Source organism: Carboxydocella sp. ULO1 (assembly GCF_002049255.1).
Taxonomy (GTDB): domain Bacteria; phylum Bacillota.
The window spans coordinates 1-57,024 of record NZ_BDLQ01000132.1 but is presented as its reverse complement, the minus strand read 5'-3'; the positions used below and the strand labels follow the sequence as shown (position 1 = coordinate 57,024).

At 49.3% G+C, this 57,024-nt stretch carries 61 protein-coding genes, 1 rRNA gene, 1 pseudogene and 1 riboswitch (1 of these 64 only partly in view); of the genes and pseudogenes, 55 read left to right on the top strand and 8 right to left on the bottom strand.

Annotation, left to right across the window (positions count from 1 at the left end):
• From rsgA to ULO1_RS13585, 31 genes are all read left to right on the top strand, one after another.
• Positions 1–571: the 3' portion of a ribosome small subunit-dependent GTPase A gene (rsgA, locus tag ULO1_RS13735; RefSeq protein WP_079933764.1), read on the top strand. 296 nt of this gene lie to the left of the window's left edge; the window shows 571 of its 867 coding nt (coding positions 297–867); its start codon lies beyond the left edge, outside the window; its stop codon occupies positions 569–571.
• Positions 572–573: 2 nt separating this feature from the next.
• A complete protein-coding gene (rpe, locus tag ULO1_RS13730; protein ID WP_078664819.1) occupies positions 574–1,227 on the top strand; it encodes a ribulose-phosphate 3-epimerase in 654 nt (217 codons plus the stop codon).
• Position 1,228: 1 nt separating this feature from the next.
• Positions 1,229–2,254: a histone deacetylase gene (locus ULO1_RS13725; RefSeq protein WP_079906627.1), complete on the top strand. Its 1,026-nt coding sequence runs from the start codon at positions 1,229–1,231 to the stop codon at positions 2,252–2,254.
• Positions 2,255–2,315: 61 nt separating this feature from the next.
• A riboswitch (FMN riboswitch) is annotated at positions 2,316–2,460 on the top strand.
• 105 nt (positions 2,461–2,565) lie between these two features.
• Positions 2,566–3,675, top strand: a complete 1,110-nt coding sequence (ribD, locus tag ULO1_RS13720) for a bifunctional diaminohydroxyphosphoribosylaminopyrimidine deaminase/5-amino-6-(5-phosphoribosylamino)uracil reductase RibD (RefSeq protein WP_079933763.1) — start codon at positions 2,566–2,568, stop codon at positions 3,673–3,675.
• Between the two features lie 2 nt (positions 3,676–3,677).
• Positions 3,678–4,334, top strand: coding sequence for a riboflavin synthase (locus ULO1_RS13715; RefSeq protein WP_078664816.1), 657 nt, complete (start codon positions 3,678–3,680; stop codon positions 4,332–4,334).
• Positions 4,335–4,355: 21 nt separating this feature from the next.
• Positions 4,356–5,558: a bifunctional 3,4-dihydroxy-2-butanone-4-phosphate synthase/GTP cyclohydrolase II gene (locus ULO1_RS13710; RefSeq protein ID WP_078664873.1), complete on the top strand. Its 1,203-nt coding sequence runs from the start codon at positions 4,356–4,358 to the stop codon at positions 5,556–5,558.
• 24 nt (positions 5,559–5,582) lie between these two features.
• Positions 5,583–6,056 (top strand): 6,7-dimethyl-8-ribityllumazine synthase, encoded by a 474-nt coding sequence (gene ribE / locus ULO1_RS13705; RefSeq protein WP_079933762.1) that lies wholly within the window; start codon positions 5,583–5,585, stop codon positions 6,054–6,056.
• Positions 6,057–6,202: 146 nt separating this feature from the next.
• The gene (locus ULO1_RS13700) at positions 6,203–7,687 is read left to right on the top strand and encodes a hypothetical protein (RefSeq protein WP_079933761.1); all 1,485 of its coding nucleotides are present in this window, start codon (positions 6,203–6,205) and stop codon (positions 7,685–7,687) included.
• 73 nt (positions 7,688–7,760) lie between these two features.
• Positions 7,761–8,933: a D-alanyl-D-alanine carboxypeptidase family protein gene (locus tag ULO1_RS13695; RefSeq protein ID WP_278307751.1), complete on the top strand. Its 1,173-nt coding sequence runs from the start codon at positions 7,761–7,763 to the stop codon at positions 8,931–8,933.
• A gap of 90 nt (positions 8,934–9,023) precedes the next feature.
• Positions 9,024–11,744 carry a sigma-54-dependent transcriptional regulator gene (locus ULO1_RS13690; protein WP_143325473.1) on the top strand — a complete coding sequence of 907 codons (2,721 nt, stop codon included), beginning with the start codon at positions 9,024–9,026 and terminating at the stop codon, positions 11,742–11,744.
• Positions 11,745–12,062 (top strand): PTS sugar transporter subunit IIB, encoded by a 318-nt coding sequence (locus ULO1_RS13685; protein WP_078664811.1) that lies wholly within the window; start codon positions 11,745–11,747, stop codon positions 12,060–12,062.
• 3 nt (positions 12,063–12,065) lie between these two features.
• Positions 12,066–13,352 carry a PTS sugar transporter subunit IIC gene (locus tag ULO1_RS13680; RefSeq protein WP_079906631.1) on the top strand — a complete coding sequence of 429 codons (1,287 nt, stop codon included), beginning with the start codon at positions 12,066–12,068 and terminating at the stop codon, positions 13,350–13,352.
• Between the two features lie 128 nt (positions 13,353–13,480).
• Positions 13,481–14,503: a substrate-binding domain-containing protein gene (locus tag ULO1_RS13675; protein ID WP_159446561.1), complete on the top strand. Its 1,023-nt coding sequence runs from the start codon at positions 13,481–13,483 to the stop codon at positions 14,501–14,503.
• An 82-nt stretch (positions 14,504–14,585) separates the two neighbouring features.
• Positions 14,586–16,106, top strand: coding sequence for a sugar ABC transporter ATP-binding protein (locus tag ULO1_RS13670; protein WP_079933759.1), 1,521 nt, complete (start codon positions 14,586–14,588; stop codon positions 16,104–16,106).
• The gene (locus ULO1_RS13665; RefSeq protein ID WP_078664807.1) at positions 16,087–17,157 is read left to right on the top strand and encodes a sugar ABC transporter permease; all 1,071 of its coding nucleotides are present in this window, start codon (positions 16,087–16,089) and stop codon (positions 17,155–17,157) included. The genes ULO1_RS13670 and ULO1_RS13665 overlap by 20 nt, the downstream gene beginning before the upstream one ends.
• A 135-nt stretch (positions 17,158–17,292) precedes the next feature.
• Positions 17,293–18,222 carry a CoA transferase gene (locus ULO1_RS13660; RefSeq protein ID WP_159071852.1) on the top strand — a complete coding sequence of 310 codons (930 nt, stop codon included), beginning with the start codon at positions 17,293–17,295 and terminating at the stop codon, positions 18,220–18,222.
• Between the two features lie 103 nt (positions 18,223–18,325).
• Positions 18,326–18,658 (top strand): anti-sigma factor antagonist, encoded by a 333-nt coding sequence (locus ULO1_RS13655; RefSeq protein WP_242946609.1) that lies wholly within the window; start codon positions 18,326–18,328, stop codon positions 18,656–18,658.
• A 13-nt stretch (positions 18,659–18,671) separates the two neighbouring features.
• Entirely contained in the window at positions 18,672–19,118 is a 447-nt protein-coding gene (gene spoIIAB, locus ULO1_RS13650) for an anti-sigma F factor (RefSeq protein ID WP_078664804.1), read from the top strand.
• 13 nt (positions 19,119–19,131) lie between these two features.
• On the top strand, positions 19,132–19,899 hold the full coding sequence (locus ULO1_RS13645; RefSeq protein ID WP_078664803.1) for a SigF/SigG family RNA polymerase sporulation sigma factor: 768 nt from the start codon (positions 19,132–19,134) through the stop codon (positions 19,897–19,899).
• 93 nt (positions 19,900–19,992) lie between these two features.
• Positions 19,993–20,199, top strand: coding sequence for a dodecin family protein (locus ULO1_RS13640; protein ID WP_079906635.1), 207 nt, complete (start codon positions 19,993–19,995; stop codon positions 20,197–20,199).
• A 48-nt stretch (positions 20,200–20,247) separates the two neighbouring features.
• On the top strand, positions 20,248–20,721 hold the full coding sequence (gene spoVAC, locus ULO1_RS13635; protein WP_078664801.1) for a stage V sporulation protein AC: 474 nt from the start codon (positions 20,248–20,250) through the stop codon (positions 20,719–20,721).
• Positions 20,722–21,732, top strand: a complete 1,011-nt coding sequence (spoVAD, locus tag ULO1_RS13630) for a stage V sporulation protein AD (protein WP_079906636.1) — start codon at positions 20,722–20,724, stop codon at positions 21,730–21,732.
• Between the two features lie 12 nt (positions 21,733–21,744).
• Positions 21,745–22,104, top strand: coding sequence for a stage V sporulation protein AE (spoVAE, locus tag ULO1_RS13625; protein ID WP_078664799.1), 360 nt, complete (start codon positions 21,745–21,747; stop codon positions 22,102–22,104).
• Between the two features lies 1 nt (position 22,105).
• Positions 22,106–22,681, top strand: a complete 576-nt coding sequence (locus ULO1_RS13620) for a stage V sporulation protein AE (RefSeq protein WP_078664798.1) — start codon at positions 22,106–22,108, stop codon at positions 22,679–22,681.
• Positions 22,674–24,227, top strand: a complete 1,554-nt coding sequence (locus ULO1_RS13615) for a spore germination protein (RefSeq protein WP_078664797.1) — start codon at positions 22,674–22,676, stop codon at positions 24,225–24,227. Before ULO1_RS13620 ends, ULO1_RS13615 begins: the two co-directional genes overlap by 8 nt.
• Positions 24,214–25,200, top strand: a complete 987-nt coding sequence (locus tag ULO1_RS13610) for an acyl-CoA dehydratase activase-related protein (RefSeq protein ID WP_078664796.1) — start codon at positions 24,214–24,216, stop codon at positions 25,198–25,200. The genes ULO1_RS13615 and ULO1_RS13610 overlap by 14 nt, the downstream gene beginning before the upstream one ends.
• A complete protein-coding gene (locus ULO1_RS13605; RefSeq protein WP_307168109.1) occupies positions 25,193–26,308 on the top strand; it encodes a CoA protein activase in 1,116 nt (371 codons plus the stop codon). Before ULO1_RS13610 ends, ULO1_RS13605 begins: the two co-directional genes overlap by 8 nt.
• On the top strand, positions 26,286–27,269 hold the full coding sequence (locus ULO1_RS13600) for an acyl-CoA dehydratase activase (RefSeq protein WP_079933757.1): 984 nt from the start codon (positions 26,286–26,288) through the stop codon (positions 27,267–27,269). The genes ULO1_RS13605 and ULO1_RS13600 overlap by 23 nt, the downstream gene beginning before the upstream one ends.
• A 102-nt stretch (positions 27,270–27,371) precedes the next feature.
• On the top strand, positions 27,372–28,736 hold the full coding sequence (locus ULO1_RS13595; RefSeq protein WP_078664794.1) for a TrpB-like pyridoxal phosphate-dependent enzyme: 1,365 nt from the start codon (positions 27,372–27,374) through the stop codon (positions 28,734–28,736).
• 215 nt (positions 28,737–28,951) lie between these two features.
• On the top strand, positions 28,952–30,271 hold the full coding sequence (gene lysA, locus ULO1_RS13590) for a diaminopimelate decarboxylase (protein ID WP_078664793.1): 1,320 nt from the start codon (positions 28,952–28,954) through the stop codon (positions 30,269–30,271).
• Between the two features lie 113 nt (positions 30,272–30,384).
• On the top strand, positions 30,385–31,053 hold the full coding sequence (locus ULO1_RS13585) for a NapC/NirT family cytochrome c (protein ID WP_079933756.1): 669 nt from the start codon (positions 30,385–30,387) through the stop codon (positions 31,051–31,053).
• Here ULO1_RS13585 and ULO1_RS13580 read toward each other — a convergent pair.
• The 4 genes from ULO1_RS13580 to ULO1_RS13565 are packed head-to-tail and all read right to left on the bottom strand — an operon-like array spanning position 31,016 to position 34,968.
• A complete protein-coding gene (locus ULO1_RS13580; RefSeq protein WP_159446911.1) occupies positions 31,016–31,504 on the bottom strand; it encodes a hydrogenase maturation protease in 489 nt (162 codons plus the stop codon). The two genes, ULO1_RS13585 and ULO1_RS13580, sit on opposite strands and share 38 nt — an antisense overlap.
• Entirely contained in the window at positions 31,497–32,171 is a 675-nt protein-coding gene (cybH, locus tag ULO1_RS13575; RefSeq protein ID WP_078664790.1) for a Ni/Fe-hydrogenase, b-type cytochrome subunit, read from the bottom strand. The genes ULO1_RS13580 and cybH overlap by 8 nt, the downstream gene beginning before the upstream one ends.
• A gap of 12 nt (positions 32,172–32,183) precedes the next feature.
• Positions 32,184–33,896, bottom strand: a complete 1,713-nt coding sequence (locus ULO1_RS13570; RefSeq protein ID WP_079933754.1) for a nickel-dependent hydrogenase large subunit — start codon at positions 33,894–33,896, stop codon at positions 32,184–32,186.
• The gene (locus ULO1_RS13565) at positions 33,874–34,968 is read right to left on the bottom strand and encodes a hydrogenase small subunit (protein WP_078664788.1); all 1,095 of its coding nucleotides are present in this window, start codon (positions 34,966–34,968) and stop codon (positions 33,874–33,876) included. Before ULO1_RS13565 ends, ULO1_RS13570 begins: the two co-directional genes overlap by 23 nt.
• A 148-nt stretch (positions 34,969–35,116) precedes the next feature.
• Here ULO1_RS13565 and ULO1_RS13560 point away from each other — a divergent pair, with 148 nt between their 5' ends.
• The 4 genes from ULO1_RS13560 (at position 35,117) to ULO1_RS13545 (ending at position 37,231) form a co-directional block, all read left to right on the top strand.
• Positions 35,117–35,308 carry a ferredoxin gene (locus ULO1_RS13560; protein WP_078664787.1) on the top strand — a complete coding sequence of 64 codons (192 nt, stop codon included), beginning with the start codon at positions 35,117–35,119 and terminating at the stop codon, positions 35,306–35,308.
• Between the two features lie 107 nt (positions 35,309–35,415).
• Positions 35,416–36,090, top strand: a complete 675-nt coding sequence (gene queC / locus ULO1_RS13555) for a 7-cyano-7-deazaguanine synthase QueC (protein ID WP_078664786.1) — start codon at positions 35,416–35,418, stop codon at positions 36,088–36,090.
• Between the two features lie 18 nt (positions 36,091–36,108).
• Positions 36,109–36,723 carry a Sir2 family NAD-dependent protein deacetylase gene (locus ULO1_RS13550; protein WP_078664785.1) on the top strand — a complete coding sequence of 205 codons (615 nt, stop codon included), beginning with the start codon at positions 36,109–36,111 and terminating at the stop codon, positions 36,721–36,723.
• A 55-nt stretch (positions 36,724–36,778) separates the two neighbouring features.
• A complete protein-coding gene (locus ULO1_RS13545; protein ID WP_079906647.1) occupies positions 36,779–37,231 on the top strand; it encodes an OsmC family protein in 453 nt (150 codons plus the stop codon).
• Here ULO1_RS13545 and ULO1_RS13540 read toward each other — a convergent pair.
• Positions 37,228–38,385 carry a hypothetical protein gene (locus tag ULO1_RS13540; RefSeq protein WP_078664783.1) on the bottom strand — a complete coding sequence of 386 codons (1,158 nt, stop codon included), beginning with the start codon at positions 38,383–38,385 and terminating at the stop codon, positions 37,228–37,230. The genes ULO1_RS13545 and ULO1_RS13540 overlap by 4 nt on opposite strands.
• Positions 38,327–39,532 carry an amidohydrolase family protein gene (locus tag ULO1_RS13535; RefSeq protein ID WP_079906648.1) on the bottom strand — a complete coding sequence of 402 codons (1,206 nt, stop codon included), beginning with the start codon at positions 39,530–39,532 and terminating at the stop codon, positions 38,327–38,329. The genes ULO1_RS13540 and ULO1_RS13535 overlap by 59 nt, the downstream gene beginning before the upstream one ends.
• Before the next feature lie 119 nt (positions 39,533–39,651).
• Here ULO1_RS13535 and ULO1_RS13530 point away from each other — a divergent pair, with 119 nt between their 5' ends.
• From ULO1_RS13530 to ULO1_RS13465, 14 genes are all read left to right on the top strand, one after another.
• On the top strand, positions 39,652–42,066 hold the full coding sequence (locus ULO1_RS13530) for a glycogen/starch/alpha-glucan phosphorylase (protein ID WP_078664781.1): 2,415 nt from the start codon (positions 39,652–39,654) through the stop codon (positions 42,064–42,066).
• Positions 42,067–42,142: 76 nt separating this feature from the next.
• Positions 42,143–44,788 (top strand): CBS domain-containing protein, encoded by a 2,646-nt coding sequence (locus ULO1_RS13525; RefSeq protein ID WP_079906649.1) that lies wholly within the window; start codon positions 42,143–42,145, stop codon positions 44,786–44,788.
• Positions 44,781–45,413 (top strand): site-2 protease family protein, encoded by a 633-nt coding sequence (locus ULO1_RS13520; RefSeq protein WP_078664779.1) that lies wholly within the window; start codon positions 44,781–44,783, stop codon positions 45,411–45,413. The genes ULO1_RS13525 and ULO1_RS13520 overlap by 8 nt, the downstream gene beginning before the upstream one ends.
• Positions 45,414–45,439: 26 nt before the next feature.
• Positions 45,440–46,426: a tryptophan--tRNA ligase gene (gene trpS, locus ULO1_RS13515; RefSeq protein WP_078664778.1), complete on the top strand. Its 987-nt coding sequence runs from the start codon at positions 45,440–45,442 to the stop codon at positions 46,424–46,426.
• A 14-nt stretch (positions 46,427–46,440) separates the two neighbouring features.
• Positions 46,441–47,211, top strand: coding sequence for a ScpA family protein (locus tag ULO1_RS13510; protein WP_079906662.1), 771 nt, complete (start codon positions 46,441–46,443; stop codon positions 47,209–47,211).
• Positions 47,208–47,747, top strand: a complete 540-nt coding sequence (gene scpB / locus ULO1_RS13505; protein WP_079906652.1) for an SMC-Scp complex subunit ScpB — start codon at positions 47,208–47,210, stop codon at positions 47,745–47,747. Before ULO1_RS13510 ends, scpB begins: the two co-directional genes overlap by 4 nt.
• 55 nt (positions 47,748–47,802) lie before the next feature.
• Positions 47,803–48,429, top strand: coding sequence for a hypothetical protein (locus ULO1_RS13500; RefSeq protein ID WP_079906653.1), 627 nt, complete (start codon positions 47,803–47,805; stop codon positions 48,427–48,429).
• Entirely contained in the window at positions 48,407–48,844 is a 438-nt protein-coding gene (gene ytfJ / locus ULO1_RS13495) for a GerW family sporulation protein (RefSeq protein WP_078664775.1), read from the top strand. Before ULO1_RS13500 ends, ytfJ begins: the two co-directional genes overlap by 23 nt.
• A 78-nt stretch (positions 48,845–48,922) precedes the next feature.
• Positions 48,923–49,336, top strand: a complete 414-nt coding sequence (locus ULO1_RS13490; RefSeq protein ID WP_078664774.1) for a MazG nucleotide pyrophosphohydrolase domain-containing protein — start codon at positions 48,923–48,925, stop codon at positions 49,334–49,336.
• Between the two features lie 62 nt (positions 49,337–49,398).
• Positions 49,399–49,980, top strand: a complete 582-nt coding sequence (locus ULO1_RS13485; protein WP_078664773.1) for a nucleoside recognition domain-containing protein — start codon at positions 49,399–49,401, stop codon at positions 49,978–49,980.
• Positions 49,971–50,510, top strand: coding sequence for a spore maturation protein (locus tag ULO1_RS13480; protein WP_079906654.1), 540 nt, complete (start codon positions 49,971–49,973; stop codon positions 50,508–50,510). Before ULO1_RS13485 ends, ULO1_RS13480 begins: the two co-directional genes overlap by 10 nt.
• Positions 50,511–50,529: 19 nt before the next feature.
• Positions 50,530–51,264: a pseudouridine synthase gene (locus tag ULO1_RS13475; protein ID WP_078664771.1), complete on the top strand. Its 735-nt coding sequence runs from the start codon at positions 50,530–50,532 to the stop codon at positions 51,262–51,264.
• Between the two features lie 15 nt (positions 51,265–51,279).
• Complete coding sequence (locus ULO1_RS13470; protein WP_159071854.1) at positions 51,280–51,750, top strand: GNAT family N-acetyltransferase; 471 nt, start codon at positions 51,280–51,282, stop codon at positions 51,748–51,750.
• Positions 51,751–51,795: 45 nt separating this feature from the next.
• Complete coding sequence (locus ULO1_RS13465; RefSeq protein WP_079906656.1) at positions 51,796–53,142, top strand: glucose-6-phosphate isomerase; 1,347 nt, start codon at positions 51,796–51,798, stop codon at positions 53,140–53,142.
• Between the two features lie 41 nt (positions 53,143–53,183).
• On the opposite strand, the gene ULO1_RS13460 is transcribed toward ULO1_RS13465, so the two are convergent.
• Both ULO1_RS13460 and ULO1_RS13455 read right to left on the bottom strand, forming a co-directional pair.
• Positions 53,184–53,402 carry a hypothetical protein gene (locus ULO1_RS13460; protein WP_078664768.1) on the bottom strand — a complete coding sequence of 73 codons (219 nt, stop codon included), beginning with the start codon at positions 53,400–53,402 and terminating at the stop codon, positions 53,184–53,186.
• A 59-nt stretch (positions 53,403–53,461) separates the two neighbouring features.
• A complete protein-coding gene (locus ULO1_RS13455) occupies positions 53,462–53,971 on the bottom strand; it encodes a hypothetical protein (protein WP_079933753.1) in 510 nt (169 codons plus the stop codon).
• 97 nt (positions 53,972–54,068) lie between these two features.
• Here ULO1_RS13455 and ULO1_RS13450 point away from each other — a divergent pair, with 97 nt between their 5' ends.
• From ULO1_RS13450 to ULO1_RS13425, 6 genes and pseudogenes are all read left to right on the top strand, one after another.
• Entirely contained in the window at positions 54,069–54,308 is a 240-nt protein-coding gene (locus tag ULO1_RS13450) for a hypothetical protein (protein WP_078664766.1), read from the top strand.
• Between the two features lie 78 nt (positions 54,309–54,386).
• Positions 54,387–54,983: pseudogene (gene cobO / locus ULO1_RS13445) on the top strand (cob(I)yrinic acid a,c-diamide adenosyltransferase); the annotation flags it as partial.
• Positions 54,984–55,004: 21 nt separating this feature from the next.
• Entirely contained in the window at positions 55,005–55,463 is a 459-nt protein-coding gene (locus ULO1_RS13440) for a hypothetical protein (RefSeq protein ID WP_078664764.1), read from the top strand.
• A gap of 62 nt (positions 55,464–55,525) precedes the next feature.
• Positions 55,526–55,996 carry a hypothetical protein gene (locus tag ULO1_RS13435; protein ID WP_079906658.1) on the top strand — a complete coding sequence of 157 codons (471 nt, stop codon included), beginning with the start codon at positions 55,526–55,528 and terminating at the stop codon, positions 55,994–55,996.
• A gap of 68 nt (positions 55,997–56,064) precedes the next feature.
• A complete protein-coding gene (locus ULO1_RS13430; RefSeq protein WP_278307752.1) occupies positions 56,065–56,490 on the top strand; it encodes a HutP family protein in 426 nt (141 codons plus the stop codon).
• Positions 56,491–56,838: 348 nt separating this feature from the next.
• Positions 56,839–57,024, top strand: a 16S ribosomal RNA gene (locus ULO1_RS13425); the annotation flags it as partial.

The window sequence follows — 57,024 nt, the reverse complement described above, 5'->3', positions numbered from 1 at the left end:
GGTCAGTGCGGAAGGAATTCATCCCCTACTGGTAATTAATAAAGGGGACTTGGATCCGGAGGGCGCACAACGGCTGACTGCTCTCTACCGGGCGGCCGGGTTTACGACATTGATTACCAGTGCTGTAACCGGGCAGGGGTTACCGGAATTAAAACAGCATCTGGCTACCCGGGTGTCAGTAATCTGCGGGCCATCTGGAGCGGGCAAATCCAGCCTGATCAATGCTCTGGCCCCCGGCCTTTCCCTGAAAACCGGGGAAGTTAGTGATAAAATCGGACGGGGGCGGCATACTACCAGGCATGTGGAGTTGCTGACCGTAGGGGAGGGCTGGCTGGCTGATACGCCTGGTTTTAGCTCTTTGAGTCTTCATAATGTTAATAGTAAAGAACTGGCCCATTTTTATCCCGATTTTTTGCCCTATATGCAATGCCGTTTCCCCGGCCGCATGCACCGGGCTGAACCTGATTGTGGAGTGCGACTGGCAGTAGAGCAGGGGCTGATCGACCAGACGCGCTACCATAATTACCTGGAATTGCTGGAAGAAGTGCTGGAACAGGAGAGGAGGTACTAGTCTTGGTTCAGATCGCCCCATCCATATTGTCAGCGAATTTTGCCAACCTCTGGGCCCACGTGGCACAGGTAGAAGCTGCTGGTGCGGAAATGCTGCATATCGATGTCATGGATGGACATTTTGTCCCTAACATTACCATTGGTCCGCTGGTGGTACAGGCCTTGCGGGATAAAAGCCGGATGACTTTCGATGTTCACCTGATGATCACCAACCCGGACCAGTTTATTGGAGAATTTGTGAAGGCCGGTGCCGATATTATTTCCGTACATGCGGAAGCCTGTACCCATTTACATCGGACCCTGCAAACCATTCGTAATCATGGTATCAAGGCAGCTGTCGCTTTGAATCCGGCTACACCTCTGACAGTGATTGAATATGTTTTACCTTATCTGGACATGGTCTTGCTGATGACTGTGAATCCGGGATTTGGCGGACAGCGTTTTATTCCGGAAATGGTGGAAAAGATTGAACGGCTTAATACCTGGCGGCGCGAAAGAAAGCTGAATTTTACCATTCAGGTTGACGGGGGCATTAACCAGGAAACTGCGCCCTTGGTGGTCAAAGCCGGAGCTGATATCCTGGTGGCCGGGTCCTATATTTTCGGTGCTGCCGACATCTCGACAGCAATCCGCAGTTTGCGGGAAAGGTGCGGGTAAAATGACAGAACCCCTACTCTTGCTTTATGATGAGATTTTTCTGAAACACGAGACCGATTCCCTGGAACATGGTAGCCGCTTGCAGGCTATTGTCGGGGAGCTGAAGGAGTACGGATTGTGGGAAAAAGTACCCCGCAGGCGGCCCCGTCAGGCCAGTCGGAGTGAGGTGTTGCTGGCTCATCCCCATGAATACCTGGAAGCATTGCAGGCATTCTGTGCCGCTGGCGGAGGCGTCTGGGCAGAAGATACTGTTGTTGACCGGGATACTTATGATGTTGCTCTGCGGGCAGTGGGTGCGGTGCTGGACGGGATCGATGCAGTCATGAAGGGTGTCTATCACCGTGCGCTGGCTCTGGTGCGGCCGCCGGGACACCATGCTGCCGCTTTGCGGGGAGGGGGCTTTTGTGTCCTTAACAACCTGGCCATAGGGGCCAACTATGCCCGGCAGGAGTATGGGCTAAACCGTATTGCCATTTTAGACTGGGATGCTCATCATGGCAATGGTTTACAGTCGTTTTTTTACTCTGATTCGGAAGTGCTATACATTTCTTTGCACCAGGATGGCTTATATCCCTATACTGGCTGGGCAACAGAAACAGGCGACGAACGGGGGAAAGGCTTTAACATCAATATTCCTCTGCCGAAAGATACAGGGGATACGGGCTACTACTATGCCATGCATAAAATTATTTTGCCGGTGTTAGAGCAATTCCAGCCTCAGCTTCTGCTGGTGGCGGCAGGATATGATGCCCATTTTGCTGACCCCCTTTCCAGTCTGGCCTTGACCAGTGAAGGATTTGGACAGCTGGCGAAAATGATCAAGCCCTGGCCTCTGGTGGCTGCGCTGGAGGGAGGTTATGATCCGGCTACAGTTGGCCACGCTGTGGCTGCTACAGTGGCCGTCTGGGGGGAGCTACCGGTGGCTGTCACCGACCCGGCGGCTCCTCCTTATGCTCCCGTGCGGCCTACCCAGCGTTTGCGCATCGATGATGCCTGGCAGATCCAGAAAAAATACTGGCGACTTTAAAAAGCCAGGGCTTTCCTCCATTCCCTTGACAATCTTTTGTTGTAGAGGGTATAATCATTGTAAACTCCTTCGGGGATAGGTGAAATTCCTTACCGGCGGTAGGCAGCATGAGCTGCGAGCCCGCGAGCCGGCTCAGCCGGCAGATCCGGTGCGCCAGAAGGCAAGTCCGGAGCCGACAGTGACAGTCTGGATGGGAGAAGGAGGGCGAGCAAAACAGCCAGTAGTTACTGCACTGGCTGACTATTTAGTTTGCCCTTTTGCCCCGGGAGCGCTCCGGGGTTTTTTATTTGTGGGCCGAAGTGGTGATGAGGATGCGCGATGAAGAATATATGCGATTGGCTTTAGAACTGGCAGGGAGAGCCAGAGGTCGTACCAGTCCTAACCCGCTGGTGGGCTGTGTGATTGTCAAGGATGGGGAAATCATCGGAGAGGGTTATCATCAGAAGGCCGGCACACCCCATGCAGAAGTGCATGCCCTGCGGGAAGCAGGGAAACGGGCGGCTGGGGCCGATGTCTATGTAACCCTGGAACCCTGCTCCCATTATGGCCGTACTCCTCCCTGTGCTGATGCCCTGATTGCTGCAGGAGTGAGGAGAGTAGTTGCGGCCATGACTGACCCCAATCCCCTGGTAGCCGGGCGGGGATTGGCCCGGTTAAGGAAAGCGGGTATTCAGGTGGAAGTAGGTCTGCTGGAGAAAGAGGCCCGGAAGCTTAATGAGGGCTGGTTATACTATATTAGCCGGAAAATGCCTTTTGTGATCTGGAAGTATGCGATGACTCTGGATGGTAAAACCGCTACCCGCACCGGGGACAGTCGCTGGATTAGCAGTGAACAGTCCCGTTTGCTGGTACATCAGCTCAGGAATGAGGTAGATGGTATTCTGGTAGGCAGCGGGACGGTGCTGGCCGATGATCCTGCCCTTACTACCCGCTTACCGGAGGGCGGCAGGGATGCAGTTAGAATTGTGGTGGACAGCCACGGACGCACACCTCCGGGGGCCCAGGTCGTCCGGCTGGCGCAAATCTCAGCTGCTCCTACCCTGATTGCAACCACAGAACAGAGTTCTGTTACCTGGAGGCAGCAAATGCAGGCTGACGGGGTAGAGGTCCTGGTGCTGCCCGAACAGGCCGGGCGGGTTGATTTAACCGCTTTGCTGCAGGAGCTGGCCCGGCGGGGGCTGGTAAATTTGCTCCTGGAAAGTGGCGGTGAATTGGCCTGGTCCATGCTGGCGGCAGGGCTGATTCAAAAGGTCTATGCCTTTATTGCTCCTAAACTGGCAGGTGGGTTAATGGCTCCAACTCCCTTGCAAGGTGCGGGGATTGAGCGCATGGCAGCAGCCATTACCATGCAGCATGGAGAATGGCGACAAATCGGGCCGGATTTCCTTTACATTGGCTATCCCGCCCGGGAGGTGAAATAAGATTGTTTACAGGGATTGTAGAGGAGCTGGGAGAGGTAAGGGCTCTTAACAGAGGAGCCCGCTCGGCCAGGATAAAAATTGCAGCCCGTACGGTTCTGGAAGGGACCCGCCTGGGAGATTCCATTGCAGTCAATGGGACTTGCCTGACTGTAACGGAACTGGGACCTGACTGGTTTATGGCTGATGTGATGGCTGAAACTCTGGACCGCACTAATCTGGGGGAACTGGGACCAGGCAGCCGGGTTAACCTGGAGCGGGCCCTGACTTTAAATACCCGCCTGGGTGGCCATCTGGTCAGTGGCCATGTGGACGGTGTAGGCACCATTATCGCTCAGGAGCGGGTGGATATCGCTCTCTTAACCACTATCAGCGCACCTGCAGGGGTTTTGCGCTATACTATTGAAAAAGGCTCCATTGCAGTAGATGGCATTAGTCTGACTGTTGTCAGTTTGATAGATAATGGTTTTCAAGTATCCCTGATTCCGGAAACAGTTAAACGCACCACTCTAGGCTTCAAAAAGGTAGGCGACCGGGTCAATTTGGAAGGGGACATCATTGGTAAATATATTGAACGCCTGTTAAAATTTCCACCGACATCTGAAAAACGGCAGTCTCAGTTAAGTATGGAATTTTTGGCGCAGCACGGTTTCCTGGAATAGAAGGGGAAAGGGATGAGGAAAATGGAAAAACAGTTTCACAGTATTGAAGAAGCTATTGCTGACATTCGGGCAGGAAAAATGATAATAGTAGTGGATGATGAAGACCGGGAAAATGAAGGAGATCTGCTGATGGCGGCAGAAAAGGCCACCCCGGAAGCCATTAACTTCATGGCTACTTATGGCAAGGGATTGATTTGTGTTCCGATGGAAGGCAAGCGGCTGGATGAACTGGATTTGCCCCCTATGGTTACCCATAACACTGACCCCCATGGCACGGCCTTTACCGTTTCGGTGGATTTTAAGGATACTACTACCGGGATTTCCGCCCATGAACGGGCTCGCACTATTCAGGCCCTGCTGGATCCAGCCACTAAACCGGCGGATTTGCGGCGACCCGGTCATATTTTCCCCTTGCGCTATCGGGAAGGTGGCGTGTTGCGGCGGGCGGGCCATACCGAGGCTGCTGTGGACCTGGCCCGACTGGCCGGTCTTTATCCCGCAGGGGTAATATGTGAGATTATGAAAGAAGACGGGACTATGGCCCGGGTGCCGGAGCTGCTGGAATTTGCCCGGGAACATGGTTTGAAAATAATCACCATCGCTGACCTGATTCAGTATCGTCGTAAAACGGAAAAACTGATTCAGCGAGTGGAGACCATCAGATTGCCCAACCGCTTTGGGGAATTCCAGGCCACTGCCTATGAAAGTTTGATTGATGGCCAGACCCATCTGGCTATTCATAAAGGAGACCTGACCGCACCTGGCCCGGTGCTGGTAAGGGTTCATTCCGAATGCCTGACAGGAGATGTATTTGGCTCTGCCCGTTGCGATTGCGGCGACCAGCTGGCAGCAGCTATGCGCATGATTGAGCGGGAAGGCCGCGGCGTGCTGCTCTATATGCGCCAGGAAGGGCGGGGCATTGGCTTGAAAAACAAAATCCTGGCCTATAAATTACAGGAACAGGGGGCAGATACCGTTGAGGCCAATGAGGCCCTGGGTTTCCCGGCTGATTTGCGGGATTATGGTATAGGGGCTCAGATTCTGGCTGATCTGGGTTTAAAGCAAATCCGCCTGATGACCAATAACCCCCGGAAAATCAAAGGACTGGAGGGTTATGGTCTGGAGATTGTAGAAAGGGTGCCCATTGAGATCGAGCCCTGTGACTATAATGAGCGCTACCTTAGCACTAAAAAGTCCAAATTAGGGCACATGTTGTCCTTCTAAATAATTTTTGAAAGGAGCAAGAACATGGCATATCATTTATTGGAAGGTAAATTGCTGGCCCAGGACCTTAAATTTGCCATTGTAGTAGGCCGCTTTAATGAGTTCATCACCAACAAACTGCTGGGCGGGGCTTTAGATGCCATTAAACGCCATGGCGGTAAAGAAGAAGAAGTAACAGTAGCCTGGGTGCCGGGAGCATTTGAGATTCCCCTGGTAGCCCAAAAACTGGCGGCCTGTGGCCAATATGATGCAGTCATCTGTCTGGGGGCGGTTATTCGCGGTTCTACTCCCCATTTTGATTATGTAGCGGCTGAAGTGGCCAAAGGGGTGGCCAAAGTGGGACTGGATACCGGCAAACCTGTGATTTTCGGTGTCCTGACCACTGATACCATTGAACAGGCCATTGAACGGGCAGGCACCAAAGCTGGAAACAAGGGGTATGAGGCTGCGGTTACTGCTATTGAAATGGCCAATTTGTTGAAGCAAATGCAGGAATGAACCAGGCCGGTTTTACCGGTCTGTTTTTTTTTAAGCAGGAATTGTGAAAAAAATGTCGTATAAAGTAAATTAGAGGAGGTGAAGTAAAGAGGTGTAATTTTGTCGAAAGGTTGACAAAAATTCAAAACAGTAGAGGAGGGAGCGAAATGTTCAAAAACAGAAAGGCAGGCATAATGGGATTTGCTCTGTTAGTTGCGTTTGCAGTAGGCAGCGGTACAGGTTGGGCCAGTACTGCCTATCTGAGCAAAGTACCCAGCAGTTTGCCAAAAAGCTGTACTACCTGTCATACAACAAATATACCACAATTGAACGAGACAGGTAAGAAATTCCTGAGCGCTGGAAGAAGTTTCTCTTTCTTGCAAAGTACAAAGACTACAACAACCAGGACAACAGTAACTAAAACAACCTCTACAACTAAAAAATCAACCAAAAAATCAAGCAAAAAACAACCGGTAAAACAAACTGCAGCTAAACCACAACCAATCAAACCGACACCGCCGCCCAAACCAGCTTTTGATCCGGTAGCTTTCAACTATCAGGCCTGGGCAAGCAGCAAGCACAGCCAGCTGGTAGAGGAAGGGCCCGATAAATCAATTTGGCCCAATAACCGGGGTGGGACTTATAACTGTGCCAAGTGCCACACTACTGAAGGATTTAAAGCCTATATTACTGATGTAAAAAGCAATCCAGCTACTTTTGAAGCGGTATATGGTAATGCCAGCATCACCTTGAAACCTTATGGTCCTTATCCCAATGCCAAAGCGGTAGCAGCTTGTGATGCCTGCCATGACAACAAGGGGCTGCGGATTACTGGTATGGTGGGATTGCAAACTGTGGCAGCTCCAGGACAACCCGGTGCTGATAAACCATTTATGATGGTTAATGCCGGTAAAGCGGCCGCCTGTTTTGTCTGCCATGATTATCGCAAGGCTCCATCTTTCCCCAGGGACTTGAATGCACCTGGGGTAGCCATCCGTGGACCTCACGCCGCTGCCCAGAGTGAATTGCTGCTAGGTTTTGGTGGAGCAGAAGTAACAGGTGAAAAATATCAATCTTCCCCGCATGCTGCTATACCTAATGCCTGTGTCACCTGCCATATGGCAAAAAGCAATGTACCTGGTCTGGGTGGTCACACATTTAAGGTTGCAGCCAGAGATGCCAGCGGTAAATTGATTAAATCAAATCTTAATGCCTGTACTGCCTGTCATCCGGGCCTGAATACTATTAACCGTCAGGCTCTGGGCGATTATGACGGGGACAGGAAAATCGAAGGGATTCAGGATGAAATCAAAGGTTTGATCGCTGTGCTGGAAAAAGCTATTAATGAGAAACTGGGTTATCCTGAAGCCCATGCTGTCAGTACCGGTGGTCAAATCATTATCTACACTGATATGAAGCATACTGACTCTTTAACACATAAGTTTGAAAATAACAAATGGGTAGTGGATACAACCAAACCTTACTGGACTAACCCTGCAGCAAAAGAAATCTATAATGCTCTTTTCAATATCTTCTTTATTGAGGATGAAGGATCTTATGGGATTCACAACCCTGTTTATGCAGTACAGCTTCTGCAAAAATCCTATAAAGAACTAACTGGTCATGATGTACCTAATGCCAGAATTCGTTAAAATCTAAGGTATATTTCCCCCTTTCTGCCACATAATAATGTTGTACAAGCATGTGGCAAAGGGGGTTCTTTTTATGTGGAAGAAAATGATTATCTGGATAACAGCATTTACACTGCTTTTTCCGGCTGCAGCCGGTGCTGCAAAGATAAAAACTGGTCAGCAGCCTGCACAGCCGGTGGTTCAACTGGAGACTACAGCACAATCAGCCGTTTTGATGGAAGCTAATAGTGGACAGATTCTCTATGAAAAAAATATGCATCAGGCCTTGCCGCCGGCCAGTGTAACTAAAATCATGACTTTGCTGGTGGCTGTAGAGGCTGTGGAACAGGGCAAAGTAAAACTGGAAGACCGGATTAAGGCAAGCGAAAATGCTGCCGGCATGGGTGGATCCCAGATCTATCTTGAACCCGGGGAAGAAATGACACTAAAAGACCTGCTGATTTCGATAGCTGTTGGTTCTGCCAATGATGCCTGTGTAGCAGTGGCGGAGCATGTTGCCGGTTCCCATGAGGCTTTTGTGGAAATGATGAACCAGAAGCTTAAGGATCTGGGTCTGAAGGACAGTAAGTTTGTCAATGCTTATGGTTTGCCTGCTGAAGGTCATGTCGCTTCTGCTTATGACCTGGCTATGATCCTCCGGGAAGGGATGAAACATCCCCTCTTCCGGGAATTGACCTCTATTAAGGAATATGACCTCCGGGGTGGTGAATTTAAGTTATATAATACCAATAAGCTGCTCTGGTGGTATAATGGTGCTGATACAGGCAAAACGGGCTGGACCACTGAAGCCAAATACTGCCTGGCTTCTTCGGCCCAGCGGGATGGCTTGCGCCTGATTGCAGTGGTGATGGCAACCCCCGAGCCTCGCAGCCATTTCCGGGAATCTATCAAGCTGTATAATTATGGGTTTGCCCGATATAAGGCCGTTAATATCAGTCAGGCTGGGCAGGTTCAGGGTGTTATCCCGGTAAGTAAAGGCCAGGTCAAACAGGTAAAAGCTGTAAGCCAGGAACCGGTAGTAATGGTGGTGGAAAAAGGCCAGGAGAAAAAAGTAACCTATAAGGTAGAAATTCCTGCTCGAGTTCAGGCTCCGATTAAGAAGGGGCAGAAAATTGGTAAACTAATCATAATGTTTGAAGGTCAACCAGTAAAAATTGTGGATTTGGTGGCTGCGAGGGAAGTAGAGGCAGCTACCTTAAATCAGCATTTTGGTGCCATCTGGCAAAAAGCCACAGGAATTAAATAAGATAAATACTGGGTTTAAAAGGGTTTTGTTGTGGTCAATCAGCAAAACCCTTATAATATTTTTAAGAGTAAAAAGGAAAAGGTGTGGAGTATGAAACGCCAGGAATTAATCTTGAATTACCTGAAAGAGATGATTGGCCAATTTCCTCAGGGCCTAAGTGCAGGTGAAATTGCTGGAGCACTGGGTTTAGAGCGGGCCAATGTCAGCCGGGAATTAAATGAGGCGGTAAGAAAAGGCATACTGGGTAAAAGCAGTGGCAGACCAGTCAGGTATTTTTATCTGGCAGCTTCAGAACAGCAAAAGAATAGGATGGGTGCAACCGATGCTTTCCAGAGATTGATCGGAGCGGAACAAAGCCTGGAACAGGCTGTCTTGCAGGCTAAAGCTGCCATTTTGTATCCCCCGCAGGGGCTACACTGTCTTCTGATTGGGCCTACCGGGGTGGGTAAAACCCAGTTTGCTGAGACAATGTACCGGTTCGCCCTGGAAAAAGGAGTATTACCACCCACCGCGCCTTTTGTTTCCTTTAATTGCGCTGATTATGCCCATAATCCTCAGCTACTGCTGGGGGTACTTTTTGGGGTGAAGAAAGGAGCCTACACCGGGGCGGAGAGGGATCAGGAAGGACTGGTAGCCAAAGCTCACGGCGGGATTCTGTTCCTTGATGAAATCCATCGCTTGCCGGCAGAAGGGCAGGAAATGCTGTTCTATCTGCTGGACAAGGGACGCTATCGGCCGCTGGGGGAAACGGGGGAGTACAGGGAAGCCAGGGTTTTATTATTAGGGGCTACCACTGAAAATCCCCAGTCCCAGCTACTGTCCACTTTTTGCCGCCGGATTCCTATGTTGATTGAGTTGCCACCACTGGGGGAAAGAACCAGGGAAGAAAGATTATCACTGATTCGCAGCTTTCTTGAGGACGAGGCCCGAAGGATGCGACAGACCCTGGAAATTACCGAGGAAGCCGTTATGGCCCTTGCTTTATATGAACCCCGGGGAAATATCGGACAATTGAAAAGCGACATTCAGCTGGCCTGTGCCAAGGCTTTTTTGCACTTCGTCACAGATGAAGAAGAGCGGGTTAAAGTGGAGATTGGTGATTTGCCGGTGACTGTACGACAAAGTTTAGCGGAAAAAAGTGAGCAGGGAAGACAACTGCGCAGTTTGTTACTGGCCCAGCCTGCCTGGATTTTTGAGCCTGAGTCCAGGCAAAAGGGCCGAGTATTGCCGGCTGAACCAATTCAGGAACCGGATTTTTACCAGTTGATCAGTAAAAGGGTAAAAAGCCTGGCTGCCCGTAAACTGTCAGAACAGGAAATTCAACAGATCCTGTATAATGATATCGAAAGATATTTTCAGCGCTTACTGGCCGGTTTGCCGGAAAAGATTGATCAGATTATCCCATCCAAGTATCTTGAAAAAATATCCTTTCTGGTTGCCGAAGCGGAACTGGCTTTAGGACGCACCTTGCCAGCCCGGGTTTATTATGGAATAGCCATGCATTTGACTACAACCATAGAACATATAAAGAATGGCAAATCCATGCCCAGGACACCTATTGGTACCTGGGTGGAAGAGTATCCAGATGAGTTGAAGGCAGCGGAACAGATTATTGCTGCCCTGGAACAGGAAATGGGATTAAAATTTCCAGACGAAGAAGCCGCTCTGGTGGCGCTATTTTTAGCTTCGGAACGTAAACAGGAGGAAAAAAATCAGAGCGGGCAACCTGGAATTGTGGTACTCTGTCATGGCCGGGCTACAGCCAGCAGCATGGCAGAGGTTGCAGCGGAATTGCTGGGATTTCAGGAAATTCTGACCCTGGATATGCCTTTAACCATGAGTCCGGAAGAGGCCCTGGAACAGGCGACAGAACTGGTGCGTAAAGCAGACCAGGGCCTGGGAGTGGTACTCCTGGTAGATATGGGATCCTTTCTGGCTTTTGGAGAGATTATCAGTGAGCGGACCGGTATAGTTACTGAAGTAGTAGAGGGAGTAAATACGATGCTGGTCATGCAGGCTTTGCGTCTGGTACAAAAGGAAAAGCTTACTGCCCGCGCTCTGGCAGCCAGATTGCGCAAAAGAGAACAGCCTGGGAGACAGACAAATAAAATTGTTGTTTCCGGTAGTGGACATAAGAGATTGGAAGGGGTGATTCTGGTAACCTGTTCTACTGGTGAAGGCAGTGCTCTTAAAATCAAGGCTTTACTGGAAGAAAAGTTGCCTGAACTGGCGGAAAGAAATATCAACTTGCTACCGGTAGGACCTCATAACCTGCAGGTTCCTGCGGGTAAACAGATTCTGGCTGTGGTAGGCAGTTTTCCCCTGCCAGAACTGCAGGTGCCCTTTATTTCCATTGATCGCATTCTTACAGCAGCAGGTTTAAGTCAGTTGCGCTGGTTAATCAACGGCGGAGAGCAGTTAAACTGGCTGGAGGCAGACTCTCAGGATCGTCAGCAATTGCTGGCTAAAATGGAAGAGACTCTGGCCAAGCACTTACGCTTTATTAACCCCTTACGGGCCTTACCTCTGGTCATTGACTGCCTGTCTCGCTATGAGCGGGAGATGGGGCGGCAGTTACCTGATGGTAACTGGGTAGGTTTGATAATGCACATTGTTTGCATGCTGGAAAGGAAAATCCAGAACAGATTGAACCTGCAAGAAGACGAGGTTTCGGGAAGTCAGATAGAACATCCGTTTCTGCAGTTGTTTCAGCCGGTACTGGCTGAATTTGATGTTAAGCTGACGGCCAGGGAAAAAGCCAATTTGCTGCATTTGCTGGAACAGGCCCTGCAGCAGAAGGAGGAAAAATAAATGAAACCAGTCCGTATCTTACTGGTATGCAGTTTTGGTATGTCAACCAGCTTACTGGTGGAAGCCATGCAGACTGAGGCTGAACTGCGCAAACTTACTGCTAAAATCGACTATATCGGCAGTAATGAAATCCATGACTACTGGGAGAGGACGGATGTTATCCTGCTGGGTCCACAGGTAGGTTATCTGCAAAAAACCTGGGCAGATAAGGGAAAGCCCCTGGCCGTCATACCCCCGCTAGCTTATGCTATGGCTGATGGTAAAGCGGCCCTGGATTTGGCTTTATCCTTAATCCAGCAGCAGAAGAGCGAGGAATAGGCTATGGTTAACTGGCTGGAACTAAAATTTCTGCCCTTTGCCGTGAAACTGGCGGAAAATCGCTATTTACAGGCTGTGCGTGATGCTTTTATTGGTTACGGTTTACCCATGATTTTACTGGGCTCTTTCTTTCTCCTGCTGGCCAATCCTCCCCTGCCGGCGGCCTGGCTGCCGCGGCAGTGGTTTCAGCTCAATACTACTCTACTGGTTATTTTCAATGCCACGTTCGGTCTGCTCAGTCTCTGGATTGCCTGGGGGACGGCCAACGCTTTAGCAGCCTATTATCGTCTGGACCGAGATAGGATTGCCCTGACAGCGACAGCGGTTTTTGTGGCAGGCAGTTTTCCAGCTCGGCCAGTGGTTGCTACCGTAGAGAACTGGCTCACTGAACTTGGTCCGCAGGGTTTACTGTTTGCAGTGCTCTGTGCCATTTTGACTGTGGAAATATTTCGCTGGTTTCAGCAAAAAGGCTGGTTACTGCGTTTGCCCAAAGGGGTTCCGGCCGGGATAGCCCGCACCCTGGCCATTTTGTTGCCGGCTGGATTTGTTTTAACCCTGATCTGGTTAAGCAGGTTGCTGCTGGCTGTTGGATTAGGACAGGCTGATTTAACCTGGTCAGCGGCTGTGCGTCAGTTGATTACCCCTCTGGTTAGGGCCTCAGATACTTACTGGTCTGCTTTACTGCAGATTCTGGTGATGATGTTGCTCTGGAGTGTTGGCCTGCACGGTATGAACCTGGTTTCGGCCATTGCCTATCCCCTCTGGGCAGCCAATCTCAGTGAGAATTTTAGCTGGTCTCTGGCACAGCCAGGCACTGTATTGCCACATATTGTAACTGAGCCTTTTTATCATATTTTTGCCCACCTGGGTGGTTCAGGGGCGACGATGCCTCTGGTAATATATTTGCTGAAAAGCAAAAGCAAGACCTTACGTCAGGTAGGACGGGTTGCCTTATTACCGGCCCTGTTCAATATCAATGAGCCGATAACTTTTGGGGTGCCGTTGGCATTAAACCCGGTAATGATTATTCCTTTTATCCTGGCCCCAGCGATGATTGTAACTGTGAATTACTGGGCCATGGCCTGGGGCTGGGTAGCCAGGCCTTTGTATCAATTGCCTTTCACTGTACCGGTCTTATTCAGCGGGTATTTGAGCAATGGGCATATTAGCGGTACTGTGTTACAAGCAGTGGATTTGTTACTGGCAGCATTGATTTATTGGCCGTTTTTTCGCTTGTGGGAAACAAAAGTATTACACACTGAGGCTGAACAGTCTGACACACTAAAATGAAGTGTGTTAAAAAGCCTGTCCCTGAACAAAAAAGCCGCTGGGACAGGCTTTTTTCTGTTTTGGCACGCTCCTTGCTTAATATTAGGCTGGCAGGCAACAACAAGCAGAAGAAAAAAGGAGGGTCCTGGATGTCCAAATTCATGAAGCGAATCGCTCTACTGCTGGCACTATTAATTGGTTTCAGCGCCCTGGCCGGTTGTGGTAATACCAATAATGCTGGAAACAGCGGGGACAACCAGCCGGAAAAGAAGAAAATTAAAATCGGTGTTTCTGTCGCTACCATGCAGGAAGCTGTTTATACCTTTATGAAAAAGGCCATGGAAGACAATGCTGCTGCTAACAATGCGGAAATCATCTGGACTTCTGCAGATAACAAGGAAGAAAAGCAATTATCTGATGTCGAAAGTTTGCTGTCGCAGGGAATCGATGTTTTGATTTTGCATGCTGTTAACACTGGCGCTGCTGCTTCTCTGGTAGCCAAGGCTGAGGCTGCCGGGGTACCTGTAGTGGCTATGGACCGTCTCCCGGAAAATGCCAAAGTGGCCCTGTATGTAACTGCTGACTCCAAGCAGGTTGGTCGGATTCAGGCTCAGTATCTGGCCGAACAGCTGGGTGGTAAAGGGAATGTTATCATCCTGGAAGGGGAAGCTGGCAATGGCGTGGCCCGGGACATTACTGCCGGTAACAAGGAAGTACTGGCCAAGTATCCCGACATCAAAGTCGTAGTGGATCAGGCTCACAAAGGCTGGGCCCGGGACCTGGCCATGAATACTGTAGAAACTGCTCTGACCCAGTACAACAACAATATTCAAGGCATTCTGGCCAATAACTCCGGTATGGCTATGGGTGCAGTTCAGGCCTTGAAGAATAAAGGACTGGCTGGCAAGGTGGTAACTATCGGTTCTGATGCTGATGAAGACGCATGTAAAGCGATTAAAGCCGGGGAGCTGTCCGCTGATGTGGACAAAAAGCCCTATGAATTAGGGAAGGCCTCCTTCCTGGCTGCTGTAGAACTGGCTCAGAAGAAAACTCCTGCCAGTGATACCACAATTAAGAACGGTGACTTTGAAGTGCCTGTGAAACTGACTCCTGTTGAGCTTATTAAAAAGGATAATGTCGATACTATGAAATATCGCTGGCCCAATCTGTAAGGCCAAGAACCGCGGATAGAAAATCCGGCTGCCTGCCTTTCTTTCCGCGGTGTCTTTTTTGAGAAAAATAGGTGGTGAGAAAATGAAGAAAATCCTGGAAATGCGCCAGATCGAAAAAAGTTTTGGTAAAGTGAAAGTTCTGAAAGGAGTTAATTTAACTGCCTATCGGGGCGAAGTACTGGCTTTGATGGGGGAAAATGGGGCAGGTAAATCCACCTTAATGAAAATTCTCAGCGGTGTTTATCCTTATGGTAGCTATAGTGGTGAGCTGGTCATCAATGGCCAGATTTGCCAGTTTAACAGCACCAGAGATGCAGTTAAAGCCGGGGTTTCCATTATCCATCAGGAACTGAATCTTATCCCCGGTTTAAGTGTTATGGAAAATATTTTTCTGGGACGGGAGCCCAAAACAGCACCAGGCTTAATTGACTGGCAACAGATGCGTCAACTGACTGTGGAACTGCTGGAACGGGTAGGGATAACCCTGGAGCCAGAGGAACTGGTGGGTAACCTTAGTATTGGCCAGCAACAGCTGATTGAAATTGCCAAAGCCTTAAGTTTTTCTGCCGAAATCATTATTATGGATGAACCTACTTCTGCCTTGACTGATAGTGAAGTTGAGCAATTGTTCAACCTGATCCGTCTGCTGAAAAGCCAGGATAAAGCGATTATCTATATTTCCCATAAGATGGATGAAATTGATGTGATAGCAGACCGGGTGGAGGTTTTACGGGACGGGGAATCAGTAGGGGGAGGCATGAAAGCAGATCTGAGTCGGGATAAAATTATCAGCTTGATGGTTGGTCGCGACCTTACTGATTTGTACCCACGCCGGGAGAATAAACCCGGTGAAGTGATTCTGGAAATCGAAAGCCTGACGGTGCCGGGGCTATTAGAAACTTTGTCCCTGCAAGTGAGAAAAGGGGAAGTACTTGGTATAGCTGGTTTGATGGGCTCTGGTCGGACAGAATTGGCCCTGGCCCTGTTTGGAATTTACGGGAAGAGATTGACCGGAGAAATCCGTCTCAATGGTAAAAAACTTACCATTCAAAATCCACGGCAAGCGCTGGATAACGGGATAGCCCTGGTGACAGAGGACAGAAAAGTCAGCGGCCTGGTCCTGGGTATGTCAGTAGGTGAAAATTTGACTCTATCCTGTTTAGAACAGTTGAGCAACGCCCTGGGCATAATCAACCAGGAAAGAGAAAGGACTGTAATCAAAAATTACATTCAGGAATTGCGCATTAAAACGGCTGATGAAGATCTGGCTGTGGCCAACCTTAGCGGTGGCAATCAACAAAAAGTGGTACTGGCCAAAATGCTGGCCACCCAGCCCCGCATATTGATTTTGGACGAACCCACCCGGGGTGTGGATGTAGGGGCAAAGGCTGAGATCTATCAGATCATCAACCGTCTGGCTGCCAATGGAGTAGGCATAATCATGATCTCTTCCGAATTGCCAGAAATCATTGGTATGAGTGACCGGGTAGCGGTTATGGCTGATGGCAGTCTGGCGGGCATTCTGGAAAAAGAAGAAGTGACTCAGGAAAAAATCATGGCCTTGGCAACAGGAGGAAGACGCAATGAAAAAGAATCTGCATAAATACACGATCTTGCTGGTTCTACTGGCAATGGGAATTATTTCAACAGTAATTACTGATGGTGCTTTTGCCCGGCCAGAAAATATTATGAATCTGGCGGTACAGGTAGTTGTCAATGGCATACTGGCTGTGGGTATGACCCTGATCATTCTTACTGGCGGTATCGATCTGGGAGTAGGGTCGGTTATGGCCCTTATCGGGGTAGTTGTAGCCAAATTGCAGTTAACCTACCACTTTTCTACCTGGTCCTCTGTATTAATTTCCCTGGCTCTGGGTCTGGGGATTGGTCTCTGGAATGGCTTTTTCATCACCAAATTCAAACTCCCTCCGTTTATCGTAACGCTGGGCAGTATGACCATTGCCAGGGGTCTGGCTCTGGTTATCTCCAAAGGTAGTGCCATCGCTCCTGTCAACAATACCTTTGCTATGCTGGCGACCTGGCAGCTGCCTTCTCTGGTAGCCGTTGTCTTGACTGCCATTATTGGTGGTTTAATCCTGTTTAGAAATATCAGGAACAAACATTGGCTGGATGGCATAGCTACTGCATTGGTCACTTTATTTGTCATCTGGGTGCTTTTAAATAGCCGCGGCCTGCCTTTACCGGTTATTATTTTCGCCATTGTGGCCGCTCTGGGGATCTTTGTCCTGAAAAGAACTACCTTTGGCCGTTATCTTTATGCTTATGGAGGTAATGTTCAGGCTACCCGCCTTTCCGGGATAAACGTGGATAAACTACTGATCTGGGATTATGTCATTATGGGGGGGTTGGCAGCTCTGGCTGGCCTGGTCCTGGCCAGTCGCATGGCAGCCGGGGTTCCGACCGCCGGAAATATGGCGGAACTGGATGCCATCGCTTCTGTAGTTATCGGTGGTACTAGTTTGGCCGGAGGGGCTGGGGCAGTTGGTGGCTCCGTAATTGGAGCGTTCATCATTGGCTTGCTCAATAACGTTCTGGTCATTCTCAATGTGGAAGCAAACTATCAGTATATTATTAAAGGTTTTATTATCATGGGCGCTGTAATGCTGGATACTCTGAAACAGAAGCGGGGCTAGGGATGCTCCGCTTTTTTCATAAAACCCCTTGGAATTATTGGTTAACAGTTCTATAATTGATATTGGAGCAAAATGAAAAAGGAATCAGTTTTTGGAATGTGCATTTTTTCACAATCAAGGGTGGGAGGGGAAAATATGCTTGACGGGGTTACGGTGCTTGAACTGGCGGCAGTCCTGCCGGGGCGCTATGCGGGCAGGATTCTGGCTGACTTAGGAGCCCGGGTGGTCAGGGTGGTGGAGCCAGCCGGGCAGGAATATTTCCAGGGGACAGATCTGGGCAGAAACCTGAACGAAGGCAAGGAAACTGTTTTTCTGGACCTTAATGATCCTGAGCAACGACAATCTTTTTTTAACTATGTCTCAGAAGCTCAGGTCTTGCTCTGTAATTTTCGTCCGGAGCGCCTCAAAAAGCTGAACATTGAATATAAAGGATTGAAAAAATATCGGCCTGATTTGGTTTGTTGCCTGATTTCCGGTTTTGGTCAGAATAGCATCTATGGCAATCAGGGGGCTCATGATCTCAATTTCCAGGCGATGAGCGGCCTGCTGTTCGGACCTCATTTTCCAGTAAGTGCTTTAAGTGGTGCTCTCTGGGCCGTGATTGCAGTTCTGGCTGGACTATATCAGCAGCAAAAAACAGGGGAAGGAATTTTCCTTGATATTGCTATTTTAGCCGGAATGCTGGAGTGGTCGGGGCTTATAGCAGAGCAGAAAAATGTTCGTCCTACGGTGAACAACTGGATCTATGCGACCAAAGATGATGGTCAGGTTGCCATTTCAGCACTGGAACGACATTTCTGGCGGCGCTTTTGTGAGCGCCTGGCCAGGCCTGACTTGCTGGATTTTTATAATGTCCCTATAGCAGCGGACCACCCGGCATATATCACCCTGGTGGAGCTGTTTGCCAGCAAAACTCGTCAGGAATGGGAAGAGCTGCTGGCTGATGCTGATTGTTGTTTTAGCTCGGTTTTACCAGTTTCGGAAGCATTGACATCCTGTTATTTGCAGGAAAGAAGAAAAGGCTGGCCGCGAACTCTGGCAGTAAAACTCTTTTCGGAACTTTAATAAGCGACAGCAAGTGACAAAATTAGTGGAATTATTTGGCAGGATTTTTGAAAATGACAACGAATATTATTAAATAAAAATGTACGGGAGAGGAGGACAAGCCTTGCGCCTGCTGCATAAAAAAATAGGGAATACTCTGGTGATTAGGCCGGAGGGAGAACTGGATATGTCTGTGGCTGAGCCATTTCGTCAAGGAGTAGACCAATTATTGGAACAGCATCCAGGCTGTGATTTGTGTCTGGATCTTGAAGCGGTCAGCTTTATTGATAGTTCGGGTTTAGGGGTGATTCTGGGACGCTATAAAAAACTGTCAGCTACCAGGTTAAAGATGTCCATTTGTTCACCCCGGCCTCCGGTCAAAAGAATTTTAGAGCTCTCAGGGGTAATGAGGATCATGCCTGTCTACGATTCACTGGAACAACTGGCACAAATGTAAGGGGGAGCGCACTGTGGAGAAAAAGAACTGGCTAAAAATTGAATTTCCTGCCCTGGCAGAAAATGTAGCCCTTGCCCGGGTGACTGTGGCAGCACTAGCAGCTCAACTGGATTTTACTCTGGCAGATATTGATGAAATCAAGGTGGCAGTTTCAGAAGCAGTTTCCAATGCTATAATCCACGGTTATGATAATGATGGCAGGCAATTAGTAGTGCTAGAAACTACCCTGTATGATCAGGGGATAGAAATCCGGGTCATAGACAGGGGTAAAGGTATAGCAGATTTAGCCCGCGCCATGGAGCCAGCTTATTCCAGCATGCCGGAGCGGATGGGATTGGGCTTTACTTTTATGAACTCCTTTATGGACAATTTACTGGTTGAGACCGCTGTCGGTCAGGGCACGACTGTGATTATGTTTAAAAAACTTACCGGCGGCGCTGAAGATCAGCCGGCCAGCTGATGGGGGCGATGGCATGGCTAACCTGTTTAAAGATATGAATTTGCCCTATTATCCCCTATTAACAGAGGAAGAGACCAGAGACTTGCTGCAAAAAAGTGTCAGGGGCGATCAGGAGGCCAGGGAAAAACTGATCAACCATAATCTGCGACTGGTATTTAATCTGGTCCAGCGCTTTGCCGGTAAGGGTTATGACCTGGAAGACCTGTTTCAAATCGGTGTCATAGGTTTAATGAAGGCTGTGGATCGTTTTAATCCCGATTTTGATGTGCGTTTTTCCACCTATGCTGTACCTATGGTTTTAGGGGAAATTCGCCGCTATCTCCGGGATGATCAGCCGGTAAAACTGACCCGTTCAATTAAGGAGGGGGCAGTGAAGGTACATAAAATGCGAGAGACTTTAATGAAAGAACTGGGCCGCGAACCAACGGTCCAGGAGCTGGCAGGGGCTCTGGATATGGCAGCAGATGAAGTGCTGGCTACGCTGGAGGCCATGCAGGCTCCCGTTTCCATGCAAGAAGCCTTGTATCAGGATGATGGTGACCCGGTTCTGCTGGAGGACCGATTGACTGAAGAGGGTACAGGAGAAAAAATGCTGGAGAAACTGGCTCTTAAGGAAGTAATAGATAAATTGCCACCCCGGGACCGGCAGCTTCTTATTTTGCGCTTTTTTGAAGATAAAACCCAGATGCAGGTGGCAGAGATTCTGGGCATTTCCCAGGTTCAGGTCTCTCGCCTGGAGCGGCAAGCTTTGCAAAATTTACGAGCTTTACTGTCAGGTTAGAGGATAATCCGCCTGGAAACGAAGGCGGATTTTTTTTGTATATTTCTCTTTCTTCAGGGAGAGGCTAAAGAGTGAATGAAAGGAGGGAAAGGCATGTTTGTCAAGGTAGTAGAACTGGTAGGCGAGTCTCCCATTGGCTGGAAGGATGCAGTGCAGAGGGCGGTGGAGGAAGCATCCAAGAGTGTTCAGAACATCACCGGCGTGGAAGTATATAATATGACCGCCAACGTTGAAGATGGTAAACTGACAGAATTTAAAGCCAATGTTAAGATCGCTTACACTGATGAAGTACTGAAATAACCGGGAAGGACACCGGCAGGTGTCCTTTCTCAATGTGGGGGGGATATCATGGGTATTCTGGCACAATATCCTGGTAAAAAAAATAAACAGAAGGCATATCAGCAAATGATTCAGGAGTTAGCGCCCAGGCCGCCAGTATTGAAAAATGCCTTTTTTGCTTTCTTTTTCGGAGGTTTAATTTGCACTGTCGGGCAATTGTTAATTAATTTTTATCAGAGACAGGGATTGAGTTTTCTGGATAGCACAGCGGCAACTGCAGCTACACTGGTTTTTGTAGCTGCCTTTCTCACCGGTCTAGGGGTTTGGGATACATTTGGGCGAATTGCCGGTGCTGGAGCGATTGTTCCAATTACCGGTTTTGCTAACTCTATGGTAGCAGCGGCACTGGAGTATAAACGCGAAGGAATGGTTTTTGGGGTTGCCGCCCGGCTATTTACCATTGCTGGTCCTGTGATTGTTTTTGGTACGGTAACGGCCTGGTTAGTTGGACTGTTATTTTACCTGGTAGGGGGAGGGAAATAGATGAAAGGGAAAAAAATCGGCAAACAGACGATACAGTTTGCCAATCCGCCGGTAATTCTCGCTACTGCCACCACGGCTGGGCCTATGGAAGCCAAAGGACCGTTAGGCACTTATTACAGTCTAACCTATCCTGACCAGCTGATTGGACAGAAATCCTGGGAACAGGCGGAAAGAAAGATGTTGAAGGATGCGGTGGAGCTGGCCATCAGCCATTCTCGCCTTACGGTTATGGATATCGAGTTTCTGCTAGCGGGTGATTTGTTGAATCAGATTATCACTGCCAATTTTGCGGCCAGGGATCTGGGTATACCATTGATTGGTCTGTATGGGGCCTGTTCTACCATGGCCTTAGGCCTGGCCCTGGGGGCGATGATTATAGACGGTGGTTTTGCCCGTCACCTGGTGGTTGCAGCTTCCAGTCATTATGATACTGCCGAAAGGCAGTATCGCTATCCCACTGAATTAGGAACTCAACGACCGATGACGGCACAATGGACAGTGACCGGGGCAGGGGCCATGGTTTTAGGAGCCGTTGGGGAAGGTCTGTATATTACCCATGCTACTATCGGCAAGGTGATGGATTTAGGGCAGGATAATCCCAATGATATGGGCTCAGCTATGGCGCCAGCAGTAGCTGATACCATCCTTACCCATTTTGGCGATACAGGCCGCAGTCCGGCGGATTATGACCTGATCATCAGTGGTGACCTGGCCAGTATTGGAAAGGCTCTTTGCGAAAGGATATTGAAAGAAGCTGGCTTTGATGTGACTAATAAGTATACCGATGCGGGAATATTAGTATATGACCCCATTCAGGATGTGCACGCCGGTGGCAGTGGTTGTGGCTGCTCAGCGATCGTATGGGGTAGCTGGCTTTATCAGGAAATGTTGAAAGGGCGATTTAAACGGGTTTTACTGGTGGGTTCCGGATCTTTACATAGTCCCATTTCAGTACAGCAAGGGGAGACTATCCCGGGCATTGGCCATGCCATTGCCGTAGAAAGGCTTTAGGAGGAGAAAGGCATGATTTACTTTAAGGCATTTTTGGTTGGGGGGGCAATCTGTTTACTGGGACAGCTCTTGATGGATTTAACCAGTCATAAAATCACCCCGGCTCATATACTGGTCGGATTTGTTTCGGGGGGAGCCCTTCTAAGCGCCCTGGGTGTCTATCAGCCTCTGGTCAACTGGGCAGGGGCAGGAGCCACTGTACCTTTACCGGGGTTTGGCCATGCGCTGGCGCAGGGTGCCATTAAAGCGGTACAGGCTAAAGGGCTTTTGGGCGCTTTTGCTGGAGGCTTGCAAGCCGCCGCTGTTGGCCTTACGGCTGCCATTGTCTTTGGTTATTTAATCGCTGCCCTGTTCAATCCGCGGGGTGATTGAAATGGGGCAACGCAAGCGGGTAATCCTGGTTACTGACGGGGACAAGGTGGCCCGTAAAGCTGTAGAGAAAGCTGCGGCTAATATTAAGGCTCACTGTATTTCTGCTTCGGCCGGCAATCCAACGCCAATAAGTGGCCCGGAATTGTTGCAGTTAATCAGGGAAGCCCGGGGTGAGCCGGTAGTAATCATGGTGGATGACCGTGGCAAGGAAGGTCAGGGGAAAGGAGAGCAGCTGGCCCGTTTCCTGGCTAAATGCCGGGAAGTAGAAATTATTGGCGCAGTAGCGGTAGCTTCCAATGACAAGGGAGCGGATGGGGTCAGAGTGGATTGTTCCATAACAGCTGATGGAAAAATAATATCCGGTCCCGTGGACAAGGAAGGGCAACCAGAGCCGGAAGGCCATCTTTATCTGGAGGGAGATACGGTAGATATGTTGCGTTCTCTGGGGGTACCAGTAATTGTTGGTATCGGGGATATAGGCAAACAGCAAGGGGCAGATAGCTGGGCGAAAGGCGCACCTTTAACGACTAAGGCTTTACGATACATTATTGAACAAGGAGGCAACCAGCATGGCTGAACGGGAGGAAATGCTGAGCGGCAAATTGGGCCGTAATTTTCAGGAAAATGTGGCCCAGCTGGATAAAATCCTGGCTGCTGGAATTTGTTTTGATGTACATAGCCGCCCCCTGGAATTCGGTCAGAAAAAAATACAGATGTATTTTGTAGATGGTCTGGTTGACTCGACCTCCATTTTGGATATGACCCGGATTCTCTCTATGGTGGAGCGCAATGACCTGGTACCAGCCACTTTGCACAAACTGGTACAGACCTACCTCAGTCACGGCCAGGTGACCACAGAAGCTGCCCTGGACAAAATTGCTTCCCATGTACTGGCCGGTCGCACCGCTTTTATTGTGGAAGGCGAACAGGAAGCCATTATCGTTGAGGCCCGGCGCTATCCGGCCCGGGGGCCGGAGGAGCCCGATCTGGAAAAGGTAGTTCGGGGTAGCCGGGATGGCTTTACGGAAACCATTATTTTCAACACTGCCTTGATCAGGCGGCGGATCAGAGACCCCAAATTGAGATTTATCATGCTATCGGGAGGGAAGAGGTCTAAAAGCGATATTTGTCTGGCTTATATCGAGGATATCGCCAGCCCGGAACTGGTAGCTGATATCAAACGGCGTCTGGAAAAACTAAATATCGACGGTTTGCCTATGGCGGAAAAGTCTGTGGAAGAGATGATTACTAAAGAGGATAATGCCTGGAACCCTTTTCCCCAGGTACGCTATACTGAAAGGCCGGATGTGGCAGCAGCCCACTTGTTGGAAGGGCATGTGCTGATTATGGTGGATACTTCCCCCAGTATTATGATTGCACCTACAACCTTTTTTCACCACGTCCAGCATGCTGAGGAATACCGGCAAGCGCCAATCGTGGGTGCATATATCCGCTGGGTACGGTTACTGGCGATTGTAGCTTCCCTGGTAGTTGTTCCTTTATGGTTGCTTTTCTCCCTGCATCCTGGATTGTTGCCGAAAGCACTGAGTTTTATTGGGCCGAAAAAAATAGGGAATGTTCCTCTGATCCTGCAGTTTCTCATAGCTGAAGTCAGTATCGATGTGGTCAGGATGGCGGCTATCCATACTCCATCCCCATTGACCACTTCCCTGGGTTTGATCGCGGCTTTAATGATCGGTGAGGTAGCAATTAATATCGGGATGTTTGCTCCAGAGGTAATTATGTATATGGCCATTGCTGCTACTGGAACTTTTGCTACCCCCAGTTATGAGCTAGGAATGGCATTAAGATTGTGGCGCTATCTCTTGATTATACTGGTCTACGCTTTAAGCTGGCCCGGTTTGGTGCTAGGCGTGCTGGCCTTATTTGTCTTCCTGGCCCGGTCCAGGTCTTTTGGAGTACCCTATCTCTGGCCGCTAATACCTTTTAACTGGACAGCTTTGAAAGCCATTCTGATTCGTTATCCAGTACCGATTCAGAATAGCCGGCCCAGCATCCTGAAGCCAGTAGATACTGACCGGCAACCGGGGCAGTCCATTCCTATTCCCTCACGGAAACCTCAGTTTGGCAAAGGAGAGAAAGAGGAAAATGAGAAAGATTAAAATCAGTGAGAAACGGGCTCCGCGGGTGGGGATTCCCCGGGCCCTCCTTTATTATAGCTATAATCCTTTCTGGACCGAATTTTTTCGTCAGATAGGGGCAGAGCCTATTTTATCACCGGAGACTAACAAGGAAATCCTCGATGCCGGAGTGCGTCTGGCTGTTGATGAAGCCTGTTTGCCGGTAAAGGTGTTTCTGGGGCATGTTCAGGCCGTGATTAATCTGGGTGTGGACTATCTTTTCATTCCCCGGCTGGTGGCCGTGGAGAAAAGGGCTTATATTTGTCCCAAATTCCTGGGGCTACCGGATATGGCCCGGGCCTGTTTAAAATTGCCTGTACCCTTGCTAAAGCCTACTATCAATCTGAATGGCGGACGACGGCAGCTCTGGCTGGCGGCCCGGGAGACGGCAGAACAGCTGGGAGTGCATCCGATACAAGCGGGACGAGCCCTGCTTAAAGCCTGGGTGTTCTGGCAGAAAGCCGGGGGGATCAGCTGGTGGCGCCAGCACACCCGTTCGCTGAGAGGCGAAAACAGCCGCAGGGGACTGAAAGTAGCTGTAATTGCTCATCCCTATAATCTGTATGATAATTACATTAATCTGGGGCTCCTCCAGCATTTGGAGCAGCTGGGTGTAGAAGTGGTTACTCCGGAAGATGTGCCCGTCCAGGAAGCAGAAGCGGGAGCAGCCCAAATGCCCAAAAGGCTATTTTGGACCCTGAACCGCCATTTGCTGGGAACCGCGTTACACCTGGCTGAGCAAGAAGGATTATCCGGGTTAATCCATCTCTCTGCCTTCGGCTGTGGGCCTGACTCATTTACCGGTGAAATTATTACCCGGCGTTTACAAAGAGCAGGGCGGGTGTCGGTTCTTAACCTGACTATTGATGAGCATAGCGGGGAGGCAGGGCTGGTGACGCGGGTGGAAGCCTTTATCGATATGCTGCAGAGAAGGAGGAAACAGTGCGGTGCCTAAAGTAACTTTTCCCCACATGGGGACGATGGCTATCGGGGTAAAGGGACTATTAAGGGAACTGAGAGTGGAAACGATTGTGCCACCTCCCATTACAAAACGCACTCTGGAACTGGGGTGTCGTCATTCCCCGGAGTTCGCCTGTTTGCCGCTGAAAATAAATCTGGGCAACTTTATTGAAGCTGCCGAGCTAGGGGCAGATACAATTTTAATGGCAGGCGGCATGGGGCCTTGCCGATTTGGCTATTATGCCCAGGTTCAACGGGAAATATTGAAAGACCTGGGTTATGACCTGGAAATGGTAGTGCTGGAACCGCCGGAGAAACACATTTCCCAGTTTATACAGCGCCTGCGGAGAATTACCGGCAATCAGCCCCTCTGGCGGGTGATGAAGGCTTTGCGCCTGGCCTGGCATAAACTGGCGGCCCTGGACCGACTGGAACGACTGGTGGCTACCTTGAGGGCCCGGGCCTACCAGCCGGAGGAAGTGGAAAAAGCCTGGCGCCAGGTCCAGGTCTGCCTGGATCAGGCCCGGACTCTGGCGGAAATTAAGCAGGCGGTGACGCATTCCCAGCAACTGCTGTACAGTTTGCCAGTGGATTGGGCCAAAAAAGTTGTGCGTATCGGTTTAACGGGAGAGATTTATTGCCTGCTGGAGCCCTTTGCCAACCTGGAAATTGAACGCCGCTTAGGAGCGCTGGGGGTCGAGGTGGAACGGAGTCTGTATTTGAGCCATTGGATCAATGAACATCTTTTTCGGGGATTGATCCCCGGTATTCCGGATAGCCATCAGGCCTGTCAGGCTGCCAGTCCTTATTTAAATCATTTCGTGGGCGGACATGGTCAGGATACCATTGGCCATGCAGTATTGTGGGCTCAGAAAGGTTTTGATGGCTTGATTCAGGTTGCTCCTCTGACCTGTATGCCGGAAATTGTAGCGCAGAGTATTTTGCCTCAAGTGAGCAATGAGCTGGGCATTCCTGCCATGACGCTCTATTTTGACCAGCATACCGGTGAGGCTGGCTTGCAGACCAGACTGGAGGCCTTTGTGGATTTGCTGGTTCGCCAAAAGGAGGTTAACAGGAGAAATGAAAGCATTTCTCGGTATTGATGTAGGTTCAGTCAGTACCAATATTGTCTTGATGGATGAAAAAGGGGAGATTAAGGAAGCACTTTATCTCAGAACCCGGGGACGGCCTATCCCTACGGTGCAGGAGGGTCTTGCCCAAATTGCTGAAAGCTGGGCCGGTAAAGCCAATATCCGCGGGGTGGGCACTACCGGTAGTGGGCGCCAGCTGGCGGCTTTACTGGTGGGTGCGGATGCGGTTAAAAACGAAATCACTGCCCATGCCGTGGCTGCTTCTACGCTGGTGCCTGGGGTACAAACAGTGCTGGAAATAGGTGGGCAGGATTCGAAAATTATTATTCTGAGAAATGGGATTGTGGCGGACTTTGCCATGAACACTGTTTGTGCTGCCGGTACCGGCTCCTTCCTGGACCAGCAGGCGGCGCGTCTTAATATACCCATTGAAGAGTTTGGGCCCCGGGCCTTAGCTGCCCGCCACCCGGTACGCATTGCTGGCCGTTGCTCGGTCTTTGCTGAATCGGACATGATCCATAAACAGCAGATGGGTCACGATCTGGCCGATATTCTCGCCGGTTTATGTGAAGCCCTGGTCAGAAATTATCTCAATAATGTAGGTAAAGGCAAAGAGATTTTGGCACCAGTGGTTTTTCAGGGGGGAGTTGCCGCCAATGCCGGCATCCGGGCTGCTTTTGAAAAGGCCCTGGGGATGGAAATTATTGTCCCGCCCCACTTTAATGTAATGGGAGCAGTAGGAGCTGCCATCCTGGCCCGGGAAGCGGTCCTGCAAGGACAAACTACCAGGTTTAAAGGCTGGAGTCTCTGTCAGCAAAATTTTGCCTCTGGCAGTTTTGAGTGCAAATATTGCCCCAATCTCTGTGAGGTTATTGAATTAAAACAAAACGGAGAAACCGTAGCCCGCTGGGGAGACCGCTGCGGGCGCTGGTCGCAAGCAGAAGCAGCCCGCGAAACAGCGGCTGGAAAATAAAATTGTTATTGAACAGTTGTGGGCTCTATGCTAAAATACAAGCATGGAGCCTTCTTTTTCCATTTGAGGGAGAAGAGCATGGCAAGAAGGAGTTGAGGAGAGATGAGAGCGGATACCAAAATCCTGCTCACTGAAAAAGAAATGCCTACCGTCTGGTATAACATTCAGGCTCATATGCCCAATTTACCGCCACCCCCGCTCAATCCCCGAACAGGTCAACCGGTCACTCCGGAAGATTTGTTGCCTATATTTCCGCTGGAACTGATCAAACAGGAGGTAAGCACTGAACCATATATCGAGATTCCTGAGGAAGTTCAGCAGCTTTATCGCTTATTCAGACCAACGCCCTTATTCAGGGCCCATCGCCTGGAAAAAGCCCTGGACACTCCGGCCCGGATTTACTATAAATATGAAGGGACCAGCCCGGCAGGCAGCCATAAGGTCAATACCTCCATTCCCCAGGCCTTTTACAATAAACAGGCTGGCATTAAGCGGCTGGCAACGGAAACAGGGGCCGGGCAGTGGGGTAGTGCTCTCAGCATGGCCTGCAGTTTCTTCGGGCTGGAATGCACTGTGTATATGGTTAAGGTTTCTTACCAGCAAAAGCCCTACCGGCGCTCACTGATGCGGGTGTTTGGCGCTGAGGTGATTCCCAGTCCTTCTCCTCTGACCCAGGCCGGGCGGGCAGTGCTGGAACAAAGCCCGGATTCACCGGGCAGTCTGGGCATTGCTATCAGTGAGGCGGTAGAGGATGCCGCCAGCCGGGAAGATACCAATTATGCCCTGGGCAGTGTCCTCAATCATGTCTGTCTGCACCAGACGGTAATCGGGCAAGAAGTTCAGGCCCAACTGGCCAAAGTGGATGAAGCAGCTGATATTGTAATCGGATGCTGTGGAGGCGGCAGCAATTTTGCCGGTATTTCCTTCCCCTTTGTCCGGGACAAAATTCTAAAGGGAACGAAAACTCGCATTATCGCCGTAGAACCGGCAGCCTGTCCCACCCTGACCAAAGGGGTCTATGCCTATGACTATGGTGATGTGGCCAAGCTGACTCCCATTATGCCTATGTATACTCTTGGCCATGATTTCATGCCTCCTGGCATTCATGCTGGTGGGTTACGCTATCATGGGGATTCCCCGCTGGTCAGTCAGCTCTTAAAGGACGGCTTGATTGAGGCAGTGGCCTATCCCCAGACTCAGGTTTTTGAGGCGGCTGTTCTCTTTGCCCGCACTGAAGGGATTTTGCCAGCCCCCGAATCTTCCCACGCCATTAAAGCGGCAATAGTAGAGGCCCTGCGTTGCAAGGAAGCCGGGGAAACTAAAACCATCGTGTTCTGTTTAAGCGGCCATGGACACTTCGATTTAAGTGCTTATGATGATTACTTGACCGGTAAAATCCAGGATTATGAATATCCGGAACGGCTGGTTAAAGAAGCCCTGGCTAACTTGCCTAAAGTGGAATTATAAATTACTCAAGCAGGAACACTCAGATAATGTGTTCCTGCTTTTTGCATTGTTATGCAGATATATTGTATACATAGGCAAAAGGACAGTGAGAAAGATTGTCAATAGGGAAAAAACATGTTATAGTGATTGATAGAATTTTCCCGGACTTTTGTGATTGAAGGTTAACGGTTTCTCAGAAAAAATCATAATATCTATTGGTGATAGGAGATGATGATATGCGTTTGCATGGTACTATGAGCATCAATGCCGAAGGGCGCTTAACCATTGGCGGTTGCGATACAGCAGGTCTGGTAGCGGAGTTTGGTACCCCCTTGTATGTTTTTGATGAGGAACTGATCAGGCAAAACTGCCGCGCCTACCGGGCTGCTTTTATGCAGGATGAGCGTATTCAGGGAGAAGTAATTTATGCCTCGAAAGCCTTCATGACCAAAGCCATGGCCCGCATTATTCAGGAAGAAGGACTGGGCCTGGATGTGGTTTCTGGCGGTGAGTTATATACTGCCCTGGAGGCAGGGTTTGATCCTGCCCGGATTTATTTTCATGGCAATAACAAATCCCCTGCCGAGCTCGAGATGGCGTTAGCTGCCGGTATCGGCTATTTTGTAGTGGATAATTTCACCGAACTGCATCTGCTCAATGGCCTGGCCGGGGAGCGGGGCGTCAAGGCCAGCATCCTTTTGCGAATTACCCCAGGGGTAGAAGCTCATACCCATGAATACATCCAGACCGGACAAATTGATTCCAAGTTCGGGTCAGCTATTTCTACCGGCCAGGCTTTGGCAATTGTGGAGGAAGCCCTGCAACTGCCTCACATAGACCTAAAGGGATTGCATTGCCATATTGGTTCCCAGATTTTTGAACTTGAAAGCTACCGTTACACAGTGCAAGTTATGCTGGATTTTCTGGCTGAGTTGCGTAGCAGGCTGGGCTTTACAGCAGAAATACTGAACCTGGGTGGGGGTTTTGGTATTTACTACGCCGAAGGGGATGAACCCGCCTCTATCGCTGCGTATGGGCAACTGGTCCGGGAGTCAGTTCTTGCTGGCTGTGAAGAAAGAGATTTGCCTTTACCCCGCCTGGTAGTGGAGCCCGGTCGTTCTATCATTGGCCCGGCTGGTACTACTCTTTATACTGTCGGTTCAGTGAAGGAGATACCAGGAGTAAGAACTTACATTGCCGTTGATGGCGGCATGGGTGATAACCCCAGACCGGCGCTCTATCAGTCCAGGTATTCGGCCCTGCTGGCCAACAAAGCTGATCAACCGGCAGAAATAGTGGTATCTGTGGCCGGGAAATACTGCGAATCCGGGGACATGCTAATCTGGGATTTGGCAGTTCCCCGTACTGAGCCCGGAGATATTCTGGCTGTATTTTGCACTGGTGCTTATAACTACTCTATGGCCATGAATTATAACCGGGTACCCAGACCGGCTGCGGTACTGGTCAAGGATGGGCAGGCAGATTTGATTATCCGCCGGGAAAGCTATGCTGACCTGGTACAAAATGATGTAATTCCTGAGAGATTGAAAAAATAGGCAACAACCCGGCTGTAGCCGGGTTTTATTTATAGTACAAATGCACTAAAAATAGACTAGATGGCAGGGAAAGGGATAATTTTATTTAATATTTCTAACTAGGGGGGAGAGAGATGTTAACAGCCCAAAATCTTAAAAAAATTATACTGGTTTCAGGATTCTTGCTAATTGTAATTCTGGCAGGGGCAAGTTACTATACCAGTAAACCGCAGTTTTGTGCCAGTTGTCACTTGATGGAGCCTATTTATCAAAGCTGGACCCAATCTGCCCATAAAGATGTAGAATGTTATGCCTGTCATGCTGAGCCCGGCTTCGCTGGCGTGGTAAAGGCCAAAATTAGCGGAGTTAGGGAGCTGATGATAACTTTACTTAATCTGGAGCCCAGGCCGCAGGCTACGGTAAAAAATGAGCGTTGCCAGAGCTGTCATCAGCAATGGCCTGCTGAGTTAAAAAACATGCCTGGCATAATTTACAATCACGAAAAACATAGCCGGGGCTATAATTGTACTTTATGCCACAGTGGGGTAGCCCATGGTAGCAGAGCCCGGTTAAAAATGAAAGATTGTCTGACCTGCCATCGGGTTAAAGGCGCTGGTAAAGCACCGGTAGATGACTGCTTGAAATGCCACCGGGATCCCAATAGTCTTAAACCCCGAAACCATCAGGAGCCAGCATGGGCAATAACCCACGGGCGGGAATATCGAAGGGATAAGAATAACTGTCTTGCCTGCCATCGTCCAGCAACTAATCTGTGTCAACAATGCCATCCTGCACCGAAATAAAAGGCGATAATATCGCAAAGATTTGTTCTAAAGCTACGGGTATGGCTGCTTTGACCTGTGGGCTCAATTCCAGACCAGGTCTGATGTCAGCAGGTTGAATTCCCAGCAGGACCAGGTCATGGGGCAATTTACCACGCCAGCAGGCCAGGGCCAGTAAATCAGCCAGGGCTACCTGGTGAGGGGAGAGCCGGGGCCGGGCCAGCTGGATTAACTGCTCATAACTAAAAAGACCCACGGTACCCGGGGGCTTGTCCCAGTTTACGGCATCGATGATCAAAAGCTGTGCAGCAGTTTCAATTACGGGCAATAAGGATAAACCCCCGGTGCCGCCGTCCACCAGTTTTATCTGAGAAGCAAGACCGGATTGACGTAATCTCTGCAGTAGATGAATTCCTATTCCTTCATCACGATAGAGAGGATTACCCAGCCCGAGAACAACCGGTTTAGCCATTTTCTCTGTCCTCTCTGACAGGAACATATTTATAGCCGCTAAAAATAGACGAAACGGTGCCATCATCATCCAGGATATCCTGACGTATTACGGTATAGAGATGCAAGACGACAAAGGCAGCAAAAAGCCAGGCTGCCAGGTGATGATAACTGCGCAGAACCAGTGAATTACCGCCAAAGAAGGGGATTAGCCAGCCAAACCAGCGTTCCTGCCAGCCGCCGGGATGAATCTCTCCTTGCAAGGCTAGTCCACTGGCTATCATAAAGGCGGAGTTGATCCAGATAATGAAAAAGTAGGTAAGCTGGGCCAGGACATTGTGGCCGGTATGCACCGTATGTTCTTTTTTGAGAAAAAGATAGTATTTTAACGTCTCCAGGCCATCGGCAAAAAATCCTTTTCGCCAGGGACGAAAGCGGGCATACTCATTGCCGACAAAAGCCCAGTAAAAACGGAAAAGGAAATTGGCTATAAACAGCCAGGCGGCCCAGCCATGCCAGTAGCGGGCTTTACCCATCAGAAAAAAGGAGTAGGCTTCGGTTCCAGCCGGCCTGTATTTGGGAAAGCCAATATAGAGGCCGGTGAGAAAAAGGGTAATGATCAAAAAGACATTTAACCAGTGATAGAAGCGGACCGGCCATTCCCAGACATAGATGGCTTTGCGCAGCATCGCATACCCTCCTTAGTAAAACGCTATTTCAGTCAGGGGTTGACTGGTAGTGAGATCAGTTAAATGCACAGCACAGGCAATACAGGGGTCAAAGGAATGAATAATTCGCAAAATTTCCAGAGGCTTGGCCGGATCGGCCAGAGGTGTTCCGACCAGAGCTTCCTCATAAGGGCCGCGCTGCTCAAGACCATCCCGGGGGGAGGCATTCCAGGTAGTGGGGACTACTGCTTGATAGAGAGTGATTTTGCCATCTTTGATTTTTACCCAGTGCCCTAGAGCGCCGCGGGGAGCCTCAGTAATGCCCGCACCTCTGGCTTCTTTGGGCCAGGTGGAAGGATCCCATTTTTCCGGATTAAAAACCCGGGTATCACCGGCTTTGAGGTTGGCCAGCAGTTCAGCATAGGTTTTCTTCAGGAAGTGGACCAGGATCCTGGTTTCCAGGCCGCGGGCCAGGGTACGCCCCAGGGCGCTAAATAAAGCCTCCTTGCCCAATCCCAGTTTAGCCAGGGCGGAATCTACTTCTTCCTTAATCCGGGACTGGCCCCGGGCATAACCTACCAGTATACGGGCCAGTGGACCCACTTCCATAGGTTTACCCCGCCAGCGGGGAGCTTTGAGCCAGCTATATTTGCCGGTTGTATCCAGTTGCTTATAAGGAGGACGAGGGCCGGTATATTTGGGATTGGTCTGTCCTTCCCAGGGATGCAGCCCTTTGCTTCCACTATATTCATACCAGGAATAGTCAACGAATTCCTGAATCTGTTCTGGATCCTTTACATCTATGTCATGGACCTCATTCAGATTGCGATTTAAGATTACCCCGGCGGGAAAAATTTCTTCTCCGGTTTCTTTTTTACCCCGGTCAGCTAGATGGCCATAGACCAGAAAATTACCTACGCCACCACCATAGGTCCAGTCTTTATAAAAGGACGCAATGGCCAGCAGATCGGGAAGGTAGACTTTTTCCACAAACTCAATCGCTTTATCGATTTCCCGGCCCACCAGATTCAAACGTTCCATATTTATGGTATTATCGTTATCCAGATTAATGGTGCAGGCCATACCGCCAACCAGATAATTGGGATGGGGATTTTTACCACCAAAAATGGTATGTATCCTGACTATATCTTTTTGCCATTCCAGAGCTTCGAGATAGTGGGCCACTGCCAGTAAGTTGACTTCCGGTGGTAACTTATAGGCCGGGTGCCCCCAGTAGCCATTGGTGAAAATACCCAGTTGACCACTGGCAACAAAACTTTGCAAGCGTTTTTGTAAATCCCGGAAATAGCCAGGGGAGGATTTGGGCCAGTCAGAAAGAGATTGGGCCAGACGGCTGGTCGCAGCCGGGTCTGCTTTCAAGGCAGAAGTGATATCCACCCAGTCCAGGGCATGCAGGTGGTAGAAATGCACTACATGGTCATGGACAAACTGGGTAGCATTCATGATATTGCGGATCAAGGTGGCGTTTTTAGGCACTTCAATTTTCAGGGCATCTTCTACTGCCAGTACGGAGGCAATGGCATGGATATGGGTACAAACCCCACAGATACGCTGGGCAAAGGCCCAGGCATCCCGGGGATCCCGATCCTTGAGGATAAGTTCCAGCCCGCGAAAGGCAGTGCCGGAACTATAGGCTTCCTTGATCACGTTCCCTTCTACATCAGCTTCGATGCGTAAATGTCCCTCAATTCTGGTTAGAGGATCAACCACTATTCTTTGGGCCATGCTTTTCACCTTCTTCTTTCTTTTTGGTTTTTAACACTCCGGTGGCCAGGGCATGTAACCCCACTCCGGCAGCTGTGACACCAACCACTTTTTTACCCAGTTCATCGGGGTCAACCGGTTTAGCCTGACCAGGTATATGCGCCAGCCTGGTATAAAAGGGCGAGTTATCGAAAAAGTTGGGCTCCGAACAGCCCAGACAGGGATGGCCGGACTTGATAGGGTAGCTGACCCCATTATTCCACTGGGTAATGGCACAGGCATTATAGGTGGTGGGACCTTTGCAGCCCATTTTATAGAGGCACCAGCCCTGTTTGGCCCCCTCATCATCGAATTGCTCCACAAAAAGACCGGCATCGAAAAAGGCCCGGCGATTGCAGTTGTCATGGATACGATGATTGTAGAAGGCTCTGGGACGGCCCAATCCAGTCAGCTCCGGCAAACGATCAAAGGTAACATAGTGGGCAACCACCCCTGCGATTACTTCTGCAATAGGTGGGCAACCAGGCACATCAATAACCGGTTTGTTCCGCACTATATCCTTAACGGCGACAGCTCCGGTAGGATTAGGGCTGGCCCCCTGAACACAGGTGTTGGTGGCACAGGAGCCATAGGCGATAACTGCCAGTGCGCCCTCTGCAGCTTCCAGCAGGACCTGGCGGGCAGTTTTGCCAGCAATAGTAGTGTATATACCATCATCTTTTAAAGGCACACTTCCTTCCACAACAAGCAAATAGCGGCCCCGATAGTCCTGCATGGTTTTAGCTTTAGCTGCTTCTGCTTGTTCTCCGGCAGCGGCCATCAGGGTTTCCATGTAATCCAGAGAAATCAGGTTGAGGATCAGGTCTGAAAAGAGGGGATGGGCGGTTCTGATAAAGGATTCGGAACAACAGGTACATAGTTGCAATTCCAGATAAATAACCGGTAATCGCTGTTTGGTTTCCAGAGCATGAGCAACCTGGCTAATAAAGGAGGCATCCAGACCCATGGTAGCAGTGAGAATGGTGCACAGGCGTAAAAAATCGCGCCGGGTGTAGCCTTTTCTTAAAAGGGCGTGATAGTAGGTATCGGTCATGGTTTGCTCCTCCTTGCTGTGGATTTATTTTATTTTTTGCCGTTAGTTGAGGATTATACAAAAAAAGACAGCAATTGTGAGCCCGGTCACAGGAGTTGCTGGCAGGGGATGGTATAATTGGATTAAGAACAGAAAGGAGTGAGGGAAAATGAGAGCCAGAGTGAATAAGGATCTGTGTATTGGCTGTGGAGCCTGCGCCGCCATTTGTCCCCAGGTGTTTGAGCTAGGGGAGGACGGATTGTCCCTGGTTATTGCGGATCCAGTTCCAGCGGAGGCTGAGGCCAGTGCCCGGGATGCGGCGGATGGTTGTCCGGTAGGGGCCATTGAAATTGAGGAGTAAAAAACAGGCCACCCGTTTTGGGTGGCCTGTTTTTTGGCGTTATAACTGTTGCAAAAGCATCAAAATAGGTTATACTTATGGATGAGAATGGAGGTAGAGCAAAGAACATGAAAAAAGCGGTTGTCTTATTATCCGGGGGCATAGATTCCACCGTCTGTCTGGCTTTAGCGCACCGGGATGGTTATGAGCTATATCCCATTTCCTTTGATTATAACCAGCGCCACAAACGGGAACTGGACAGTGCCCGCCAGATTGCCGAATATTATCACTGTCCCCGGCATTTAATTATTACTACCAACATGGATGCTATCGGGGGCAGTGCCCTGACGGGGACAATGGAAGTACCGGAAGGGGATATAGAGCGCAAGGACATTCCCCCTACTTATGTTCCAGCCCGCAATCTGATTTTCCTCAGTTATGCCGTCGGCTATGCTGAAGTGGTAGGAGCAGAACGGATATATATCGGGGTCAATGCCCTTGACTATGCCGGCTATCCCGATTGTCGACCGGAGTTTATCCAGCGCTTTCAGGCCACAGTGGATTATGCGACTAAAGCGACAACCAGGGATGCTCAAAGAATCGAGATTGTAACCCCCTTAATCAATCTGGATAAGGCTGGTATTATTAAACTGGGTATGGAGCTGAAGGCTCCCCTGCACCTTACAACCACCTGCTATCGGGGGGGAGAAAAGGCCTGTGGTCGTTGTGATGCCTGTCTTTTGCGTTTACAGGGTTTTTCCCGGGCAGGTTTTCAGGACCCGATAAATTATGTTCATCTCTAAGGAGCAGAGGTGAGAAGGATGAAAATAATCGCCTTCACCGGAGCTGGCATTTCTAAAGCCAGTGGTATACCTACTTTTGAAGAAATGCCCGGAATCAGAGACTACCTGACCCGGAACTATTTTCAAGAGGAGCCGCAGGAGTTCTACCAGAAGCTGTGGCAAATGTATGAAAGAATAAGCCAGGCAGAACCTAATCCTGCTCATCTGGCCCTGGCCCGCTATCAGATTCCGGTAATAACCATGAATATTGATGGCCTGCACCGTAAAGCCGGGACCAAAGAGCTAGTGGAAATTCACGGCAATCTGGACTATGTTTTTTGTCCGGTCTGTCAACGCCAATATCCTTTTACAGTAGTTAAAGACAATCATTTTTGTTCTGACTGCCGGGAGGTGCTGCAACCCAATGTCGTCTTATATGGCGACTGGCTGGCCCAGTTGCCCCAGGCCCTGGATCTGGTGGCTGATGCCGAACTGTTGCTGGTTATTGGCACTTCCTTTTATACTTCCACTGCCCGCTATGTTACCGAACGAGCTCGCCTGGCCGGGGCCAGGGTGGAGGTAATAAATGCGGAAGCGGAAAAAGTGCTGCCCGAACTACTGGACCGCCTTTTTAATGCCGAAAGGCATGCATAAGAATAGGGCCCTTTCGCCATCCTGTTAGTGAAATAACTGACAGGAGGTAAGGCCCATGATTATTACATTGCAGGCTAAAAGCCACTGGGTAGAACAAATGAAAAGCGAAATTACCATCAGGGAGTTTTCCCCCGTAACCATGGATGAGCCCGGAGATCTGGGCGGACAGGATTCAGCTCCCACCCCGATGGAATATGTCCTGGCTTCGTTACTGGGTTGTACCACCGTAATGGCGGTAATGATTGCGAAAGAAATGGCCATTAAAGTCAATGGTCTGATGATGCGGGCAGAAGGGGAATTAAATACCGATGGTATTATGGGTAAAGGAGATGTACCTCCCTATTTTACCCGGGTGAAACAGGAGATTAGCATTGATAGCACTGCCAATCAGGAACAGCTGGAACGCCTGGCCCAGCAAATCAAAAAACGCTGTCCGGTATATAATATGCTAAAAGCAGCCGGGACCGTGGTAGAGGTCAACTGGCAACCTGGACCGGCAGTTCCCTAGTCAGTTTCTTCCCATAACCAGACGGTATCCAGCTGCAGAGTATTTTTAATTCTGACAGTTAAGCGGGGACGATGTCCCAGTATTCTGGAGGCCCAGTGCAGGGCCTCTTTTTCGTCGGCAGCTACGAGGGGTAGTTTGGCTCGCTCAAGAAATCCGGTAGTTAAGGCATTGGCATAGGTGGCTGTCCAGTCAATCTTGTTGACCAGCTGCCGGGTGGTAAGATCAGCCAGTCCGATTCCATAGGCATTGCCCTGGGATGCCGGGGCCAGGTCCAAAACCAGAATCAGTTTGATCAGAGGAGAGGGAGCTGGTGCAGGTAGGCCGGGAATACCCAGGCGATTGATAACATGGGTATCCATTCCAGTGCCACTAAAACATTTCCCGATTTCCTCCACCATCAGCAAATCGATCTCTGACCAGGGCAGACGGGGTTGCCAGCCTTTAACCCGGGCCAGTAATTGTGGTTCTTCTGCCAGAATTTCTGCAGGAGTAAGAGCCACCAGGTCGGCCAGTTCCTGATAGGCGTTTTCCAGAATGGCTATGCCTCCCCAGATCGGCAGGCGGGTAAGCAGCAGCCGGGCGGCTTCACCCAGACGCTGGCTTAAGCTCTGGGGGCCGCCAGCATGTAAGGCTGCTGCTCCAGCAGGACCGCCCATACCCAGAGCCAGCATTTTGACCAGACCGCTCTCCCAGGGACCAGTAAAAGAAGTATGAGGTTTAACCCGGTTAATTAACAGAATAGCATTGGTGGGCAGCGGTAATTCCAGGGTAAATATCGGGGTGCCATTCTTCAGCCTGTCAGTTTCCCGGGTAACAACCCCGGGATATACCGGGCAGCCCATAGTGTCAGCACTAATACCCAGTTCAGCCAGGACCCGCAATTGTCCTTCAGCGGTACTACCGCCATGACTGCCCATGGCGGCAATCAAATAGGGAGTAACCTGACGCTGACGCAAAAAATCCAGAATTTGTTTGAGCAGGGTGGGTAAAACGGCTATGCCCCGGCTGCCTACCGGTATGGCCACGGTAGCTCCGGCTGCCAGGGGCTGCTGCTGCCATAACCTTTCCAGTCCGGCCTGTAAAACTGCCGTCGGGTCAGTCAGACGAGGCCGGGGAAAACTTAAGGTGACTTTTTGCCAGTGTTGTTCTTGCAATTTCATCATCTCCCAACCAGAGGATGGTAATCAGATCGGCAGAAAGGGCAGAAAGCTTTTGCCAGGGCGGCTGGCGATACAGGTTCAAGGCCGGGAGAGGCCAGACAGGATCCAGGTCAGGATTCAGGGATTGCCAGGTGTGGCGCAAAACCTTTGTCAGCAGTTCCAGTGGTGAGTAGCCACACTGACCCAGGAGCTCCAGTTCCTTCAGTAAGCCAAAACCATGTCTGACTCCTGTGGCCCCGGCATCACTGCCTGCTACTACCGGCACTCCCAGTTGCCGGGCCAGTTCTACCATTTGCATTTGCCTATCCAGGCTGCGGGCTGCTACCGGATAGGCCGGGGCCTGAGCGGCTACCGGAGCCAGAGTGGGGACCCAGTAAATGCCCTTTTGCGCTAGCTGGATCAGGGTGGATTCGGTGAGGAAGTAACCATGTTCCAGACTGTGTACCCCGCAACTGGCAGCTAAGGCACTGGCTTCAGCACCGCTGGCATGTACCATGAGGGGTAATCCTGCCCCATTGGCCTGAGCTACTAAAGCGGACAATTCCTTCTCTGTAAACTGGCAGGGCCCGACCTGGCCGTATTCGGTAAAGGAAATAATGCCTGAGAGCATCAGTTTCAGGTGCCGGGAGCCATTGGCTCTAATTTGTGTCGTCAGCTCGCCCCAGGGAGGCATGGCATTACGCCCCAGGGGATGGGCAAAGGCAGTACCATATCCCCCTTCCCGACAGTAGGCGGGATGGGTGGTATGTATATAAAAAAGGCTGTCCAATTGGGCGGCGAGACGATGGGCCCAGCCCTGGCGGTCCCCGCCATCCCGGGCTGCCAGCACACCGGCTCTGGCCATCGATTCCAGATTAGTTTGCCACATATGGTGCATACCTGTTTCGTCGTTCCAGCGGGCCCGGGCAGCTGCAAAATCCACCCCGTCTAGAGCCAGATGGACATGGGCATCTGCCAGCGGGGTGAGGGCATAACAATCAGCATAGGTTGTATCGGGAGCAGGTAAGTCCGCAGGGTAAGCCTGCCAGGGAATGAGCCGCTGGAGTTTGCCTTTTTTTATTTCCAGAACCACCGGGGTTTCCACAGGTTGATTCATACCACAGCTAAGAAACCCCGATAACAGCAGAAAGTGGCTGACCACGTATCTCTACACCCTCCTGTTTTTGCAAATTATTATATAATATAAAGGGAAGGATTGCTACTATTGCAAAAGTATGTGAGAATAGATATATAAGAGCACAGATTAGAGGAGGGTGTGGCATGCTGGCAGACAAGGAGAGTTTTAAGCAGGCATTTCTCGAGAAACTGGCAGCTTTGTTTGGCAAAACGCTGGAAGAAGCGACAGAGCAGGAGAAATATCAGGTGCTGGGACATCTGGTGCGGGAAGCCATTTACCAGCGCTGGGTGGAATCCAAACGACGACATGCCCAGCAACAGACAAAACAGGTTTATTATTTTTCCCTGGAATTCATGTTAGGGCGTCTATTGAGCAATAATCTAATCAACCTGGGCTGGCAGGAGAACTGGCAAGCGGCTTTACAGGAACTGGGAGTGGACTATTCCCTGCTGGAAGAAGTGGAACCGGATGCAGGCCTGGGAAATGGCGGTTTAGGCCGACTGGCAGCCTGTTTTCTCGACTCCCTGGCATCGCTGGGACTGGCTGGCCACGGTTGTGGTATCAGATATAAATACGGGCTGTTTGAACAAAAACTTGTTAATGGCTATCAGGTAGAGCTGCCGGAAAATTGGCTGAAAGAAGGGAATGTCTGGGAAACCCGGCGGGCGGATAAAGCAGTTAAGGTGCGCTTTGGTGGTCAGGTCAGGGTGGAGGAAAAACAGGGCCGGTTGAATTTTATTCATGAAAACTATGAGGAAATAATAGCAGTGCCTTATGACATTCCCATCATCGGTTATCGCAATGATTGTGTTAACACCCTGCGTTTATGGAGTGCAGAAGTGGCCAGGACGGAATTCGATTTCGCCTGTTTTAGCCGAGGGGAATACCTGAAGGCAGTAGAATATAAATATGCGGTGGAGGCTATTTCCCAGGTACTGTACCCGGATGATAATACATATAAAGGACGGGAACTGCGCTTAAAACAGCAATACTTCTTTGTCTCTGCCGGTATACAGAGTATCTTGCGCTATTTCAAAAAATGCTACGCCAATCAGTGGCATTTGCTGCCGGAAAAAATCGCTATCCAGGTTAATGATACCCATCCGGTACTGGTAATTCCTGAGTTAATGCGGATACTTATGGATGAAGAAGGGCTGGGCTGGGATGAAGCCTGGGATATAACCACTAGAACCGTGTCTTATACCAACCATACCATTCTGGCTGAAGCCCTGGAAAAATGGCCTATTGAGCTGTTCAAACAGCTTTTGCCCAGGATTTACATGATCGTGGAGGAGATAAATGAACGTTTTTGCCGGGCTCTCTGGGGGAGATATCCCGGTGATTGGGAGCGTATCCACCGGATGGCGGTAGTGGCAGACGGTTATGTAAAAATGGCTCATTTGGCTCTGGCTGGTAGTTACCGGGTCAATGGAGTGGCCAGAATTCATACAGAGATCTTGAAAACCAGGGAAATGCGGGAGTTTTACGAGTATTTTCCCGAAAAATTCACTAACAAAACCAATGGTATTACCCATCGCCGCTGGTTGTTAAAAGCTAATCCGCAGCTGGCGGAACTGCTTACAGAAGTGATTGGGGATAGCTGGATCCGGGAACCGGAAGAACTGAAACGTCTGTTACCCCTCGTTGATAACCGGGATTTACAGGAGAGGGCGGCATCTATCAAGCGTCAGAACAAGGAAAGGATGGCCCGGTTTATTTACCAGCATTGTGGTCTGAAAGTAGACCCGGCTTCTCTGTTTGATGTTCAGGTGAAACGTATTCATGCCTATAAGCGCCAACTCTTAAATATTCTGCATGTACTGGACTTGTACCTGCGCTTGCTGGATGAGCCCAACCTGGACCTGGTACCCCGTACCTTTATTTTTGGCGGTAAAGCAGCACCCAGCTATTATATGGCTAAAAGTATTATTAAACTTATCAATACAGTTGCCGAGAAAATCAACAATGACCGCCGCTTTAATGACCGTTTACAGGTTTGTTTTCTGGAAAACTACCGGGTTTCCCTGGCGGAGCTGGTCATGCCTGCGGCTGAGGTGAGTGAACAGATCTCAACGGCAGGAAAAGAAGCTTCGGGTACAGGCAATATGAAATTCATGATGAATGGAGCTATTACCATAGGAACCCGGGATGGTGCCAATATTGAAATTGGAGAAGCAGTAGGAGAGGATAATATTGTCTTCTTTGGGCTTACTGCAGACAGGGTAATGCACTATTATGAACATGGCGGTTACAGTTCCTGGTATTTATATAATTCCCTGCCGCGGCTAAAACGAGTGGTGGATTCCCTGATCAATGGCTTTTTGCCCGCTGCCAGGGAAGAATTCAGCAATATTTATTCCAGTTTGACCCACAGTGATGAGTTTTTTGTCCTCAAGGACTTTTTGCCTTATGCCGAAGCCCAGGCTAAAATCGACAATTTATACCGGGATTTCCAGCGCTGGCAACGTATGAGCTTGACCAATATCGCCTGTTCGGGCCGTTTTTCCAGTGACAGAACCATCAGGGAATATGCCGGGGAAATCTGGGGACTGCTCTGATTGCTGCAAAAAATAGCAATCCAGGCCTGTTTCTGCTATAATACAAGGGTAAAGTAAGCGAGGGCGGAGGACGGAGATGGAGATAATTATCAGCCACAGCAATACGGATTTCGACGGGCTGGCAGCCATGGTGGCTGCCAAAAAACTGCATCCGGAAGCTGTTCTGGTGGCAGCTGGGAAAATGTGCCGCAATGTAGAAGAGTTTATGGCCCTTTATAAAGATACTTTTCAGATCAGAAAGGCAAAAGAAATTCCGTTAAATAAAGTCAAGAAAGTGATTGTTGTTGATACCAAAACCGCTTCTCGCCTGGGACCAGTGGCTAAAATCATCGGTAAACCCGGCCTGGAAGTGATTATCTATGACCATCATCCCCGCAATGAAGAGGATGTAAAAGGCCAGGTGGAAGTGGTGGACCAGGTGGGGGCCACCACCACCTTGCTGGTGGAGGAAATCCAAAGGGCGGGCTTGCCTCTGCATCCATTGGAAGCCACTTTGCTGGCCATCGGTATTTATGAAGATACCGGCTCCTTGACCTTTACCACAACCACGGCCCGGGATGCGGCAGCAGTGGCATATTTACTTCGCCAGGGAGCTAACCTGAAGCTCCTGGCGGAATTCATTGAACGCCCCCTGACGGAAAGCCAGAAACAGTTGCTTAACCGCCTGATCATCAATGCCCAGCATCATCTGGTCAATGGGGTCAAGGTGTTGCTCAGCCGTTCCAGCGGGGAGGAATTTATCAGCGGGCTGGCATTGCTGGTGCACAAGCTGGGGGAAATAGAAGCAGTGGATGTGATCATTGCGGCAGTAGAAATGGAAGATCGGGTGCAAATTGTAGCTCGCAGCCGCTGCGAAGGGGTGGATGTGGCTGACTTGCTGGAACCCTTTGGTGGGGCTGGTCATGCCAAGGCAGCATCTGCAAGTGTGAAAGATATGACTTTGGATGAAGTTCTCAAGCAACTGGAACAAATCATGAAAGAACGGATCCGGCCCTTGCTAACTGCCCGGGATCTGATGTCAGCTCCCGTTAAGACCGTTTTTCCTCATACCTCCATTGACGAAGCCGGGAAAATCATGTTACGCTATGGCCATTCCGGCTTACCTGTTGTCAATGAAAACCTGGATTTGGTGGGGATTATCTCCCGGCGGGACATTGATAAAGCCCAGCTGCACAATCTGGGGCATGCTCCGGTCAAAGGCTATATGAGCCGTAAGGTGATTACCATTGAACCGCATGTACCTTTGCCGGAAATTCAAAGATTATTGATTGAACATAATATTGGCCGCCTGCCGGTGGTTGAGCAGGGACGGCTGGTAGGTATCGTTTCCAGGACCGACGTTCTGCGAACTCTACACGGGGATTTATTGCCCCATCGCATTCAGGCCGTTTATTTGCCGGAAGAGGACGCCAGCGGGGAGCGCAAGACCATAAAACAGCTTTTGCAGGAGCGCTTGCCGGCGGAAATCACTGATTTGCTGGCTAAAATCAGTTATGTAGCGACCAAAAATCACCGTCAGGTTTATGTGGTAGGCGGTTTTGTACGGGACCTTTTGCTGGGAGTGGAAAACTTTGATATTGATCTGGTGGTAGAGGGGGATGGTATTGCTTTTGGTCAGGAACTGGCCGAGTTTTTCTGCGGCCGTGTCCGTACCCACGAAAAATTCGGCACGGCCATAGTCATCCTCCCCAATGATTTTAAAATCGATGTGGCCACCGCCAGAACGGAATACTATGAATACCCCGCTGCCCTGCCCAGGGTGGAAAAATCTACCTTACGGGAGGATTTGTACCGCCGCGATTTTACCATCAATGCCATGGCCATCGATTTGTCCCGGGACAACTTTGGTCAGCTGGTGGATTATTTTGGCGGTCGGCGGGATTTAGAAGAAGGGGTGATCCGGGTTCTCTATAATCTTTCCTTTGTAGAAGACCCCACCAGAATTTTACGTGCCATCAGGTTTGAACAGAGATATAATTTCCTAATGGAGACTACCACTTTGCGGCTGGCGCAACAGGCTATTAAGGATCAGTGGTTGACCAAACTATCCTATGACCGGATCAGGGAGGAACTGAAACATATTTTTAGTGAGGACAATCCTTCCAAGGCTATTTTCCGCATGCAGGAATTAGGTCTCTGGGACCTGATTATCCCGGAGCTTAATCTGGACCAGCAATGTTGTCTGGTATTGGAGGCCTTACCCAGGGAGATTTTATGGTTGAAGGAACAAGCGGTAGGCAAAGAGGCATTCCAGCCCTGGCTGGCTTATATGATGGGGTTGTTGTACCGTTTGCCTGTGGCCCAGCAGGAAGAGGTAGTGGAAAGAATGCGGCTGGCAGCGGTAGAACGGGACACTATCCTCGCTGCCATGAAAGCCTGGCCCCAGGTACAGCTGCTGTTGCGGGAATGGCCCCAGATTACCCTGGGCCGATTGGCTGCCCATCTGGATGAATTGGGCTGGGAGGCAGGAGCTTTTTTCCTGGCGGCCACTCAAAAACCGGGTCCCCACGGCATGTTGCAGGCCTATTATGCCCGCAGGCGCGAATTAAAACTGCATATCAGCGGCAATGATCTTATTCAGCTGGGCATTCCCAGAGGACCTGTATATCGTACAATCCTGGCCGAGATCCGCCGTTCTAAACTGGATGGGAAAGCGGTGACGCGAGAGGATGAAATACAATTGGCCAGAGAAATAGCAAGGAGAGAGGGATTTAATGTTTAATGATTTATATTCCTTAATTGCGAGTATACCAGGTTTATTATTGGGTTTTGCTTTCCATGAATTTGCCCATGCCTGGGTCGCCTATAAACTGGGAGATGATACAGCGGCAAGGGAAGGGCGGTTAAATATAAATCCTCTTTCCCATCTGGATCCAGTGGGTACATTGTTGCTCATCTTTACCGGTTTTGGCTGGGCCAAACCGGTTCCTGTCAATCCAGTGCGCTTTACCCGCCGAATAGATATGCGGACAGGGATGATGCTGGTAAGCCTGGCTGGTCCGCTGACTAATGTCTTAATAGCCTTGCTGACAGTAATTAGCTGGGGGTTGTTGGTCCGTTTTGGAATTGAACTATCTCCTGTCCTTGAAATCATTTTGCAGGGAATTCTCAGTATCAATGTAGGTTTGGCAGTTTTCAACCTTCTGCCCATTCCGCCTCTGGATGGCTCCAAAATCCTGTTTGGTCTGTTGCCTTATCGCTATACCCGCTGGCTGGAACTGCTGGAACAGTACTCCTATCCAATTCTTTTCTTGATGCTGCTAACAGGTTTTCATCGGGTTCTTTTAGTTCCCTTGCGGGATGTATTAATTACTTTCTTGCAATTTGTAGCCAATTTAATAGTCTAGCATAGATGGGGAAAGGAGCACAGTCAATGCAGAGAAAAACCATACTTAGTGGCATGCGGCCGACCGGGCGCTTGCATATCGGTCATTTAAGTGTTCTGGAAAACTGGGTTAAACTACAGGAAGAAAATGATTGCTACTTTATGGTAGCTGACTGGCATGCAATTACCACTGCCTTTGAAAATACCGAACAAATAGCGGCCAATACCCGGGAACTGGTACTGGATTGGCTGGCTGCTGGTCTGGACCCGGAAAAGGCGGCCATCTTTGTGCAAAGCAAAGTGCAGCAACATGCGGAACTACACCTGGTTTTTTCCATGATCACTCCTATTTCCTGGCTGGAAAGGGTGCCTACTTATAAAGACCAAATTCAACAGTTTGGTGACCAGGGGAAGGATATCAACACTTATGGTTTCCTGGGCTATCCTTTGCTGCAGGCGGCTGATATCCTCGTCTATCTGGCCGATGCTGTTCCGATCGGGCAGGACCAGTTACCCCACCTGGAGTTGACCCGGGAAGTAGGGCGCCGCTTCAACTATCTCTATCAGACCCAGCTCTTTCCCGAGCCTCAGGCTATTTTGGGGGAGGTTCCCCTTTTGCCGGGTCTGGATGGACGGAAAATGAGCAAATCCTATGGCAATGATATTAGCATGGTAGAAGAGCCGGAAAGCCTCTGGCAAAAAATCCGACAAATGGTCACAGATCCGGCCCGTGTTCGGCGTCAGGATCCAGGCAATCCTGACGTATGTGTGGTTTATACCTATCAGAAAATCTACAATCCTGCGGCTATTGTGGAAATTGCCGAAGGTTGCCGTACCGCTGGTATTGGGTGTATTGACTGCAAAAAGCAACTGGCGGAACGTCTGAATGAAGTAATGACTCCTCTAAGGGAGAGGCGGAGACATTACAGTGAACAGGCGGGTCTGGTGGAAGAGGTTCTGGCTGCCGGGAGGGACAAGGCCAGCCGCAAAGCTGAGGCGACAATGCAACGGGTCCGGGAGGCATTGAAGTTTTAGAAAGGAAGAAGATGGTGGCCTACGAAATCCAGCTGGAAACATTTTCTGGACCTTTAGATTTATTATGTCATTTAATTGACAAAAACCAGATGAATATTTACGATATCCCCATTGCTACTGTGGTGGAACAGTATCTGGACTACCTGCAAGCCATGCAGGAACTGGATCTGGAGGTTACTTCCGAATTTCTGGTCATGGCCGCCAAGTTGCTGGCCATTAAAGCTAAAATGCTTCTGCCCCGGCCGCGCCTGGAAGGGGAGGAAGAGGACGAGCTGGTCTATGAGGAAGACCCTCGCGAGGAGCTGGTGGAAAAACTTCTGGAATATAAACAGTTCAAGGCTGTAGCCCAGCTTCTGGAAATACGGGAAAGAGAACAGGGCCAGATGTATTTTCGCCAGAACTGTCGCGAGCTGTATGAATATCTCTTTTGCCCCCGGAATCCACTGGCCGGGGTGACGCTGGAACAGCTGCTGGCAGCTTTAAAGCAAGTGCTGGAACGGGCTGAGGACCAGGAAGATCCCAAACCTGTTTCCTATACTCGGGAACAATTTTCGATACGGGATAAAATGCGGGAGATTTTGCGCCACCTGGTCCTCTACCCCGAAGGAATAACTTTTTCTTCCCTGTTTACCAGGCGATCCAGTCGAACCGAGGTTGTTACTACCTTTCTGGCTATTTTAGAGCTGTTTCGGCAGGGCAAGATTGCCCTTTTTCAAAGGCAGCTGTTTGGCGAAATTGAGATTAAAGGCAACAACACCATTATGATTGAGGAGGAACAGGAGTGACCACCCTCTTTTCCGAGGAATTACAGGCAGCCCTGGAAGCGGTTTTATTTGCTGCTACTGAGTCATTGACTGAGGAAAAACTGGCCACAATCCTGGGCATCAGCCAGGAAGAAGTGCAGGAACAGCTGCAAAAATTGCAGGAAGATTTGCAACGGCCGGAACGGGGATTAACGTTACTGCAAGGAACTGAGGGCTGGCGGCTGGTGACTAAACCAGTATTTGCTCATTATATTGAGCACTTGTTTCGCCCTCAGCAAAGCAATTTTTTATCAAAAGCAGCCCTGGAGACCCTGGCCATTATTGCCTACCGGCAGCCAATTACCCGGAGCGAAATCGAGCTCATCCGGGGAGTGAAAACTGAGAAGGCCATCAATACTCTGCTGGAAAGAGGCCTGATCAAGGAAGTAGGCCGCCGGGAGGGTCTGGGTAAACCTATCCTGTATGGAACAACCGAAATGTTTCTCAGCCACTTTGGTTTGCAAAGTCTGGCTGATCTACCCCCATTGGAGGAATTTCTTACCGCCCTGGAAGAATAGGGCGGTTTTTTTGCGGTTAAATTAACAAGGGATCGAAATTTAAGGGGGAAGTGCGGTGTCGGGCCTGTATTGGTTTCTTATCCTGGCCTTCATAGGCTTAGCTGGTTGGGCTCTTTACCGCCTGCCTGTATATCTGGAATTAAAAATAAAACGCACTGGAACAGAGAAAAAAATAATCTGGCGTTTAGCTCTGGCCAGGCAGGGATGGACTGTGCTTTATTCGGAATGGCCGGCTCAGGAACTCCACTGGCATAAAAAGCAATTGCGTTTTTTCTGGTCAGAAGTGTTGCGGGACTACCTGGGTACCAATCTGAACAATTACCTTTATACATTTGAACCCTGGTTTAACAGTTTGCGCCGTCATGCCCGCGTATTGAGATTGCGCCTGGAACTAGAAGGAGGGTGGCCTTTTGCCCCTCACTTAACTGGCCTCTTTTCTGGTCTGGTCTGGATAGGGGTAGCCCTGGTTAACCGGATGATCCCCCGCTTTTTCGCTCCATCTTCCCGTACAGCAGAATTTGCCTATCGGCCTGATTTCCTTGCCTCGGAATGGCAAATAGGTTTTTTGTGCATAGTAAACCTTTCCTGTGGTCATATTATTAATGCCGCCGGGAAAACGCTCTGGCGGTTATGGAAGTGTAAAAAAGGGGGAAAAGCTGATGGCAGACCAGCATCCCATTGAGGCATTGATGAAAACAGCAATGGAAAGCATCAAGGAAATGGTGGATGTAAATACCATAGTGGGTGATCCGGTAGAAACACCGGATGGGACGGTGATAATTCCCGTTTCCAGAGTATGCTGTGGTTTTGCTGCTGGCGGCGGGGAGTTTGAGCTTTTAGGTGGGGGCAACAAGAAAGATAACACCCAGGCCATACCCTTTGGGGGTGGTAGTGGTGCAGGAGTATCAGTACAACCGGTTGGATTTTTAGTAGTAGGTCAGAATCAGGTACGGCTCTTGCCGGTTGATGGAAATGCGGTGGTGGATCGATTGCTGGACATGGCTCCCGGTCTTCTGGAAAAAATACAGAACATTGTCAGTGGGAAAAAAAGCAAGGAAAAAGAGGAGAACAAGACAGATATCGGGGCGGGATTATAGTGATAGGGGCTTGTCCCCCTTTTTTCTTTGCGGTATAATTGTTGGTAAAATTTAATGCCACTAAAGGGGTAGGGTCGCATGGAATTACGAGCAGCTGTGGAAGCAATTTGGGCTAATCGTAAGTACAAGGTTTTGGATCCACGGCAGGTGATCAGCCATCTTAATGAAGAAGTGGCAGAAAGCCTAAAGGCTCTGTTACGGGGGGATGAAGAAAGCGCCCGCAAGGAGCTGGAAGATGCCCTTTCCTGTTTGTTTATTGCTCTGAAAGTAATGGATGTGGATCTGGAAGCTGCTATTGAGCGGCAAATAGCTCAGATGCAACGCAGTGCCCGCAATCAGTCAGAACGGGTGATGGTGATCAGGCCGGGAGAAGTGGAACTGCTGGTTCAGGGAGTGCGCAAAGGTGGTTGGTCCATCTGGGGTGAAGAAGATGTTGCAGAAGCGGAAAAAATAGCCAGAGAATTTGGTTTTGCTGTTATTTATGAATTATAAAAAGTTCTTTTCCTCCCGCTCAGAGCGTATATTGAAGGTAGCAAAAGTCGGGAGGTTTTTTTATGCTCAACTGGCTGTGGAGCGGTTTACTGCTTTGCGGTTTCCTCTTTGGGGCTATTAATGGGCAAATAGACCGGGTTCTTCAGGCTGCCTGGCAGGGAGCGCAACAGGCGGTGGAGCTGGCCCTGGGTTTGGTAGGCATTATGGCCTTCTGGCTGGGCATTTTGCGAATAGCTGAGGAAGCTGGGCTGGTAAATGGGCTGGCCAGGCTTTTGCGTCCTCTCCTGATCAGACTTTTTCCTGACGTTCCGGTGCAGCATCCGGCCATGGGCGCAATGCTGATGAATATTGCTGCCAATTTACTGGGCCTGGGCAATGCAGCCACCCCTCTGGGCCTGCTGGCTATGCAGGAGTTGCAAAAACTGAATGGCTACCGGGATGAAGCCAGTAATGCTATGTGTACATTTCTGGTACTAAACACCGCTTGTTTTACCTTGATTCCAACAACAGTCATTGCCTTGCGAGCCAAACTGGGAGCTCAGCAACCTACTGACATTATCGGACCCACGATGCTGGCTACATTGTTCGGGCTGGGAGCTGGCCTGCTGCTGGATCGCTGGTGGCGGAGGAGGCGATGGTGGTGATCACTGCACTGCAAGAGCTTTCCCGCTGGCTGGTGCCGTTTTTTCTGGTTCTGGTGATCTTAGTAGCGGCAGGTAAACGGATTAAAGCCTATGAGATTTTTATCGAAGGGGCAGAAAAGGGTTTTACAACAGCAATAAAAGTGATACCATATTTAGTGGCGATGCTGGTAGCCATTAATGTATTTCGGGCCTCCGGGGCCCTGGACTTTATCGGCAGAGCTTTGGCTCCTGTTCTTGGTTTATTTGATATACCACCGGATTTGCTGGCTTTGGCGATACTCCGCCCACTATCCGGTAGCGGTGCATTGGCTTTGAGTGGTGATATAATGAAGACATATGGCCCGGATAGTTTAATTGGCAGGATTGCTGCAGTTATGCAGGGTAGTACAGAAACTACTTTTTATATTCTGTCCCTTTATTTCGGGTCAGTGGGGATCAAGAAATTTCGGCATGCTCCCTGGGCAGGGTTAGTGGCTGATGCTGTGGCATTTCTGGCAGCAATTGTTATTTGTAAACAGGCTTTTGCTTAATAACAGGGGAGGAAAAAAGATGCCGCTGGAGAGATTGCAAAAAATCCTGGCTAAAGCGGGGATTGCTTCCCGGAGACGGGCAGAAGAACTGATTTTGGCAGGAAAAGTGAAAGTAAACGGCAAAGTGATAAAAGAACTGGGTTTTAAGGCTGATCCCGAGCGCGACCTGATCGAAGTTAATGGTAACAAGATAAAAATTAACGATGAGAAAATTTATATTTTATTATATAAACCGCGAGGTTATGTCACTACCGTCAGAGACCCGCAAGGGCGCCCTACGGTCTTACAATTGCTTAAGGATGTAAAGACCCGGGTTTTTCCCGTCGGTCGCCTGGATTATGACACGGAAGGACTACTTTTATTGACCAATGACGGTGAATTGACCTATGCTCTTACCCACCCGCGCTATAAAGTACCCAAAACCTATTTGGCTCTGGTAGAAGGGGTACCGGAGGAGGAAAAATTGCAGGCACTACGCCAGGGGGTCCCTCTGGAAGACGGGATGACGGCTCCGGCACAGGTCAGGTTAGCAGGCAAGGAAGGCAGAAGAGCCTGGCTGGAGATTACCATTCATGAAGGCAGGAAACGCCAGGTTAGACGCATGTGCCAGTACATAGGTCATCCGGTTCTATTTCTGAAACGTTCCAGCTTCGCTTTTTTAAATTTAAAAGGTCTTAAGAAGGGTGGATATCGTTATCTAAACAGTGAAGAGATCAGGAAACTCAGGCAAATAGCCAGGATTGAGAGGAAATAAATGGGGGAGACCGGGATGATTGTGCGTGAGGCAACCCGTGAGGATTTGTACGGGATTACAGCTTTATGGTATGAACTGGCTGTTTTCCATGAACAATACGGGGAACAATATCGGCTGGCGGCTGGAGCCAGGGAAAATTATTTTCGCTATCTCAATACGCTACTAGCAGATCCTACCAATTTTTTGATTCTGGCAGAAGAACATGGTGAGGTACTGGGTTTTTGCCATGGTATGTTGTTGACCCGGCCCCCAATTTTCACTATTACACGCCTTGGATTTATTTCTGAACTGGGAGTCCGGGCCAGTCGCAGACGGCAGGGCATTGGACAAGCCCTTTTACGCGCTATTCTGGAGTGGTTTGAAAAAAACGGCGTGGAACTGGTGGAAATTGCTAATGCCCAGGAAAATGAAATCGCCCGTAATTTCTGGAGCAGTCAGGGATTTGTTCCCTATATGGAACGGCGGGCCTTCTGGCTTAATCGCTAAACAGCCTGGGCATGCATTATAAATCAAATCCAGAGGAGGTAGCTTATGAAAAACATCACCCTTGACTATGGCAAAGCACTAGCTTTTGTTCGTGAGGAGGAATTAAGCCAGCTGGCACCGGCTGTTAAGCTCGCTCACCAGCTGCTACATGAAAAGAAAGGACCCGGCCAGGAATTCACTGGCTGGGTTGAATGGCCACAAACCTATGATCGCCAGGAGTTTGAGAGAATAAAAAATGCTGCTGCCCGCATCAAGGAACAGGCAGATGCCCTGATTGTTATCGGTATTGGGGGTTCTTATCTGGGGGCCAGAGCTGCGATTGAACTGCTTGGCCACACTTTCCGCAATCAACTTAAGGCGGAGAAAAGACAGGCACCGGAAATTTATTTTGCCGGTAATAACCTGAGTCCGGTATATTTAAAACATCTATTAGAAGTACTGGAAGGTAAGGAGCTGGCACTAAACGTTATTTCAAAATCAGGAACCACAACCGAACCGGCGCTTGCTTTCCGCTTCTTCCGGGAGCTGCTGGAACGCAAATATGGGGTTGAAGGGGCCCGGGAACGGATATATGTTACCACTGACAGGAACCGGGGAGCTTTAAAACGCCTGGCTACCGAAAAAGGCTATGAAACCTTTGTTATTCCAGACGAAATCGGGGGCCGTTATTCTGTACTTACGGCAGTGGGAATGTTGCCAATAGCTGCGGCCGGGATTGACATTGAGGAAATCATGGCCGGGGCGCGCGAGGCCATGGAGTTGTATGCTAACCAAAACCTGGAACAGAACCCGGCATACCAGTATGCAGCTCTACGTAATCTTTTGTATGCCAAAGGCAAGACTCTGGAAGTACTGGTCAGCTATGAACCCCAGTTACATTCCTTTGCCGAATGGTGGAAACAGTTATATGGAGAGAGCGAAGGTAAAGACGGCAAAGGTATCTTTCCTGCGGCAGTAGAGTTTTCCACTGACCTGCATTCCCTGGGGCAGTATTTACAGGAAGGTTTGCGCAATCTGTTTGAAACCGTTCTCATGTTTGAACAATCTACAGCAGAATTGTTCATACCCGAAGATCCCGATGACAGTGATGGCCTGAATTTTGTTAGCGGGAAGTCGCTTGATTTTGTCAATAAGCAAGCTTTTGCCGGCACTCTCTTGGCCCATGCTGATGGCGGGGTACCGGCACTGGTTGTCAATATACCTGCCAATAATCCATATTATTTTGGCCAGTTAGTCTATTTCTTTGAAAAGGCCTGTGGAATAAGTGGCTATTTACTGGGGGTAAATCCATTTAACCAGCCTGGTGTAGAGGCATATAAAAAGAATATGTTTGCTTTACTGGGTAAACCTGGTTATGAGCAATTACGCCAGGAATTATTAAAAAGGCTATAAAACAGGACACCCCGTTCCCCCTGTGGAACGGGGTTATATTTTTAGTCGATAACATTGTGGTGATGATGGGATAAACGAATGACATCACCACAACCATTACACTTGAATTCTGAAACCCAGCCCTTTTCATCCACTAAACGGGTGTTGAGATGCCGGAATTCTTCACTATCACAGATACCACATCCATGATCCATGTTGATTTCAATGCTCTTCCCCATGCTGTTCAACCGGAAAGTACCAAACTTTTTTACCCGTGGCATGGTTTCCCACCTCCCTGATTCTATTTTAAAATGGGAGGCGGGACTTGGCAAGTCCCAATTTAACCGTAGGGGTAAAGAGCATGGTCAAGATCTCTGTCCCATTTCTTGACTGCATAACCGCCATAATTGGCCAGGAGGTTACCGATCTCATTAATTTTGCTGTTATCTGATTCAATCGCTACCAGGGTATTGCCTTCCAGCACTTCTGTAGCCAGATAGTTAGCCTCCTCAGTATGAACTCCCAGGTAGGACAGAGCATCAGCAATGCTCTTGTCTGGTTGCATAATTGCATCCGCCAGGGGGCCAACAGCTGCGAAGGTACCATGCTTTTCGAGTTCCACTATTTCAACAGGATACAGCCCCTGCAGCGGAGCCAATGGTTCAGACTGGCCATAAATACGACTGGTATACAGGAGTATCCCTTTTGGGCCTCCTAATACCTCTTCATTATCGGATTTTAGCTTAGTAACTAAGGAAACCTGATCTGGTCCGAGAAACGGACTGATTTCTTGAACGGCTTTAATGGCATCACCGGCATTGTTAAAAAGAGCTGTTACTACTCTTTTCATAATCACACCTCCAGTAATAGCATTTCTTTTCTGATAAGTTTTCATGTATGGAAGCAGTCTCACTGGTAAATACTACTACAACGAAGGAGGGAGAATAATGCCACGCTGCAATAATTGTGGAAACACAGTGAACTTCTCCAGTTCCCTGATTCCTCCACCTGTCCCCGAGGCCTGTGGTCCCCCGACTGGCCTTTATGCTAATTTTGACGATGAGGGTTTTATCAGTACTATGGAGGCAACGGGAGCAGATCTGGACACGGCGCAACTGGCCTATGAAAACCCCAGGCGGTACTTTGATACTTGCGGGTTATGTGGCTCCAGAGACCTGACCTGGTAGAAAAAAATCCCCTGTCCGGCAGGAAAAGTGCCAGACAGGGGAGAATAATTTTTTTAGCTTCAGGGAAGGGAGAAGGAGAAAATGCGTCAGCGCTTAACACAGGGGCTAATTCAGGTTTATACAGGGAATAGCAAAGGAAAATCTACGGCTGCCTTTGGCCTGGCTTTACGGGCTATTGGTCATGGTTTTAAAGTTTATATTATTCAATTCATGAAAGGTAGCGGTTATTATGGGGAGCTAGCTACCTGGCATCGCCTTTATCCTTACATTCAATTCAGCCAGTACGGTCGTGGCTGTCCCTACAGTCACCTTATTCGCCAGGGGGAAGATTCTTGCCGGGGATGTGGTCAATGCTTTGTCAAAAAAGGGGAAGCTACAGCCGAAGATATAAGACAAGCTGCCATGGCTTTAGAAAAAACTAGAAAGATTATGGCTACCGATGAATTTGATATTATTATTTTAGATGAAGTACTAAATGCAATTTATTTTGAGCTAATTTCCACGAAAGAAGTTCTAGAACTGATCAATAATAAGCCTCCTCTGGTGGAGTTGGTCCTAACCGGGCGTAATGCTCCGCCGGAAATCATTGCAGCGGCCCATCTGGTTACAGAAATGAAAGAGATAAAGCACCCATTTCAACAGGGAATTTCAGCGAGAAGGGGTATTGAGTATTAGAAAAAGTTTGGAGGTTTATCTATGGTTAAATCTCTGGAAAATAACCAAGTTGTAATATCACCGGTACGGGCGAGAATTCGCCTGGATTTTAAAGGGACTGGAAAGAAAGCTTTATTTGGAGGTAAGTCTCCAGAAAAAATGGCTGAAGAAATCCGGGATCAGCAGGCAGCATTGCTGCGGAACGTACCCTGGCAAGGGGTAATTGTCGAAGAAATAGACATGGGTCTAGACATCTATACCGTGACTGATGAAGTGGATGGCAGGGAAATGGCCTTTGCGCCCTTGATTATAACTGTCCGCTGTGATACCCTTGAGGAGATTTTGCCCTTTATTGTGCGAGATGAGTTTCGCAAGATTGAGATCCTTGCTCCTGCGGACTTTGTCATGGATAGGTTGGAAATAGAACGACTGCTGTTTCGTCTTTTTACTGAATTGAAGAGAACCAAAGAATTATGGGAGAAACGTCTAAACAATCGATAATCAAACAAATTTTTACATAAGAGACCAGGAGGCAGGCATATGATATTGCGGGAGGGATTATTATGCCTGCCTGGGATTATGTATTTCGAGCTATTACGGCAGTAGCCATCTTAACAATTTTGAGCATAGGCTTTTATCAATTGTGGGACAATTCAATACCAATGGAGGGGTATTTTAAAGTCTCAGCCTTTTTAGAAAATCATCATGACCCCAAGGGACATATATATTACTCTGAAGAAGCTATATCTGTTTTTAGCACCGAACAAAATCAAGCAGATTATTACTGGCGCCTCATACCTGAAAACTTTAGCCAATCAGCTGCAATAATAGTAGAAAGAAATGGTATAGCGATTGCAGATTTTTTACTGGGGGAGGTAACTATACCCTCCCAGAACCGTGATCGCATTACGATTTATAATAGACTTAATAAAACAATAACTGTGCAGGTTGAGAAATGGACTGAACGGGGCAGAGTAAGCAAGGGGCAATTGTCAATAAAAGCAGGTCAGCGGGCGGAAATATTCACCGAGTGATATTGCTTGTATACAAATTGTTAGATATAATTAATTAACGCTACAGAGAGTTTAATGAGGTGATATCGTTGGTTCATGCACCAACTGGCAGCAAGCGAATTGCCGCTGTTGCAATTCGTATGGCGTTAACATCCGACCGAGAAGAAGAAAAAAATTTGAAAAACGAATTTGCCAAAATTGGGATAAAAACTGCAGCAGTAGATTATGGTGGTGAGTTTGTACCTTCAGTGGCAAAAATTGTAGAGAGAGCTGTTGTGGCAGCTAAACGAGAAGGCGTTATCAAAGATACCCATGCCGACGAAGGAGCGGTTGCAGGTGCAACCCGAGAAGCTCTGGCTCAAATCATGCCTAAAGCAGTTGGGTTAAACGTAGGTGGCAAAATTGGTATTGCTCGTTATCAAGACCATATTAGCGTAGCCGTTTTCTTTGGTATAGGACTTTTACATTTGGATGAGGTCGCTATTGGTTTAGGCCACCGCGCAGCCCCACAATAAAAACAAAAAACTATTGACACGTTTATTCTCTGTGTGTTATTATATGCAAGCGTCGGGGGACAAGTTCCCCCGATGAAAAAATAAAATTTGTAGTTGACAAAAAAGCTACCGATGTGATATTATAACTAACGTCGCTGATGCGAGGTTCGAAGTTGGATGTTCGAGGTTCGAATCCGGGAAGAGGTCATACTGAGGTTGATTAGAGGCGAGCAGATAACGCAGTAATGCGAAGCCTATAATCAACCGAAAAGAACAGATCCTTGAAAACTGAACAGGATGTTCTACACCGTAAAACGGACTCGTCAGTTTCACGAGTAACTAAATTTCGGATAAAAACTTTTCGAGATATATTCGGAGAGTTTGATCCTGGCTCAGGATGAACGCTGGCGGCGTGCCTAACACATGCAAGTCGAGCGGAGCCGTAAGGGAGCTTGCTCTCAAGCGGCTTAGCGGCGGACGGGTGAGTAACGCGTGAGCAACCTGCCCTTCAGACAGGGATAACACCGCGAAAGTGGTGCTAATACCTGGTACACT

Coding starts and splice junctions, on each gene's coding strand:
- ULO1_RS13725 (WP_079906627.1), top strand. CDS start 1,229: ATGACAGAACCCCTACTCTTGCTTTATGATGAGATTTTTCTGAAACAC.
- ribD (WP_079933763.1), top strand. CDS start 2,566: ATGCGCGATGAAGAATATATGCGATTGGCTTTAGAACTGGCAGGGAGA.
- ULO1_RS13710 (WP_078664873.1), top strand. CDS start 4,356: ATGGAAAAACAGTTTCACAGTATTGAAGAAGCTATTGCTGACATTCGG.
- ribE (WP_079933762.1), top strand. CDS start 5,583: ATGGCATATCATTTATTGGAAGGTAAATTGCTGGCCCAGGACCTTAAA.
- ULO1_RS13700 (WP_079933761.1), top strand. CDS start 6,203: ATGTTCAAAAACAGAAAGGCAGGCATAATGGGATTTGCTCTGTTAGTT.
- ULO1_RS13695 (WP_278307751.1), top strand. CDS start 7,761: ATGTGGAAGAAAATGATTATCTGGATAACAGCATTTACACTGCTTTTT.
- ULO1_RS13690 (WP_143325473.1), top strand. CDS start 9,024: ATGAAACGCCAGGAATTAATCTTGAATTACCTGAAAGAGATGATTGGC.
- ULO1_RS13685 (WP_078664811.1), top strand. CDS start 11,745: ATGAAACCAGTCCGTATCTTACTGGTATGCAGTTTTGGTATGTCAACC.
- ULO1_RS13680 (WP_079906631.1), top strand. CDS start 12,066: ATGGTTAACTGGCTGGAACTAAAATTTCTGCCCTTTGCCGTGAAACTG.
- ULO1_RS13675 (WP_159446561.1), top strand. CDS start 13,481: ATGTCCAAATTCATGAAGCGAATCGCTCTACTGCTGGCACTATTAATT.
- ULO1_RS13670 (WP_079933759.1), top strand. CDS start 14,586: ATGAAGAAAATCCTGGAAATGCGCCAGATCGAAAAAAGTTTTGGTAAA.
- ULO1_RS13665 (WP_078664807.1), top strand. CDS start 16,087: ATGAAAAAGAATCTGCATAAATACACGATCTTGCTGGTTCTACTGGCA.
- ULO1_RS13660 (WP_159071852.1), top strand. CDS start 17,293: ATGCTTGACGGGGTTACGGTGCTTGAACTGGCGGCAGTCCTGCCGGGG.
- ULO1_RS13645 (WP_078664803.1), top strand. CDS start 19,132: ATGGCTAACCTGTTTAAAGATATGAATTTGCCCTATTATCCCCTATTA.
- ULO1_RS13640 (WP_079906635.1), top strand. CDS start 19,993: ATGTTTGTCAAGGTAGTAGAACTGGTAGGCGAGTCTCCCATTGGCTGG.
- spoVAC (WP_078664801.1), top strand. CDS start 20,248: ATGGGTATTCTGGCACAATATCCTGGTAAAAAAAATAAACAGAAGGCA.
- spoVAD (WP_079906636.1), top strand. CDS start 20,722: ATGAAAGGGAAAAAAATCGGCAAACAGACGATACAGTTTGCCAATCCG.
- spoVAE (WP_078664799.1), top strand. CDS start 21,745: ATGATTTACTTTAAGGCATTTTTGGTTGGGGGGGCAATCTGTTTACTG.
- ULO1_RS13620 (WP_078664798.1), top strand. CDS start 22,106: ATGGGGCAACGCAAGCGGGTAATCCTGGTTACTGACGGGGACAAGGTG.
- ULO1_RS13615 (WP_078664797.1), top strand. CDS start 22,674: ATGGCTGAACGGGAGGAAATGCTGAGCGGCAAATTGGGCCGTAATTTT.
- ULO1_RS13610 (WP_078664796.1), top strand. CDS start 24,214: ATGAGAAAGATTAAAATCAGTGAGAAACGGGCTCCGCGGGTGGGGATT.
- ULO1_RS13600 (WP_079933757.1), top strand. CDS start 26,286: ATGAAAGCATTTCTCGGTATTGATGTAGGTTCAGTCAGTACCAATATT.
- ULO1_RS13595 (WP_078664794.1), top strand. CDS start 27,372: ATGAGAGCGGATACCAAAATCCTGCTCACTGAAAAAGAAATGCCTACC.
- lysA (WP_078664793.1), top strand. CDS start 28,952: ATGCGTTTGCATGGTACTATGAGCATCAATGCCGAAGGGCGCTTAACC.
- ULO1_RS13585 (WP_079933756.1), top strand. CDS start 30,385: ATGTTAACAGCCCAAAATCTTAAAAAAATTATACTGGTTTCAGGATTC.
- ULO1_RS13580 (WP_159446911.1), bottom strand. CDS start 31,504: ATGGCTAAACCGGTTGTTCTCGGGCTGGGTAATCCTCTCTATCGTGAT.
- cybH (WP_078664790.1), bottom strand. CDS start 32,171: ATGCTGCGCAAAGCCATCTATGTCTGGGAATGGCCGGTCCGCTTCTAT.
- ULO1_RS13570 (WP_079933754.1), bottom strand. CDS start 33,896: ATGGCCCAAAGAATAGTGGTTGATCCTCTAACCAGAATTGAGGGACAT.
- ULO1_RS13565 (WP_078664788.1), bottom strand. CDS start 34,968: ATGACCGATACCTACTATCACGCCCTTTTAAGAAAAGGCTACACCCGG.
- ULO1_RS13560 (WP_078664787.1), top strand. CDS start 35,117: ATGAGAGCCAGAGTGAATAAGGATCTGTGTATTGGCTGTGGAGCCTGC.
- queC (WP_078664786.1), top strand. CDS start 35,416: ATGAAAAAAGCGGTTGTCTTATTATCCGGGGGCATAGATTCCACCGTC.
- ULO1_RS13550 (WP_078664785.1), top strand. CDS start 36,109: ATGAAAATAATCGCCTTCACCGGAGCTGGCATTTCTAAAGCCAGTGGT.
- ULO1_RS13545 (WP_079906647.1), top strand. CDS start 36,779: ATGATTATTACATTGCAGGCTAAAAGCCACTGGGTAGAACAAATGAAA.
- ULO1_RS13530 (WP_078664781.1), top strand. CDS start 39,652: ATGCTGGCAGACAAGGAGAGTTTTAAGCAGGCATTTCTCGAGAAACTG.
- ULO1_RS13525 (WP_079906649.1), top strand. CDS start 42,143: ATGGAGATAATTATCAGCCACAGCAATACGGATTTCGACGGGCTGGCA.
- ULO1_RS13520 (WP_078664779.1), top strand. CDS start 44,781: ATGTTTAATGATTTATATTCCTTAATTGCGAGTATACCAGGTTTATTA.
- trpS (WP_078664778.1), top strand. CDS start 45,440: ATGCAGAGAAAAACCATACTTAGTGGCATGCGGCCGACCGGGCGCTTG.
- ytfJ (WP_078664775.1), top strand. CDS start 48,407: ATGGCAGACCAGCATCCCATTGAGGCATTGATGAAAACAGCAATGGAA.
- ULO1_RS13490 (WP_078664774.1), top strand. CDS start 48,923: ATGGAATTACGAGCAGCTGTGGAAGCAATTTGGGCTAATCGTAAGTAC.
- ULO1_RS13485 (WP_078664773.1), top strand. CDS start 49,399: ATGCTCAACTGGCTGTGGAGCGGTTTACTGCTTTGCGGTTTCCTCTTT.
- ULO1_RS13480 (WP_079906654.1), top strand. CDS start 49,971: ATGGTGGTGATCACTGCACTGCAAGAGCTTTCCCGCTGGCTGGTGCCG.
- ULO1_RS13475 (WP_078664771.1), top strand. CDS start 50,530: ATGCCGCTGGAGAGATTGCAAAAAATCCTGGCTAAAGCGGGGATTGCT.
- ULO1_RS13470 (WP_159071854.1), top strand. CDS start 51,280: ATGATTGTGCGTGAGGCAACCCGTGAGGATTTGTACGGGATTACAGCT.
- ULO1_RS13465 (WP_079906656.1), top strand. CDS start 51,796: ATGAAAAACATCACCCTTGACTATGGCAAAGCACTAGCTTTTGTTCGT.
- ULO1_RS13460 (WP_078664768.1), bottom strand. CDS start 53,402: ATGCCACGGGTAAAAAAGTTTGGTACTTTCCGGTTGAACAGCATGGGG.
- ULO1_RS13455 (WP_079933753.1), bottom strand. CDS start 53,971: ATGAAAAGAGTAGTAACAGCTCTTTTTAACAATGCCGGTGATGCCATT.
- ULO1_RS13450 (WP_078664766.1), top strand. CDS start 54,069: ATGCCACGCTGCAATAATTGTGGAAACACAGTGAACTTCTCCAGTTCC.
- ULO1_RS13440 (WP_078664764.1), top strand. CDS start 55,005: ATGGTTAAATCTCTGGAAAATAACCAAGTTGTAATATCACCGGTACGG.
- ULO1_RS13435 (WP_079906658.1), top strand. CDS start 55,526: ATGCCTGCCTGGGATTATGTATTTCGAGCTATTACGGCAGTAGCCATC.